Origin of the sequence: Nocardiopsis sp. CNR-923, assembly GCF_001942255.1 — a bacterium.
Taxonomy (GTDB): domain Bacteria; phylum Actinomycetota; class Actinomycetes; order Streptosporangiales; family Streptosporangiaceae; genus Nocardiopsis.
On sequence record NZ_MKKC01000131.1, the window covers coordinates 115,212 to 170,099 of the forward strand.

The following is a 54,888-nucleotide window of genomic DNA, read 5'->3' on the forward strand; positions in this document are numbered from 1 at the left end:
CGGCGCCGTGTTCGCACCCGCGACCAGCGCGCCGGACGCCTGCCCGATCTGCGTGGACGAGCGCCAGTACGTCCCACCCACCGGACCCGACTTCACCACACGCGCCGCACTCGCGGCCGAGGGTTTCCGCGTCGTGACGCGCCCGGTCCAGGACCGCGTCACCGGGCTGGGCGCGGAGCCCGGGATCGGCGTGGGACACCGCGGCGTCCTGGTCGAGACCGAGGCCGGGAACCTCCTGTGGGACCCACCGGTCTTCCTGGACCGTGACGCCGTGGCCGAGGTGGAGCGGCTGGGGGGCGCCGCGGTCGTCGCCTCCAGCCATCCGCACATGTACGGCGCGGCCGTCGAGTGGGCCGATCTCCTCGACGCCGAGATCGTCCTGCCCGAGGCGGACGAGCCCTGGCTTCCGTGGCCGAGCACGCGGGTGCGCCGGTGGAACGGCACGCTCAGCCCGCTGCCCGGGCTGACCCTCGTCCAGACGGGCGGGCACTTCCCCGGCAGCGCGGTCCTGCACCTGGCAGACGGCGCCGGGGCGCTCTTCACCGGGGACACCATCATGGTCACCCCCGGCCGTGACCGCGTGACCTTCCTGTACAGCGCGCCCAACCGGCTCCCGCTGCCCGAGCGGCTCGTCCGCCGAGTCGTCGAGGCCGTGCGCGACCTGGAGTTCGACACCATCCACGGCGGGTGGTGGGATCTGAGCGTGCGCGGGAACGCCAGGGACGTCCTCCTGCGCGACGCCGACCGGTACGTGTCCTTCCTGCGCGGCGACCTGCCGAAGTACGGCTAGAGCATGACCGACTTCCCCGAAGCCCCGATCTACGAACACCTCGCCCGGGTCGGCAAGGCGCTCGCGGCGCCGGTGCGCCTGCGGTTGCTCGACCTGCTGGACCAGGGCGAGTGCACGGTCGAGGAACTGGCGCGCCGGGGCGGGCTCCCCCTGAAGAACACCTCGGCCCAGCTCCAGCAGCTGCGCGCGGCGGGGCTGGTGACGAGTCGGCGCGAGGGCACCCACGTCCACTACGCGCTGCGGGACGAGGAGGTGTCGCGGTTCCTGGGGCGTTTCCAGGACTTCAGCGAACAGCGGATGGGCGGCCTGCGGGAGGAGGTCGAGCGTCATCTGGGACGGGAGGGCGGTTCGGGCGCGGTCACCTCCGAGGAGCTGGCGCAGATGGTGGCGCACGGCGAGGCGGTCGTGGTGGACCTGCGGTCGACACGGGAGTTCGCACAGGGGCACGTGCCGGGCGCGGTCTCGGTCCCTTCCGGGAGCTGGAGGGGAGGATCGCCGAGCTGCCGTGGGACACGACGATCCTCGCCTACTGCCAGGGCCCCTACTGCGTCGTGTCACCCCGCGCCGTCCGTCTCATCAACGCCACGGGCCGCCATGCGCGCAGTCTGCGGGGCGGCTACGTCCGCTGGAGGCGCGAGCGGCGCACGGGCTGAGGGCCCACCCCCAGAAGAACGAAGGACGACCCGGCGAGCGCGATCACGCGCGAGCAGGGTCGTCCTGAGTCCGTGGACCCTGGGCAAGCCAACTACAACCCGTGGGGCGAAGCCCCACACCGGGGGTCTGGGGGTCGCCCCCAGAGGAGACGACGAGACGACCCGGTGAGCGCGTTCACGCGCGAACAGGGCCGCCTCGGAGGCGAGTGGAGCTATGGGGATTCGAACCCCAGACCTCCTCCATGCCATGGAGGCGCGCTACCAACTGCGCCATAGCCCCGTGTGGGAGTCGTGCGGGCGGGTGGCCCGCCGACTCCCAGAACGATAGCGGAATCCGGCGATTTCGTCGAAACGATTCAGGCGTCGTCGCTGAGCACCACCGGTTCCGGCAGGTTCGCCGCGTTGTGCTCCATCAACCGCCATCGGCCCCGCCGAGTCTGGAGCACGGACCAGCAGCAGTTGCTCAGCGGGCCGAGCACCTCCCGCTGCTCGTCGGAGATCCCCAGCATCCTGGCGATCCCGGCGCGCACGGCCGCGCCGTGGCTCACCACGACGACCAGCCCGCCCGAAGGCGTCCGGGCCAGCGCCCGGTCGACGGCCGCGACCACCCGGTCCCCGACCTCGCAGACGTGCTCGCCGTCGGGGATGTCCATCCGGGCGTGCCGCTCCGGCCAGCGCGCGGACAGCTCCTTGCCGGTCAGCCCCTCCCAGGAACCGCCGTAGCGCTCGCGCAGACCCTTGTCGTACTCGACCCCGACCCCGCAGGCCCGGCTGAGGTACCCGGCCGTGTCGGCCGCTCTGCGCAGGTCGGAGGCGACGATGACGTCGGGGCCGAGCTTGGCGAGCACCTTCCCCGCCCGTTCGGCCTGGGCGTGCCCGACGCGGTCGAGTTCGATGTCGGTCTGTCCCTGGAAGCGGTTCTCGACGTTCCAGGCCGTCCGTCCGTGCCGCCAGAACAGCACGCGGGGGGTCGTGTCGCTCACGTCGTGGTGTCTCTTCCCGTTCGGAGGCTACTGCTCGGGCGTGCGCTCGGCGCCGCGCGCGCTCTCGGGAAGGCCGATCTCGGGGCAGTCCTTCCACAGGCGTTCGAGGCCGTAGTACCCGCGCTCCTCCTCGTGCTGGATGTGCACGACGATGTCCGCGTAGTCCAGCAGCACCCAGCGGCCGTCCCGCTCGCCCTCGCGGCGGACCGGCTTGGCTCCGGCCTTGAGACGGAGCTGGTCCTCGACCTCGTCGACGATCGCGCGGACCTGGCGGTCGTTGGGCGCCGAGCACAGCACGAAGGCGTCCGTGATGACGAGCTGGTCGCTGACGTCGTAGGCGATGATCTCCTGTGCGAGCTTGTCGGAGGCGGCCTCGGCCGCGACCCGGACCAACTCCAGTGCCCTGTCGGTGGCTGTCACGTTGTGGTTGCTGCCTTTCAGCTCTCCCGGTAGAGCCCGGTCTTGTTGATGTAGCGGACGATGCCGTCGGGGACCAGGTACCAGATGGGTTCGCCCTTGCGGACCCGTTCCCGGCACTCGGTCGAGGAAATGGCCAGCGCGGGAACCTCCACCAGCGAGACCTTGCCCTCGGGCAGCCCGGTGTCACTGAGGTGGTGCCCGGGTCGGTTACAGCCTACGAAATGCGCGAGGTCGAAGAGTTCGTCGACGTTGTGCCAGCTCAGAATGGCGCCGAGCGCGTCGGCTCCGGTGATGAAGTACAGCTCCACGTCGGGACCGTAGGAGGCGCGCATCTCACGCAGGGTGTCCAGCGTGTACGTGGGTCCGGAGCGGTCGATCTCGATGCGGTCGACCCGGAACTGCGGGTTCTCGGCGGTGGCGATCACCGTCATGAGGTACCGGTCCTCGGACGGGGTGACGGTGTCGGGGTCCTTCTGCCAGGGCTGACCGGTGGGGACGAACACGACCTCGTCGAGGTCGAAGAGGTGCGCCACCTCACTGGCTGCGACGAGGTGCCCGTGGTGGATGGGGTCGAAGGTGCCACCCATGATGCCCACCTTGGTGGGGGGGGATCCGGCCCGCTTGGGCGCGCCGGTCGTCTCGTTCGCCACTGTGCGCTCCGTTTCGCCGTGGTCGTTGCCGGGATCGGCCCACCGAGAGTAGCCGACGGGATGTACCGCCAACGGCCCTCGATCCCGATATGTCCTTCGCACTGGGTCAACGAGCGGCGGCGCGGCAACCTTCCCGACCGTTCCCGAAGGATCCGCGAATCGCGTCATATCTCGATCACCCCCAACCGTGGCCAAGCACCGATCCGGCGCATAGCATTCCGGTATGGCGAACTCTCCAGACCGCGTACGCGTCCGGCTCTCCGAGATCTCACCTCGTGCCTACGAGCATCCCGCCGACCGGGGCGCCCTGGTCGCGCTGCGTTCGCTGCGCGGGTTCGACGAGGTGTTCAAGCGCATGTCCGGGCTCTTCAACGAGCGGGCGCTGCGACTGATGTTCCTGTCCAGCGCGGTGCGTGTCGGACCGACCCAGTTCCCCCACGTGTACGACTACGTGCGCGACGCCGCCTACGTCCTCGACCTGGACGAGGTCCCCGAGCTCTACATCCAGATGAACCCCAAGCCCAACGCCATGGCGATCGGCAGCCAGAAGCCGTTCATCGTCATGACCACGGGCCTGTTCGACCTGCTCGACGCCGAGGAGCAGCGGTTCGTCATCGGGCACGAGGTCGGCCACATCCTCAGCGGCCACGCCGTGTACCGGACCATGCTGCTGGCCCTCATCCAGCTCGCCGCCCGGGTGGCGTGGATTCCGCTGGGCTACATCGGCATCCGCGCCATCGTGGCCGCCCTGGAGGAGTGGTACCGCAAATCCGAGCTCTCCTGCGACCGCGCGGGCGTCCTCGCCTGCCAGGACCCCGAGGCGGTCAAGCGCGCCCTGATGAAGATGGCGGGCGGCTCCGCCCTCGCCGAGATGAACCCCGACTCCTTCCTGGAGCAGGCCCGCGAGTACGAGCGGGGCGGAGACGCGCGCGACAGCCTCCTCAAGCTGCTCAGCCTCAGCGGCCAGACCCACCCGTTCGCGGTGGTGCGCCTGGCCGAGCTGCACCGGTGGGTGGAGAGCGGCTCCTACCAGCGCATCCTGGGCGGCGACTACCCGCGCCGCGCCTCCGACCGCGACGCGAGCGTCGGCCAGGAGGCCCGCAACGCCGCCAACCACTACAAGGAGGCGTGGGAGCGTTCGGAGGACCCGCTGCTGGGCACCCTGCGCGACGTCGCCGGGAGCGCGGCCAGCGCGGGCGGGAAGCTCTTCGACTCCGTCGCCGACCGCTGGCGCAACGGCTCCTCGCGGGACTCGTCCAGCCCGTCCTGACCGTGGTGGGTCAGACCTTTGCCAGGTGGGCCCGGACGACGTTCCAGACGGGGTGCCCGGGGTCGATGACCGCGAAGTGGTCGGCCCCGGCCTCCTCCCGGTAGTCCACCGCGTCCCCGGCCGCGCGGGCCGCCGCCACGTAGTCGCGGCTGTGCTCGACCGGCACGCGGTCGTCGGCGTCGCCGTGCACGACCAGCTGCGGCACGCCGTGCGGCACCCGGTGCAGGGGCGAGGCGGCCGCGTACCGCGGAGGATCCGCGTCGGGTCCCAGGAAGACGTCGGTCGCGCCCTCGCCGAGCCCAGCTTCGGCGCAGCGCCGCAGGTCGGTGATGGGTGCGAGCGCCACGACGGAGGTGACGAGCGTGTCCGCGGCGGTGAGCAGGGCCAGGTGCCCGCCCGCCGAATGGCCGATCGACACCACACGGGAGGCGTCGAGCGCGCCGTCCGCGCGGCGCACGGTCTCCGCGAGCAGGCCGAGGGCCTGGACGACGTCATCGCGGGTGTGCGGCCACCCGCCGCCGTCGGCGCCGGTGCGGCGGTACTCGACGTTCCACACGTCCCACCCGGCCGCGCTCAGGTCCGCGGCCAGCGGTTCCATGAGCTGGGCGTCGTGTCGGTCGCGCCACCAACCGCCGTGCAGCAGCACCGCGACGGGCGCGGTCCGGTCGGCGCCGCCGACGGGCGTCCACCGGCGGACCGTCTGGCTGGGGTGGTCCCCGTAGGTCATGGTCGTCGGCACGGTCCTGTCCTCCTCGGGTCTCACGGGCCGGGCCGCCAGCGCCGGTGGCGGGTGGCGTCGGCTTCCGGGGAACGTAGCAGGTCGAGTCTGGGCCGGGGCCCGTCGGTGCGGCCGGTGGGCGGCTTCCGGCTGCCCGCACGGAAGGGGGCGGGCCAGACGGCGCCGGGCCCCTCGTAGCCCTGATCGGCCGCCGCGTGCAGGGTCCAGTGCGGGTCGTACAGGTGGGGGCGGCCGAGCGCGCACAGGTCGGCGCGCCCGGCCAGGATCGTGGAATTGACGTCGTCGTGGGAGGAGATCGCCCCGACCGCGATGACGGGGATTCCGGTCTCCCGGCGGATCCGCTCGGCGAAGGGCACCTGGTAGCTGCGGCCGTGGGCGGGCCGTTCGTCGGGGGTGACCTGGCCGGTGGAGACGTCGACGGCGTCGGCCCCGGCGTCGGAGAGGGCACGCGCCACCTCCACGGCCTCGGCCGCGGTGGTGCCGCCCTCGACCCAGTCGGTGGCGGAGATGCGCACGGTGAGCGGTTTGCGGTCGGGCCACGCGGCGCGCACGGCGGTGAGCACCTCCAGGGGATAGCGCAGCCGGTCGGCCAGCGCGCCTCCGTAGGCGTCGGTGCGGCGGTTGGTGACCGGGGACAGGAAGCTGGACAGCAGGTACCCGTGGGCGCAGTGCAGTTCCAGCAGGTCGAAACCGGCCCGGTCGGCGGCGCGCGCGGCGGCGACGAAATCGTCGCGGATCGCGGCCATGGCGGCGGCGTCGAGTTCGCGCGGCACCTGGTTGACGCCCTCGCGGTAGGGGAGGGGTGAGGGCGCGACGACCGGCCAGTTGCCGTCCGGCAAGGGCTCGTCGATGCCCTCCCACATGCGGCGGGTGGAGCCCTTGCGTCCGGAGTGGCCGAGTTGGACGCCGATCCGCGCCCCCGTGTGGGCGTGCACGAAGTCGGTGACGCGCCGCCACGCGGTCTCGTGCTCGGGTCGGTACAGGCCGGAGCAGCCGGGCGTGATGCGGCCCTCGGCGGACACACACACCATCTCGGTCATGACCAGTCCCGCGCCGCCCAGGGCCCGGCCGCCGAGGTGGACCAGGTGGAAGTCCTGGGGGGTGCCGTCCACGGCCGAGTACATGTCCATGGCCGAGACCACCACGCGGTTGGCCAGTTCCAGCCCGCCCAGACGGAAGGGGTGGAACATGGGGGGCCGGGGCCGGGCGGGGTCGGCGCCGACGCGGCCGGCGAACCAGCGGTCGACCCCGGCGACGAACTCGGGGTCGCGCAGGCGCAGGTTGTCGTAGGTGACCCTGCGGCTCCGGGTGAGCAGGTCGAACGCGAACTGCACCGGCTCCTGGCCGACGTGGCGGCCGATCCCCTCGAACCACTCCATGCTGGCCTGGGCGGCGCGCTGGGTACTGGCCACGACGGGGCGGCGTTCGGCCTCATAGGCGGCCAGGGCGCGGGGCAGAGTCGGGTTCTCGCGCAGGCACGCGGCCAGGGCTAGGGCGTCCTCCATCGCGAGCTTGGTGCCCGAGCCGATGGAGAAGTGGGCGGTGTGCGCGGCGTCGCCGAGCAGCACGACGTTGCCGTGGCGCCAGGAGCGGTTGCGCACGGTGGTGAACCGCTGCCAGCGTGAGTTGTTGGGGATCAGGCGGTGGCCGTCGAGCACGTCGGCGAAGAGCGACGCGCACCGGGCGATGCTCCCGGTGTCGCTGTGGCCGGGTCGGGGGTCGCACGCCTCGGCCAGGTCGGCGAACCCGGCCGCCCGCCACACGTCCTCGTGCGTCTCCACCAGGAACGTGCTGGCTTCGTCGGAGTACGGGTAGCAGTGCAGCTGCATCACGCCGTGCGGCGTCTCCAGCACGTGGAACCGGAACGCGTCGAACACCCGGTCCGTCCCCAGCCACATGAACCGGTTTCGTCCGTGGTCGAGTGTGGTGCCGAAGGCGTCGGCGTACGCGTCTCGGGTCCGACTGTGGACGCCGTCCGCCGCCACCACCAGGTCGTGGGCGGCGGCCAGGTCGGCGGTGGGCGGAGCGGGCGTACCGGTGAGCACGCGCACGCCGAGGTCGGCGCAGCGCGCGCGCAGGATGCGCAGGAGGGCCCGGCGGCCGATCGCGGCGAAGCCGTGGCCGCCGGAGGTGACGACGGCGCCCCGGTGGTGGACGTCGATGTCGTCCCAGTGGGCGGATTCGGCGGTCAGCGCTGCGTACACGGCCGGGTCGGCGTGCGCGATCCCGCCGAGCGTCTCGTCGGAGAACACCACCCCGAACCCGTAGGTGGCCTCGGCGGGATCGCGTTCGTACACGGTGATGTCGTGGCCGGCGTCGAGCTGTTTGGCCAGGGCCGCGAAGTACAGTCCGCCGGGGCCCGCCCCGACACACGCGACGCGCATGCGGTCCGCCTTCCTGTCGGTGTGGTGCCGCCGGTCAGCGCTCGTCGCGCAGCCGGAACCGCTGGAGCTTGCCGGTCGCGGTGCGGGGCAGTTCCGCGCGGAACTCGATGGAACGCGGGGTCTTGTACGGGGAGATGCGCGAGCGCACGTGCTCGCGGAGCCGCTCGGCGCGGTCGTCGTCGGGGGCGAGGCCGTCGCGCAAGACGACGTAGGCGCGCACGATCTGGCCGCGGTCGGGGTCGGGCACTCCCACGACCGCGGTCTCCTCCACGTCCGGTGAGGTGAGCAGGGCTTCCTCGACCTCGGCCGGGGCGACGTTGTACCCGGCGGTGACGATCATGTCGTCGCTGCGGGATCGGTACCACAGGTATCCGTCCGCGTCGCGCACGTAGGTGTCGCCGGTGAGGTTCCAGCCGTCGCGGACGTAGTCGCGCTGGCGGTCGTCGTCGAGGTAGCGGCAGCCTACCGGGCCGCGGACGGCCAGGTGTCCGGGCTGGCCGTCGGGAACGGGGCGGCCGTCGTCGCCCAGGACGGCCGCGGTGAACCCGGGGACGGGTCGGCCGGTGGAGCCGGGGCGCGTGTGCTCGTCGGTGGAGGAGATGAAGATGTGCAGCATCTCGGTGGCGCCGATCCCGTCGAGCATGCGCAGGCCGGTCGCCTCGTGCCAGGCGTGCCAGGTGGCGGCGGGCAGGTGCTCGCCCGCTGATACGCACCGCCGCAGCCGCGACAGGTCGTGCCCGTCCAGGCGTGCGAGCATGGCCCGGTAGGCCGTGGGCGCGGTGAACAGGACCGTCACACCGTGCCCGGCGACGGCGTCGAGCAGGGACTCGGGGCGCGGCCGTTCCAGTAGGACCGAGGAGGCGCCCGCCCGCAGGGGGAAGACCAGCAGCCCGCCGAGTCCGAAGGTGAAACCCAACGGCGGGCTCCCGCAGAACACGTCGTCGGGGGTGGGCCGGAGCACGTGCGCGGAGTAGGTGTCGGCGACGGCGAGCACGTCTCGGTGGAAGTGGACGCAGCCCTTGGGCGTGCCGGTGGTACCGGAGGTGTAGGCGATCATGCAGGCGTCGTCGGCGGCCACGCGCACGGGTGCGAGATCGGTCGGCGCGGCGGCGGCTCGGACGGTGAGGTCCCCGGGGTCCGGTCCCCCGTAGGGGACCACGCGCGGGGGGACGTCCATCCCGGCGGCGGCGGTGGCCAGGTCGTCGAGGAAGCGGGCGTCGCACAGGGCGTGGGTGACGCGGGCGGCGCGCATGACCGTGGCGAGCTCGTCCGCGCGCAGGACCGGCAGGACGGTGACGGCCACTCCCCCGGCCCACAGGACGCCCAGCCAGCAGGCGGCCAGCCACGGTGAGTTGGGGCCGCGCAGCAGGACGCGCTGGCCCGGGACCAGGCCGGTTTCCTCGACCAGGACGCTCGCCACCTGGTTGGCCCGGTCGCGCAGGGCTCCGTAGGTGAGGGTCTCGTGTTCGCCGAGGAGGCAGGTCCGGTCGCGCCGTGCTCCGCGATGGCGCCGTCCAGGAGTTCCTCGGCGCAGTTGAGCCGGTCGGGGTAGCGCGGCCCGAGCGGGTCGGGGACGAGTTCGGGCCACTGGTCGGGTGGCGGCAGGTGGTCGCGGGTGAAGGTGTCGACGTGGCCGGTGGGTGAGAGGGTCGGCGGCATGGCGGGCCTCCGCGGTCGGGACCTACGAGGGGGACGGGGCTCCCGTGATCGGGGGCAGGTGGCGGGCGATGATCTGGCGCTGTACCTCCGAGGCGCCCTCGTAGACGCGGGGCGCGCGGACCTCTCGGTACAGGCGTTCCATGGGGTGGCCGCGTCGCAGGGCGCGCGCACCGTGCAGCTGCACCGCGGCGTCCACCACGTACTGGGCGGTCTCGGTGGCCAGCAGTTTGGCCATGGCGGCCTTGAGGGTGACCGCGTCGCCGCCGGTGTCGTACTCCTCGGCCGCCGCGTAGACGAGGAGACGGGCCGCCTCCGTCCGGGTGGCCATCTCGGCCAGGGTGTGGGCGACGGTCTGGAGGCGGTCGAGCGGTGCGCCGAAGGCGTGGCGGGCGCGGGTGTGCTCCCTGGCCGCGGCCAGGGCGGCGTCGGCCATCCCGACCGCGAACGCGCCGACGCTGGGACGGAACAGGTCCAGGGTGCGCATGGCCACGGCGAACCCCGCGTCGGGACGGCCGATCACGTCGTCCGGTCCGACGGGGACGCCGTCGAAGACCAGGTGGCCCAGGGCGTGGTCGGCGAGCATCTCCAGTGGGGATCCGGTGAGGCCGTGGCGGTCGGCGGGGACGAGGAAGGCGGTGACGCCCCGGGACCGGGCGCGGGGGTGGTGCGGGCGAAGACGGTGTAGACGTCGGCGTCGGGGGCGTTGGAGATCCACGTCTTCTCCCCGTGCAGGCGCCATCCGCCGCCGCCTGGTTCGGCTCGCAGGGCGAGGGCCGCGGCGTCGGAGCCCGCGTCCGGCTCGGTGAGGGCGAAGGCCGCCACGGCCTCCCCCGAGGCGACGGCGGGGAGCCAGCGGCGGCGTTGGAGTTCGGTGCCGGACTGCAGGACGGGGTAGGCGCCCAGCCCCTGGAGGGCGAGGGCGGTCTCGGCGTGGGTGTCCGCGCGGGCCAGGTGTTCGCGGAGCAGGCACAGTCGGATGGCCGGGGCCTCCCGGAGGGGGCCGTCGCCGTGTGTTCCGGGAAAGAGCGCGGGGAGGAGGCCGAGACCGGCGAGGCGGCGCAGGAGGGGGCGGTCGACCCGACCCGGTCCGGCGGGCGGGACGACGGACGGCTCCGCGACCAGCGCGGCGGCGCACCCGCCCACCCAACGGGCGAACTCCCGGTCGTCGTCGTTCAGTGCGAACCCCATGGGCGACCTCGGCTCTCGTGGTGATCCGACCCACGCTCCGAATGTACAGGTTTGGTGACGACCGTCAAGGGTCCATCATGGACTCGTTGGTCCTAGCGCATACGTCACCCATGAAGGCCGGGTGATGGGAGGAATGCGAACAGAGGCGCTATCGTGTCCGCGTGACGGAGAACAACGAACGGACACACGAAGAAACGACGGCGGACGGGACCGACGACGTACGGGTCAACCGCCGGCCGCGCTCACTCATCGTGTCGTTCTTCGGCACCTACGCCCGCGACGTCGGGGGATGGGTCGGTGTCGCGGACCTCATCGCGCTCATGGGCGGCCTCGGCGTCGACGCACCCTCCGTGCGCTCGGCGGTCTCCCGGCTCAAGCGGCGGGGTCTGCTCGCCTCCGAGCGCATCGGCGGCGTCGCCGGATACCGTCTGTCCGACGACGGGCGCCGTGTCCTCGGGGAGGGCGACCAGCGCATCTTCGGCCACCGGGTCGCCCGGACCGACGACGGATGGGTGCTCGTGGTCTTCTCCGTGCCCGAGTCCGAACGCGACCGCCGACACGCCCTGCGCACGGCGCTCACCCGGCTCGGTTTCGGCACCACCACGGCCGGGGTGTGGATCGCCCCGGCGCACCTGACCGACCAGGCCCGCCGCGTGCTCCGGGAACTGGGCATGGAGGCGTACGTGGAGCTCTTCCACGCCGACCACCTCGGGTTCGGCGCCCCGGCCGAAGCCGTGGCGCGCTGGTGGGACCTGCCCGCGCTGCAGGAGATGTACCGGCGGTTCCTGGCCGAACACGAGCCGGTCCTGCGGGCCTGGCGGCGCGGCGGCCGCACGGGAACGCCCTCACCGGGACCTGAGGCCTTCGCCGACCACCTGCGCGCCGTGGACGCCTGGCGGCGCATGCCCTACCTCGACCCCGGACTCCCCCCCGAACTTCTCCCGGACCGGTGGGCGGGCAGCCGGGCCGCGCGTGTCTTCTTCGACCTGCACTCCCTGCTGCGCGGCCCCGGCCTGGAGTACGTCCGCTCCACCGTCAGGGGGTAGCCGGTGTTCGCCTCCGGCGCGGCACCCTCCACATCGTCACCCTCCACCACCCTCAAACGAGGCCTCCGTCCCCCGCCCGTCCCCACCCGCCCCGGCGCGCGTGGACTCTCCGGGACCACCCCCGTCCCGACCAACTCGACCAGGCGTCGGGGTCGAACAGCGCGGTCACGCCGAACAGGGCCATCGCCGGGTAGTGGCGGCCCACACGGGCCCGGTAGGCGCGGCCGATCTCCCCGGCCGAGGCACGGTATCCCGGCACGTCGGTGGTGTAGACGGCCAGGTTGACCAGGTGTTCGGGGGAGCCGCCCGCCGCGTCCAGTGCGCTCAGGACGTTGGCCAGGGCGAGGTCGAACTGGGCGACCAACCCGTCTGCGGCCACCGTGCCGTCCGGGCCGGAGGCGATCTGCCCGGCCAGGTACACGGTCCGGCCGGCGACCGGGACCACGGCGTGTGAGAACCCGGAGCCCGGTCCCATCGCCGGCGGGTCGACCAGGGTGTGCGGTGTCGGGGGGACGCGCGAGCCTCCATCAACGGCCCTTCCACTCGGGGTCGCGGCGACCGGTGAACGCCGCGTGGAACTCGGCGTAGTCGGCGCTCTTCATCAGCAGCGCCTGGGTCATCGCCTCCAACTCGACCGCGCCGGACAGGTTCATGTCCAGCTCGCGCGAGAGCAGCGCCTTGGTCTGGGCGTAGGCGAACGCGGGGCCCTCGGCCAGCCGGGCGGCCAGCGTCGAGACCGCCGTGTCCAGTCCGTCGTCGTCGACCAGTTCGCTGACCAGCCCGTAGCGGTCGGCCTCCTCGGCGCGGACGGTGTCGCCCAGCATGAGCAGTGTCGTGGCCCGGCCGAGACCGACCACGCGCGGCAGCAGGTAGGCGGCGCCCATGTCCGCCCCGGCCAGGCCGACCTTGGTGAACAGGAAGGCGAACCGGGCCGAGCGCGCCACCACCCGGAAGTCGGCGGCCAGCGCCAGGACCGATCCGGCCCCGGCGGCGATGCCGTGCACGGCGGCGATGACCGGGACGGGGCACTCGCGCAGCGCCCGGACCACCTCGCCCGTCATCCGTGTGAAGGCGAGTAGGTCGTCGGGGTCCATGGCCAGGGTTCGCCCGATGATCTCGTGGACGTCCCCGCCCGAGCAGAACCCCCGGCCCCGGCCGCGCAGGACCAGGACCCGGGTGTCGCCCCGGTGGGGCAGCTCGACCACCAGGTCGCGCAGGTCGGCGTAGGCCTCGAAGGTCAGGGCGTTGAGACGGTCGGGGCGGTCGAGGGTGACGGTGGTCACGCCGTCGGCGCGCTGGACGTCGAAGTGGTTCCAGTCCTCGGTCAGGGGGGCGGACGCGCGGAACGGACTCACCTGTGGATTCCTCCTCCGTCGATGGTCAGGGCCTGGCCGTTGACCGCGCGCGCCATCGGACTGACGAAGTAGGACACGGCGGCGGCCACCTCCTCGGGTTCCAGGAGTCGCCCGAGGGGTGTGGCCGAGGCGAGGGCCGCCTCGGCCTGTGCGCGGTCGCGGCCGGTACGTTCGACGATCCGGGCCACGGACCGCTCGGTCATGGGTCCGCGCACGAACGTGGGGCACACCGCGTTGCTGGTGACACCGGTCCCGGCCACCTCGGCGGCCACGGCCCGGGCCAGCCCGATCATGGCGTGCTTGGACGCGGTGTAGGCGGCCGTGTAGCGTGTCCCGGCCAGCGCCGCGGTGGAGGCGACGTACACCAGTCGGCCGTGGTCACGGTCGAGCATGCCGGGCAGCAGCGCGCGGGTCATGAGGAAGGCCGAGGTGGCGTTGGTGCGCAGGTGGCCCTCCCACAGGTCGAGCCCGGTGCTGCGCAGGGGCGCGGTGGTCGCCGTTCCCGCGTTGTTGACCAGGACCGAGACGGGTCCGAGAGCGTCGGCGGTCGCGGAGACGGCGTCCTCGTCGGTGACGTCGCACACGCGGGCGGAGACGTCGAGCCCGTGCGCGCGACCCTCCCTCTCCAGGGCGGCGAGCCGCCCGGAGTCCCGGCCGAGGGCGACCACTCCGAACCCCTCGGCGGCGAGCGCGCACACGACCGCCCGTCCGATACCGCCCGATCCACCGGTGACCACGACACGCCGCACGGAGTCAGCCATGCGTGGACTGTATCACCCGACTTTGACCGTCGTCAGTAGAACGATATATAGCCACGTTTCAGTACGAAGCACTCCGAAACCACCCCTGGGCAGGCGGAAGCGGCGCCGACGGACGTCGACGCCGCTCGGAGGTTCGGGTCGCACCCGGTCGGGCCACGCCGTCCTAGAAGGCGGGACCTGCGGCCATGGCCTCGTCGATGGTCTCGGTACGGGCCTCCTCGACCTCCTCGACCAGCTCTTCCTCGTGGGCCTCGAACTCCTCGACGACGGCGGCGGAGAAGGAGCGCAGCGCGACCTGCTCGGTCAGGACGTCACCGCGGACGCGGTTGTTGTCGCCGACCTGGGCCGTGGGCTGGTTGCCGGAGGTGCTCAGGTCGCCGCCGACGATGTTGTTGTCCACGTACACGCCGCCCGTCACGCCGGTGACGGTGAGGTCGCCGTCGACGTAGTTGAGCGACTCGCAGAAACCCTCCTGTTCGCCCGCGCCCACGGCGACCGGGCCGCCGGCCCCGGAGTAGGCGGCCTCGCCCAGGACCTCGCTGTCGCACAGGATGCCGCCGCTGGCGGAGTCGGTGACGGACAGGTCGCCGCGCACGGCCGTGTCGAAGACGTCGACGTACTCGACCCCCTCGGCGGTGACCGCGCCGCCGACACGCGAGCCGCTGACGTAGAGCTCGCCGACCTGGGAGCTGAGGCCCGCGACCGAGGAGTCCACGACGAAGACGAAGCCCTCGGTGTTCCCGACCTCGGTCGGGACGGCGCTCACCTCGGCCCCGCCGGAGGTCTCCTCCAGGTGGGTGCCGAAGGAGCCGTTGTTGACGACGCCGTCGCCCAGGGAGGTGCCGGAGGCGTCGAAGTAGCCGTTGCCCTGGACGGTCACCTCGCCGTCGATCTCGCCGCCGATGATGTGCAGGTTGGCGTTCTCCCGGACGGTGACGTCGCCCTGGATGACCGTGCCGTCCAGGTAGCAGCTCTCACCCTCGGGCACCGCCAGGTCGGTCGGCAGGGTGACCGCGCCGCCGTGACCCGAGCAGAGGGTGATGAGGTCGGCCTGCGCGGGGGTGGCCACCAGTGTGACCCCGCCGACGGCGAGAGTGGCGGTGGCGAGCGCGGCGGCCTTGCTCGGAAGCTTCATTCGGGGGTGTTCCTTTCGTCTGTGACCGTGGGGGCGGAACTCCGGGGTCTGATGCGGGCGGAGCACCGGGACACACCCAGCGAACGTATCGAGACGTAGTCGCTTTGGGAATACTTCTGAGGCGAATAATCGCGTTTGTCTAGGTTGCTGCTGGGAAAACCGCACGAACACCAAGAGTTCCCAGAGCGCTCATGTGAGACATGTGTCGCATGGTGCAGTTGCGAAGGTTGCGGACATCGGGTCAACGTTGGAGGTCGCCAGGCGCACCCGGCGACCCCATACGCGCACGACCGGTGATTCCTACTTCAGATGTCCGTCACCGGTCACCACGTACTTGGTCGACGTCATCTCCGTGAGCCCCATCGGACCCCTGGCGTGCAACTTCTGGGTGGAGATACCGATCTCCGCGCCGAAACCGAACTCGCCCCCGTCCGTGAAACGGGTGGAGGCGTTCACCATGACCGCGGCCGAGTCGACGCGGGCGACGAAGTACCGGGAGGCGGACAGGGAGTCGGTGACGATGGCCTCGGTGTGCTGGGTGGAGTACCGGCGGATGTGCGCGAGCGCGTCGTCGATCGTCGGGACCACCCGCACCGCCAGATCCATCGACAGGTACTCCGTGGCCCAGTCCTCCTCCGTGGCCTCGACCACGGTCGCGGACGTCCCGCTCTCCTCGGCGGCCGCCAGTACCCGGGCGTCGCCGTGCACCGTGACGCCGGCTTCGGCGAGGGAGTCCAGCACGCGCGGCAGGTACGCGTCGGCGACCGCCTCGTGCACGAGCAGGGTCTCGGCCGAGTTGCACACCGAGCAGCGCTGCGCCTTGGCGTTGGTGGCGATGGCGACCGCCTTGTCGAGGTCGGCGGCCTCGTCCACGTACACGTGGCACAGCCCCTCGCCGGTCTCGATGACCGGAACCGTGGAGTCGCGCACGACCGCCTGGATGAGCGAACGGCCGCCGCGCGGGATCAGCACGTCGACCAGTCCGCGCGCCCGCATGAGCGCGGTGGAGGACTCGCGTGTGCGACCGGGCACCAACTGGACCGCGTCGACCGGGACGCCGGTCCCCGCCAGGGCCTCGCGCAGCACCGCGACGATGGCGGCGTTGGAGGCGTAGGCGGAGGAGGAACCGCGCAGCAGGGCGGCGTTACCGCTCTTCAGGCAGAGCGCGGCGGCGTCGACCGTGACGTTGGGCCGCCCCTCGTAGATGATGCCGATGACACCGAGCGGCACCCGGATCTGGCGCAGGTCCAACCCGTTGGGCAGGATCGCGCCGCGCACCGACTCGCCGACCGGGTCGGGCAGCTCGACGATGTGGCGCACGGCGTCGGCGATGGCCTCGATCCGCTGGGGCGTCAGCGTGAGACGGTCGATCATGGCCGGGGAGGTCCCCTCGGCTCGGGCTCGCTGCACGTCCTCGGCGTTGGCGGCGGTGATCTCGTCGCCGCGCTTGACGAGGGCGTCGGCGACGGCGCGCAGCGCGGCGTCCTTGACGGCCCGGCTGAGCGGGGCGAGGTCGACCGCCGCGTCCCTGGCGCGTTCGGCCACCGCGTGGACCTCGCGCTCGATGTCACTCATGGGTGTTCTCTCTTGTGCTCGGGAAGCAGCCCCGGCGCTCCGGTCGCGCCGAGGGCGGGACCGGCGCCAGGGTCGTCGACCTCCAGGGTATATCCGCCACGTCACGCGCCACCCCTGGCGCCACGCGTCGGCGCGACTTCCGTCCGAACTGCCGAGCGGGGATCATTCCATTTCTGTCGTATTCCCTCATGGTATTGAAAGTTCATGTGATCAACGTCACAGGATCAACAATGATCTTGAGCTGACCTCGCAACCACCTCCGACAAGATGGAATAACGATACGCATTCGCATGGTCACGAAGAAAGAGACTTCCTTCTGTCCGCCTGTCGCACAAACCTGCTTTACTGTGCGTGTGACACCGACACCACCCCCTGTCGGCCACTGCAGGAAGCTTCCGGGAGTATTCCCGGCGGTTCTAGTTCATTAACGGCACCGCAACCACTCCGGGCGGCCGAAGGCGTCCATCCGGAAATAGCCAGGAATGCGAGTACGCGAATGACAATGACTTCCGGGGCAGAGGAATCACGTTATGAGACCCAGTCTCTGTCCCATGCCCTGGCCAGGCTCTCCAAAATCCCGGTGGTCCGTGAGAAGTACAGCCGCTACGCGGGCGACGAGCGTCCGCCGAGCCTGACGGACCTGCCGACGCTCACCCGGGACGAACTGGGCGAGGCGACCGACGCCTGATGCGCGACGCCCCCGCAGCGCTGAACCGGGCCTCCCTGCACATCATGGGCGGGACCACCTCCGCCATACGGATGGGGGCCCTGCCAGCGGACCTGTACCTGGACGAGATCGCCCCCCACGTCAACCCGTTCGAGCCCGGCGACCTGCTCGCCAGCCTGAGCACGCCCTTCCACATGCGCGCCTCGCATGACCTGCACACCGCGCTGGCCACACGGGCCGGGGTTCCGACGCTGTCCATGGACGCGCCGACCGACAAGTCCATGGGGCCCTACCTCGACCTGTTCGAACAGCAGGGCGTGACGGCCCTGGCCACCACGTTGGACACCGTCCGGCGGCTCCTGCGGTTCTGCGCCGCCGCCAGCCGGGACCTGGACTTCCTACGCAAGGTGGTCTGGAGCGGTCCGGCCATGGACGGCGACACCCGCGCACTGATCCGCGCGCAGTTCCCCCACCTGCGCACCTGGGCGCTCTTCGGTTCGGCCGAGACCTGGATCATCGGGCACAGCGGTCCCTCGTGCTCCGACGACACCCTCCACCTGCTGCCGCACCAGTACACCGAGATCGCCGACGGACGGATGCTCGTCACCGTGACGCACGAGAAGGCGGTCATCCCCCTGCTCCGGTACGACACGGGCATCTCGGCGGAGTGGGCGCACTGCGGGTGCGGCCTGCCCGGTCCCGCGATCAGGACGCACAGCCGTATCGACGCCCCCCTGGGGCCGCTCACCCGCCTGGTCTCCCCCATCGACCTGGTCGCGCTCGCGCACCGGCTGGACTCGGTGGAGGAGGCGCAGGTCGTGGTGGTGGACCCGCACACGGAGGACGAACGCCTGCACCTGCGGATCCGACTCCTGCCGGGGGTCGAGGCCGACCTCTACACGAGCGAGTGGATCCGTCACCACGTGGTGTCCGGCTGCCTGGCGCTGTCCGAGATCACCGACGAGACCCCGGAGGTGTTCGAGGTCGTCCTCGCCCAGCGACTGCTGAACACGCGTCCGGACGGCAGCGCGCCGCCGGTCGTGGTCAGGGAGGGCCATAGGTACGCAAACCAGTCGACATCTGCATTTGATCAGCATTCTTATGGTACGTTGATTACGTAGATTCAGGAGGGTGGACCCTGGGACGTTCACACCGCACGCCGTGGCCCCACGGGCGACAGCGCGGTCTCCTGAGTCGTGTCGTACGACCCCGACCACAGGAGTGCGTCATGCGGACCGCCTCGCTGACCTCCAGCGGCCCCACCGTGTCCGTCCAGGGACTCGGCTGCATGGGCATGAGTGAGTTCTACGGACCTGGTGACGACGCGGAATCCGTCGCGACCCTGCACCACGCCCTCGACATCGGCGTGAACTTCCTCGACACGGCCGACATGTACGGCCACGGGGCCAACGAGGAACTCGTGGGCAAGGTCGTGCGGGAGCGGCGGGACGAGGCCGTCCTCGCCACCAAGTTCGCCATCGTCCGTGACCGTGAGACCGGAGAGCGCACGCACCGCGGGGACCCGACCTACGTCCGGTCCGCCTGCGACTCCAGCCTCGCCCGCCTCGGCGTCGACACGATCGACCTGTACTACATGCACCGGCGCGACCCCTCCGTCCCGATCGAGGAGACCGTCGGGGCGATGGCGGAGCTGGTGGCCGCCGGCAAGATCCGCCACCTGGGGCTGTCCGAGGTGAGCTCCGAGGAGATCCGCGCCGCCCAGGCCGTCCACCCCATCGCTGCCGTGCAGACCGAGTACTCCCTGTGGACCAGGCACGTGGAGGACGAGGGGATCCTGGCCGCCTGTCGTGAGCTCGGGATCGGGTTCGTCCCCTACTCTCCGCTCGGGCGGGGTTTCCTCACCGGTTCCTACACCACGCGCGACGGGCTGGACGAGGACGACTTCCGCCGCCGCAACCCCCGATTCTCCGCGCAGAACTCGCGCGCAACAAGGAACTGCTCGCCACCGTCCAGCGCGTGGCCGACGCCCACGACGCCACCCTCGGACAGGTCGCGCTCGCCTGGGTCCACACCCAGGCCTCCGCCTGGGGACTCCCCGTCGTGCCCATCCCGGGCACCAAGCGGCGCAGCGCCTGGACGAGAACGCGGAGGCGGCCGAACTGGCCCTGACCCCGGACGACCTGGACGCGCTGGATCCGCTCGCCGCCGCGACCGCGGGCGGGCGGTACTGACCCCTCCCGCCCGGGGCCAGGTGTACGCCCGCCCGCCCCGGGTACCGCCCTGGTGCCGGTTCCGGATGGAACGACGAGCACGGAGGGACAATCGCCCTGATATACGATTCGCAGATGACCCAGCTTCCCATGGACCAGCGGATCGGTCATCACCTCAAACGCGCCGAGCAGGAGCTGATCGCGGCCAAGCACGCGGTGCTGCGTCAGTTCAACCTGTCCGTTCCGCAGTACACGGTCCTCCTCGTGCTGTCGGAGGAACCCGGGCTGTCGGGTGCGATCCTGGCCCGACGGTGCCTGGTGACCCCGCAGACGATGTCCTCCGTCCTGGCCACGCTGAGCAGGCGGGAGCTCATCGAGCGCAAGCCGCACCCGCTGCACTCGCACATCCTGGAGACCCGGCTCTCCGAGACGGGCCACGCGCTGCTCACGAGGGCCGACGAGGCCGCGGTCCGGGTCGAGGCGCGACTGAGCCACGCCTTCACCAAGGCCGAGGAGGAGGAGTTCGTGCGCTACCTGGCGCGGTGCGCCGAGGCCTCCGCCGAGGCCCGCACCGAACTCGTGGACCTGAACGAGCGATAGACCCGGACCCCGCGCGCACACGGTCCGGGTCAATTCCTCGCTCGCGGTCCCTCTCAGGGCCAGGGGCGCCCCGGAGCGGCCCGCGAGGATCCGGCGGGCTCCCCCGGACACGGCGCCGGTCCGGCGATCCGCGCCCACTGGCGCTGGCGCGCCCGGATGGTCGTGCGCAGCACCGCGGACAGGACCCGCACCTCATCCGGGTTCGGGCGTTTCCGGATGACGTCCAGGATCAGGCTGTTCTCGGCCACCAGGTCCTCTTCGGTCGTCGCCTCACCCACACGACGCCCCCTTCGACGCGTGCGTGCCGCTCCCGTCCGGCCGCCGGCCCGGGCGTCGGCGCGCATCGCCCCGAGGTCGTCGGAGACCGCGGTCCCCCGGCGCGGGACGACGTCCGCCGAGCCCCGTCGCGCGCCCTGGGCGACCGCCATCAGACGGTCACCGGTGTGGGGACGGAGACCGCGACCCGCCCGACCGGGTGGCGCGGCACCGGGACCGGGCTCCACCGGACCAACGCGAGACCGACGCTCATCCCGCCGCCGAACCCGGCGAGGAGGACCAGGTCGTCACGCTGGAGCAGGCCCGACCGGTGGACGGTGTCCAGGGCGATCGGGATCGACCCCGATCCGGTGTTGCCCTGGCGCTCCACGGTCAGGTGCAGGTGGGCCCGTTCCAGGCCCAGGGACGGCCAGATGTCGGTGAGCATCGCGCCGTTGGCCTGGTGCGGGACGAAGTGGCGAATCTCGTCACGGGCCACACCCATGCCGTCGAGCATCTGGTGGATGACCTCGGGCAGGCGCCGGGTGACGTAGTCGCGCACGCCCCGCCCCTCCATCTGGAAGAAGTGGTCGCCACCGTCGAGCGTGGCCGCGGAGGCGGGCAGGCGGGACCCGCCCGCCGGAACACGGATCAGCTCGTGGTGGTCCCCGTCGGTGAGCAGCTGGGCGCCCAGGACCCCGTCGCGGTCGCGCGCGGGACCCAGCACGACGCGCCGGCGCGTCGCCGAACAGGGTGGCGGTCCTGCGGTCGCTGTAGTCCAGGATGCGGGAGTAGATGTCACCCCCGACGACCAGGGCGTAGGCGTCGCCCTGGGGACGCAGCAGGTGTTCGGCCACGGACAGGGCGTAGACGAACCCGCTGCACACGGAGTTCACGTCGAAGGCGGCCGCCCGGCGGGCGCCGAGCAGGTGCTGGGTGATACTGGCCGTCGCCGGCTGCGGGTGGTCCGGCGTGGACGTGGCGACGATGATGTAGCTGAGCCGCTCCGCCGGGATGGCGGCCTGGGCCAGTGCCCGGCGGCCCGCCTCGGCCGCGAGGTCGGAGGTGGCCTCGCCGGGAGCGGCGCGCCTGCGCTCGCGGATCCCGGTCTTGCGGCGGATCCACTCGTCGGTCACACCGGTCGTGCGCCCGATCTCGTCGTTGCCGACCACGTCGGCCGGTAGGTAGGAGCCGGTTCCAAGGATGGCGATCGTCATCGTGCTGTCTCCCTATGTACTGAACTCTGGAGCGCCGCGTGGGTGTCGGCGCCCGGTCAGACCAGCGCCATGGCGCGCACCGGAGCGCCGAAACCGCTTCGACCGGGGCACGCCGAGCATGAGAGTGGCCCGCGGGCCATGGCGGGCGGCCCCTCAGCCCGCGGCGGCCGTGGCGGCTACCGCGGGAGCCGAGACGTCCCTGATCCGCTCCCAGCCGTGCCGGTCGGCGTGTGCGCCGAGCACCGAGTCGTCGCCGACGGCCACCGGGTGGCCGACCGCCGACAGGAGGGACAGGTCGCTGGAGTGGTCGCCGTAGGCGGTGCAGTCGGCCAGCGGGACACCGCGCACGGCGGCGGCCGCCCGCGCCGCCGTGCCCTTGGTCGCACCGATCATCGGAACCACGACCTCGCCCGTGGTACGCCCGTCGCGTGCGACGGGGCGGGTGCCCAGGGCCCAGTTCGCACCGACGGCCCCGGCGATCGGCTCCAGGCAGGCGAAGAAGGAACCCGACAGCAGGACCACGAGGTCCCCCTGGTCGCGGTGGCGGCGCAGCCGCTCCACGACGGGCGGGTGCCAGAACCCGGCACGGGCGGAGGCGGTCTCGAACCAGGCCCTCCCCAGACCGCGCAGCCGGTCGGTGCTCTCCCCGGCCATGAGCCGGTAGTAGGCGCGGTTGACGTCCTGCCGGGGCGCTCCCCCGGCCGCCATAGCGCGCAGGTCGGCGACCGCCCGGTCGTAGGCCGAGGGCTCGCGCCCGTCACTGGTGAACCGGAACTCCAGGAACGAGAACATGCTCTTGGGGCCGATGAGCGTCTCGTCCACGTCGAAGAAGGCGATGGCTGGTGTGCGGGCTCCCGTGCCGTGCACGTCGCCTGGTGCCGTCATGGGCGTCTCTCCTGACTGCGGTGTGGGTGCGTTCCGGCGGGCCGGGGTCAGGACGTGACCCGGACGAGAGCGACGTCCAGTCGGCAGATGGACACGTCCTCCTGACGCACGTCCACCTCGACGGCGCTGGACGCCGCGGGGTCCGAGGGGTACTCGACCGTGCCGCCCTGGGTGTAGTAGACGTCGCCCTCCTGGGTGTTCTCCCCGGCGGGCCGGACTCGGGCCAGCAGGTCGGTACGGGGCTCCAGCTCACCGAAGGCGGTGAACGCGGCGGTGATCCCGGCGACGTAGGCCTTGGCGGGCGAGGTGCCCCGGGCCTCCAGGAGGGCGTTGAGCGCGAGCTGGCGGGCGGCCTCGGCCAGGACCATGCCCGGGATGTGGTCCTGGGCGTGGTCGAACAGGCTGGGGTGCTCGGGGAGCACGCGCATGGAGGCGGAGACGACGTCGGCGTCCGTGCGCAGTCCGGCCAGGACGACGTTCTCGTCGCTGGCGCGGCCGACCAGGTAGGGGGCGGGGACCTCGCCGGGGACGGTGAACTCGAAGCGTGCGGTGGAGGGCAGCGGCGCGCCGGAGCGGTTGCTGGAGCGCAGGCGCCGGTAGCTCTCCGGCGACTTGAAGCGCAGCCCGACGACGGCAGTGCCGACCTCGGCGTCGTCGACGAAGAGTCGGAAGCGGGCGTCGTAGCCGACCACGCGCCCCTCCTTGACCCGCTTGTCATCGATCGAGGCCAGCATCTTCAACGCGCTGGGCGCCCGGCCGACGACCATCCGGTCCGGGCGGTCGATCGCCACGCTCAGGGTGGTGAGCACGAACTTGTGGTCGAAGGGGACCGCGTAGTGGGTGTGGGCGATGGCGAGCCCGGCCTGACGGCAGGCCTCCAGGAGCAGGACCGGGTCGTGCAGGCGCGGGCGCAGCAGGTGGTCGCCGAAGTAGGCGTGCAACCGCGGCAGCTGCGCCGCCGCCGCGTGGGCGTCGCCGCCCAGGGACCGGGTGTCGGTGACGAAGACCTCGGCCAGGGCCTCCCGGTGGACGACCGTGCGGTCGAGCGTGCGCGCGTAGTCCAGACGGGGGTCGTCGAGCCGCTCCGCCGCCTCGTCGACGGTGAGGAGGTCGTGCGCGGGCATCTGCATGGTGTGTCTCGCATTCCTCTTGCTCGTGGACCTGGTGGGGCGGAAGGCCTGGGGCACGGGCCTCCCGTGGAGCGGGGAGCAGTGGGCGGGGCGGGGTCGCGAAGGCGTCACGCCACCGGGAGCGGGGACCGGCGACCCGGATGCTCAGCCCGAAGCGCGGCGCCAAGGCTCCACAGCCGGGACGCGCGGGCATGGGCTCGCGGGCTTGGGGCGACGGTGGACACACGGACGCCGGCGTCGCCGCTCGCCCGGATCCGGGGTACCGGCCCGCCCTGGGCGTCCGGCCGCGCCGTGATCGGAGTCACCGTTCCTCACTCCTACATCGAATCCTTATAACCATCTAGCTACAGAGAAGCATAAGGTATCTTATTATCATCGTCAATCTTATAGATGCCCCGGGCGGGCGACCCGCGTCCCCCGGGGCCCCAGGATCCGAATCGATCGGAGCTCATTGAGATGCCACTGACCAGTGAGGACACCACCCCCGACCACACACCTCGAACCCCGGTGGAACCCGCGGACGTCCTGATCGTCGGCGCCGGGCCCGTGGGACTGACCGCCGCATGTGAACTCATCCGGCGGGGGGTCAGCGTCCGGCTCGTCGACCGGGCGGAGCACGCCTCCCCCTTCCCCAAGGCCCTGCTGCTGTGGCCGCGCACGCTCGACATGCTGGACGACCTCGGATCCCTCGGCGCCGCCAGGGAGGCCGGCATCGACATCGCCAGGTTCCGCTACTTCTCCGCGCGGGAGCCGTTGGCCACGTTCACCTTCCCCGACCACCTCACCCCGCTGTGCCTGCCCCAGTGCGAGACCGAGCGCGTGCTCACCGACCGGCTGCACGAACTGGGCGGGCGCATCGAGCGCGGCGTGCGACTCCTGGCCTTCGACGGGCTCGACTTCTCGGGCGACATCACCAACACCGACGGGGTCACCGCCGTTCTGGAGCACCGGGACGGCACGGTGGAGCGCTACCGCACGCCCTTCGTCATCGGCGCGGACGGGGCCGGCAGCGCGGTCCGGGCCCAGATCGGCACCGGGTTCGTCGGGAGCACCTACGAGTCGGCGTTCGCCCTGGTCGACTGCCGGATCGAGGGCGACCTGCCCACCGACGAGGCGCTCTACTACCAGTCACCCCAGGGGGCGCTCGTCATCGTCGCCCTCCCCGACGGGGTGTTCCGTTTCTTCAGCAGCCTGCCGCCGGGTGAGAAGGCGAGCGTGGAACTGCTCCAGCGGATCGCCGACGAACAGGGACCCGGCGCGTCCGCCTGGTCGACCCCGTGTGGGAGTCGGTCTTCCGCGTCCACCGCAGGCACGCCGACGACTTCCAGCGCGGCCGCGTCTTCCTCGCCGGGGACGCCGCCCACGTGCACAGCCCGGCGGGCGGACAGGGGCTCAACACCGGGATGCAGGACGCGCAGAACCTCGCCTGGAAGCTGGCCGCCGTGCTCGACGGGCGCGCCGAGCCGTCGCTGCTGTACACCTACCAGCACGAGCGCCGGGACGTGGCGCGCCAGGTCGTGCGCGACACCGACGTCCAGACCCGGGGGTGGATGCTCAAGCACCCGCTCCAGACGGCCGCCAGGGACGCCGCCTTCCGCGCCCTGGAACCCGTGGTGGACCGCCATTACCTGCCGGTGATGGCCGGGTACCGGTTCCGCTACGCCCCGACCCGCAGCACACAGGAACCAGCCTGGCCCTCCTCCTGCCACCTCACCCAGAGGCGGCCCGGCGCGGTCCGCGTCGGGCACGCCCTGCCGCGCGCACTGGCCGTCCGGATCGGCGTCGGCGGCGCCGAGGCGGCGGGCGCGCCCGCTGTCCCTCCCGGATGGACGGTCGCCGTCGTGCCCGGCGCCCCCGCGGTGGAGGACGACCTGACCAGGGCCGTCGCCGACCGGCCCGACGTCACCGTGCGGACGCTGGCGGCGGGCGAGGCCGAGGCGCACCGGCTGTGTCCGGCGTCCGGCTACCACCTGATCCGCCCCGACGGCTACGTGGCCGCGCACGGACACGGGGCCGACCGCGCACGGCTGCGCGCCGAGCTCACCGCCCACCTGGGCGCACCGGCGAAGGCCCCCGCGGTCACGGGCTGAGCCGGGCACACCCGCCCTGGCACTGGAGCCCGGTCGCGCCCTCCCCGGCCCATGGGCGCGACCGGGCGTTCCGGCCAGGAGCCCTCAGCCGAGGAGACGGTCCGGCCGCCATGGACGCGGGCCGGGGCCCGGCGCGAACGCGGCGCGTCCACGTGTTCGGCCCGTCGGTCGGATTCAGCTCCATCCGTAGCGGCTCCGCAGCACCTCCGCGATCAGCCGGAAACGCTTCTCGTCCAGGACGGCGGCCTCCCGGCGGATGTCGCCCTCGTCGGACTCGAAGAGGCGGTCCACCCGGATGTGGGAGTCCCGGCCCTCGCGGTCCCAGGGGCCCGTGCCGATGGGCAGCCAGTCCTGGGCCTCCCAGGCGTCGGGGCTCCGGGAGGAGAGCATGAGCCCGTGCAGGCGCCCGTCCTTGCGCCCGACGACGAGCATGGGCCGGTCCTTGCCCTGCTCGGGGTCCTCCTCGAAGGGGACCCACGTCCACACGATCTCTCCCGCGTCGGCGAGGCCGTCGCGTTCGGGCGCGTAGGCGATCCTGGTGGCGTTGCGTTCGGTGGGGATCTCGCGGACGCGGCCCCGCTGGGGGTGCGGGGCGCGCCCGCGCGTGCTGTGGTCGCTCACGCACCGCATCCTAGGGCGTTCGCCGCGGGCCCACGCCCTGGGACGTCAACGCGGTCCCCGCAGGGCGACGGTGATCCGGCGGCGTGCCCGGCGCCCCTCGGGGGTGGGTGTCAGGGGGTGGACGTGGATCGCCCCGACCGCCTCGTCGAGCCGCACCCGCGTCCCCGCCGCCAGCAGCGCTCCGTGCAGCCGCAGGACGTCGCCGTGGAACAGGTCGCGGGTGCCGATGTACAGGTCGGTCGGCGGCAACCCGGCCATCGGACCGTTGACCGGGCTGATGCGGGGGTGGGCCAGGTCGTCCCCGCCCGCCCAGGCCCGCGCCGACTCCAGGAGGGCGACGCGGCTGAGCATGGGGTCGACCGCCGCCACCGCCGGGATGGACGGGTGGGTCAGGGTGGCGTCGACCCACGGGGAGACGAGCACCATCCGCGCGGGGAGGGGCAGTCCGCTCTCGGGGAGCGACTGCGCGAGGGCGAGCGCCAACCCAGCCCCGGCCGAGTCGCCCGCGAACCCGACCCGATCCGGCGGCAGGTCGTCGAGGAGCCCGCGGTGCACCTCGGTCAGGAACGGGAACGCCTCCCGGTGCGTGTGCTGGGGCGCCAGCCCGTAGACGGGGACATCCACCCGGCAGCCCGCGTCGGCGAGCCGCGAGACCAGCGCCCAGTGCGCGAGGCCGATCTCACTGACGTAGGAACCGCCGTGCAGGTACACCACGGCCCGCTCGGGGGCGGCGACCCTCACGGGGCGGACGGTGTACACGCGGAACCCGCCGACCTCCCGCCGGGTGACCCGGTGCCGGCGGCCGACCCACCCGGGCGGGGCCGGGTCGGTCTTGGCCCGCGCGATCCGCCTCCGGGCGCCCGCGACGGTCTCGGCCGGACGCCTGCGCGTGGACCGGAGGACGCCCGCGAGAGCGCGGACAGCCAAACTCGCCATGCCGTCTCCCTTCCTTGGGGACGGGATGTCCCGGAGGGACCCTCTCACAGGTCGCGGACCAGCCGGCGACCGGTCCTGCTCCGCGGGCTCCGTTCGAGGGGCGGCATCGTGCCAGGAGAGGCGAGGGCCGTGTCCGGTGCCGCGTGGGCGACGATTCGAGGACGGTGTTCGTGCTCGCGGCGCACCATCGCCGCGACGCCTGCCGTGGGAGTGACGACGTCGGTTCCCGCGCCGCGCAGCCCGGGTCAGCAGGTCTCGAAGAGGTACCCGGGTTCGTCGGGGACGACGAGGTCGCGGTCGCGCAGGATCGTGCCGGCCGGGGTGCCCGGGTCGGCGCACACCTCCTCGAAGGGGATGTCCAGCGTGTCGAGGTACTCGACGGCGAGCACGGCGTCACCGTACACGTCCGTGTATGCGGCGCATTCGTCGTAGGCCGCGCACTCCTCGGCGACGGCCAGGTCGAACCCGACCTCCTCCCTCGCCCGATCGGCCAGTTCGGCGGAGTTCTTCTGCGCGACGGCCAGGCCCAGGGCATGCGCCCCCTCCGTGAGTTCGGCGGCGAACGCGAGGGCGTCGTCGGCCGTGAACGCTTCGTCGGAGCGGGTGTAGGAGTCCAGGTTGTCGAACTCCACGGCGTCGAAGCCCCGCTCCGCGCATTCCTCGACGGTCACGCCGACGATCTCGGCGATCTCCGTCCGCTGCTCCTCGGTGGACACGTCCAGCAGGAACTCGTCCGGCCAGTTCGGGTCGGCGACAAACTCCCCGTCCTCGTCGCGCAGCAGCAGGTCCGAGTGGTCGGACACCCACGCGTCCCGTTCCTGCGGCTGGGTCTGGAACCCGTTGACGTAGCAGACCGAGTACAGTCCGGCGGCGGGCTCGTCGGTGGCGTCGCGCACCACCGCCACCACTTCGGAGGCCGGTTCGTAGGCGCCGCCGAGCTGGTAGTCGAACACGCCCGCGGGCGGAAGATCCACCCCGTCCGCCCCCGCGGACGAGAGCTCCGCCCCGTCGGTTCCGCCCGCCGCGCACCCGGCGGCCAGGACCACGAGGACGACCGCAGCGGCGGCGCGCCCCGGGGCGGCTCCGCCACGGTGTGTCACAGGACCACCAGGTCGTCGCGGTGCACGAGTTCGCGCTCGTAGGAGGGACCCATCTCGCGAGCCAACCACCGTGTCGACCTGCCCATCATGTCGGGAACCTCGGACGCGTCGTAGTTGACCAGTCCGCGCGCGACCACGGTACCGCGCTCGTCGCGCAGGTCGACCGGGTCGCCCGCGCTGAAGTCCCCCATGACGCGGACCACCCCGGCGGGCAGCAGCGAGGCCTTCTCGCTCACGACCGCCACGACCGCCCCGGGGTCCAGGACCAGGCTGCCCCGACCGGCGGTGGCGTGGGCCAGCCACAGCTGCCGAGTCGAGGGGCGGCGGCCCCGCGTCGGCGCGAAGAGCGTGCCCACCCGCTCCCCCGCCAGGGCGGCACGCGCGTTGGCGGCGGAAGTCAGCACCGTCTGCACACCGGCCTCGGTGGCGATGCGGGCCGACTCGACCTTGGTCACCATGCCGCCGGTGCCCACACCCCGGTTGCCGCTGCCGCCGATGTCGATGCCGTCCAGGTCCTCGGGGCCGCGCACGAGGTCCACGACGCAGGTGGACGGGTCGGAGGGGTTGCCGTCGTAGAGGGCGTCCACGTCGGAGAGCAGGACGAGCGCGTCCGCGCGCATGAGGTGGGCGACCAGGGCGGCCAGGCGGTCGTTGTCGCCGAACCGGATCTCGTGGGTGGCCACGGTGTCGTTCTCGTTGACGATCGGCACCGCGCCGATGTCCAGCAACCTGCGCAGTGTGCGTTGTGCGTTGCGGTGCTGCACCCGACGCATCATGTCCTCCACCGTGAGCAGGACCTGGGCGGCGTTGAGGCCGTGCCCGGCCAGCTCGGCGGTGTAGGACGCCAGCAGCAGGCCCTGCCCGACACTGGCGGCGGCCTGCTGGGAGGCCAGGTCGCGCGGGCGTCGGGTCAGTCCGAGGGGGGTCATCCCGGCGGCGACGGCGCCGGAGGAGACCAGGATCACCTCCTGCCCGAGCGAGCGTCGGGCCGCCAGGACCTCGACGAGGCCGCGGATACGGCCGGAGTCGATCAGTCCGTCCGGGGTCGTCAGCGACGACGACCCCACCTTGACCACGACCCGCCGCGCGGTCGCCACCGCCGCGCGGCCGGCGACCTCCAGCTCGTCGATGTGTTCGGTTCCCAAGGTTTCCACCGGGGGCTCTCCATCCGTGGCACGGCTCCAGGTTCGGTCGCCGTGCGCGTACCTGAGTGTGGGTCCGGCTGGTGCGTAACGGTGTCCCCGCGCGGGTCAGCCCAGCCGGGCGTCGGTGCCGCGCGGGCCGGACGGGACGACCTCCGCGTCGGTCGACGGGTCCCAGTCGAAGACCACGGAGTCCTCCTCCGTGCCGATGTGCACCTCGGCGCCCTCGGTGGCGCCGGCCCTGGCCAGCTCCTCCTCGATGCCGAGGCGGTTGAGCCGCTCGGCGAGGTAGCCGACGGCCTCGTCGTTGGAGAAGTCGGTCTGGCGCACCCAGCGCGCGGGCTTGTCGCCGCGCACCCGGAAGGCGTTGCCGCCCAGCGGCACGACCTCGAACGGCGTCTCGCCGATCATCTTCGGCCGGATCACGACCCGGGTGGGCTCCACGGGCGGGGCGGCGGCGCGCGCGGCGGCCACCTGCTCGCCCAGGGCGAAGGACAGTCCCCGCAGGCCCTCACGGGAGGCGGCGGAGACCTCCAGGACGCGGTACCCGCGCTCGACCAGCATCGGGGTGACCAGGTCGGCGAGTTCGCGGGCCTCGGGCACGTCCACCTTGTTGAGGGCGACGATGCGCGGCCGGTCGGACAGGTCGACACCGGCGCGCTCACCGTAGGCGGACAGCTCCGCCTCCAGCGCCTCCAGGTCGCTGACGGGGTCGCGGCCGGGCTCGTAGGTGGCGCAGTCGAGCACGTGCAGGAGTGTGGAGCAGCGCTCGATGTGGCGCAGGAACTCCAGGCCCAGGCCCTTGCCGTCGCTCGCGCCGGGGATGAGGCCGGGCACGTCGGCGATCACGTACTGGACGGCGCCCGCCTCGACCACCCCGAGGTTGGGGATCAGGGTGGTGAACGGGTAGTCGGCGATCTTGGGCCGGGCCGCGGACAGCGCGGCGATCAGCGACGACTTGCCCGCGCTGGGGAAGCCCACCAGGCCGACGTCGGCGATGGTCTTCATCTCCAGGCGCACGTCGAAGGCCTCGCCGTCCTCTCCCTTGAGGGCGAAGCCGGGAGCCTTGCGTCTCTTGTTCGCCAGGGCCGCGTTGCCGAGTCCCCCGCTGCCGCCCCTGGCCAGGACCAGGCGTGTCCCGTGGCCGACCAGGTCGGCGACGACCTCGCCGTCCGTCCGGGTGACCACGGTTCCGTCGGGGACGGCGAGCACGAGGTCCCCGCCGTTGGCTCCGGCGCGGTGGCCGCCCTGCCCGGGGGTGCCGTTCTGGGCGGTGCGGTGGGGGCGGCGCTGGTAGTCCAGCAGGGTGGCGGTCTGGGCGTCGACCTCCAGGACGACGTCGCCACCGCGGCCGCCGTTGCCGCCGTCCGGTCCGCCCAGCGGCTTGAACTTCTCACGGTGCACGGAGGCACAGCCATGCCCGCCGTTTCCGGCCTTGACGTGCAAGACCGCCTCGTCGACGAAGTCAGGCATAGCTCTCCCCGTTACTCGTGCGGGCCCACCCCAGGAGGGTCACCGCGAACCACACGCGTCAACCAGTGACAACGCGAGGGGCGGGCCAGTGTTCCCTGGCCCGCCCCGAAACCCACGACGTCCGCGCGACCTACTCGGCGGCGGCGGGGACGATGTTCACGGCCTTGCGGCCGCGGTAGTTGCCGAACTTGACCTCGCCGGCGACCAGGGCGAACAGGGTGTCGTCGCCACCGCGGCCGACGTTCGCGCCCGGGTGGAACTTGGTGCCGCGCTGACGGATCAGGATCTCGCCGGCCGAAACGGTCTGACCGCCGAAGCGCTTGACGCCAAGCCGCTTGGCATTGGAGTCGCGACCGTTACGGCTGGACGAAGCGCCCTTCTTGTGTGCCATCTCTCCAGGCCTCCTACTTCGCCGCGATGCCGGTGACGCGCACCTGGGTGTGCTTCTGGCGGTGACCCATGCGCTTCTTGTAACCGGTCTTGTTCTTGTACTTCAGGATGTTGATCTTGGGACCAGCGGTCTCACCGAGAACCTCGGCGGTGACCGTGTAACCGCTCAGCTTGTCGGCCTCGCTGATGACGTCGTCACCGTCGACGACAAGGATGGGCTGCCAGGTCAGGGTAGCGCCGGCCTCCTTGGAGACCCTGTCGATGTTCAGGACGTCATCGACGGACACCTTCTCCTGTCGGCCGCCCGCTCGCACGATCGCGTACACCGGGTAACTCTCTTCCTGCTCGCTCAACGAATAATGCACTCACTGGGACCATTCCCGGGGGAAGTCCAGGCCCGCTCGCGCGGGGCCCCCGGGTCAGCCCTGCCTGTGCAGGCCTGGCTGTGAAGGGGCCGCTCCCACCGTGGTGGGAAGAAGCCTCGTTCCACGATCCACTGATCGCCTGTAGCGGGGCGCGGGGATCTGAGGGAAACAAACCCTGCGTGGAGAGCACTTCGGTGTCGGGGCGCGGGCTCACGCGGAGCGCGCCGACGCACCGCCCATCAGGTTACCACCGACCCGCCGCGCGGCTGTACGCCCGCTCGCTTTGGTCCTGCGCTTCGCTCCGGACCGCGTTCGGGCGCCGAACGACACCTCGGAGGGCGACCCACGGCACGCGTCCGTCCCCCTGGGAGAGGCCCACGGGGACGGACGCCGTGGGTGGGCTAACCGGCCTCCACCGCGGTCGGCGAGGTGGCCGCCGCCTTGGTGCGCCGGGTCCGACGGCGCTTGGGCCGTTCGGCGGTCTCCTCCTCCGCCGCGGGCGTCTCCGTCTCCGGAACGGCCTCCTCGGCGGGAGCCTCGGCGGCCGCGGCGCGGGCGGTCCGGCGCGTGGTGGCGCGCCGGGTCCGGGGCTTCGTGGCCGGGGCCTCGGCCTCCGGCTCGGCGGGCGCCTCGGCCCGCTCCTCGACCGGAACCCCGGCGGGCTCCTCCTCGGCGGCGGTCGGCTCCTCCACCGGCTCGGCGGCCTTGCGCGCGCGGGAGGTCCGCTTCCGGGTCCGCTTGGCTGGCTTGTCCGCGGGTTCGGCCGCCTCCTCGGCGGCGGGCGCGGGCTCGACCTCGGCCGGTTCGGACTTCGCGGCCCTCTTCTCCGCCTTCGCCGCCTTCGTCGCCTTCTCCGGCTGCTCGGTCTTCTCCGCGGGCTGCTCCGCCTCGCCCTTGCCCTTCTTCTTCTTGCGACCGCCGTTGCCGCCCTTGCCCTCGACCGGCTCGGTGGACAGCAGCAGGCCCCGGCCGTTGCAGTGGTCGCAGCTGTGCGAGAACGCCTCCAGGAGCCCCTGCCGACCCGCTTGCGCGTCATCTGCACCAGGCCGAGCGAGGTGACCTCGGCCACCTGGTGCTTGGTGCGGTCGCGCGACAGGCACTCCAGCATGCGGCGCAGCACGAGGTCGCGGTTGGACTCCAGCACCATGTCGATGAAGTCGATTACGATGATGCCGCCGATGTCGCGCAACCGGAGCTGGCGGACGATCTCCTCGGCCGCCTCCAGGTTGTTCTTGGTGACGGTCTCCTCCAGGTTGCCGCCCTGTCCGGTGAACTTGCCGGTGTTGACGTCGACCACGGTCATGGCCTCGGTCCGGTCGATGATCAGCGACCCGCCGCTGGGCAGCCACACCTTGCGTTCGAGGGCCTTGTTGATCTGCTCGTCGATCCGGTACGCGGAGAAGACGTCACGGTCCTCGGTCCAGTGCGACAACCGCTCCGACAGGTTCGGCGCCACGTAGTCCACGTACTCGTGGACGGTGTCCCACGCCTCCTCACCGGCGACCACCAGGCTGGAGAAGTCCTCGTTGAACACGTCGCGCACGACCCGCACGGTCAGGTCGGGCTCACTGTTGAGTAGCGACGGGGCGCTCGCCGACTTCGACTTGCGCTTGATGGACTCCCACTGATTGGCCAGGCGCGAGATGTCGCGCTCCAACTCCTCCTCGCTGGCCCCCTCGGCGGCGGTGCGCACGATCACGCCCGCCCCGGACGGCATGACCTTCTTGAGGATCTGCTTGAGGCGCGCGCGCTCCTTGTCGGGGAGCTTGCGGCTGATCCCGGTCATCGATCCGCCCGGCACGTACACCAGGTAACGGCCGGGAAGACTGATCTGGCTGGTCAGGCGGGCGCCCTTGTGCGCTATCGGGTCCTTGGTGACCTGCACCAGGACCGACTGGCCGGACTTGAGCACCGACTCGATGCGCTTGGGCTGTCCGTCCAGACCGAAGGAGTCCCAGTTGACCTCGCCCGCGTACAGGACCGCGTTGCGGCCCTTGCCGATGTCGACGAAGGCGGCCTCCATGGACGGCAGGACGTTCTGCACCCGGCCGAGGTAGACGTTGCCCACGTAGGAGCGGTGGGTGGACCGGTCGACGTAGTGCTCGACGAGGACGTCGTCCTCCAGCACCGCGATCTGGGTGCGGTCGCCGTTGCGGCGGATCACGAGGTCGCGCTTGACGGACTCGCGACGGGCCAGGAACTCGGACTCGGTGACGATCGGCGCCCGGCGGCGGCCCTGTTCGCGCCCCTCGCGGCGGCGCTGCTTCTTGGCCTCCAACCGCGTGGAGCCGCGGACCGCCTGGACCTCGTCCTCGATCGGCTTCTCCTGGCGCGGCTCGCGGACCTTGACCACGGTGTTGGGCGGGTCGTCGGCCGTGCGGCCTCCGCGGCCGTCCCGGCCCTGCGGCGACGGCGGCGACGGCGGCGGCTGCCGCGCTCGCCCTCCTCGGCGGGGGCCTGCCCGGAAGCGGCCTCGGCGGCCTCGTCCCCGTCCTCCTCCGCTTCGCGGGCGCGCTCCTCGTCGGCGCGCGACTCGGACTCGGCGGTCTCCTCGCCGGTGCGCGAGCGGCCCCTGCCTCGGCCCCCACGGCGGCGGCGACGGCGGCTCGGCCGCTCGTCGGCGGTCTCGTCGCTCGTGTCCTCCGCCTGGCGCCCGTCTCCTCGACGGCCTCCTCGTCCTCGTCCTCGGCGACCTCGGGCTCGACCGGTTCGACGGGCGCCGAACCGGCCCGCTGGGCGACCGGCGGCTGGAAGAGCATGGCGGGCGACTGGAAGACGGCGGCGCCGGAGGTCCCCTCGGGCTCCGTGGTCTCGGGCTCGGCGACGGGCTCCTCGACGCGGCCCTTCGCGGCCGGGGCGGGTTCACCGGTCGACGCGGCGCTCCTGGTGCTCCTGGTCCGCCTGCGCGGCGCAGGGGACTCCTCGTCGGGGCTGCCGGCCGCGCGCACGGTGCGCCGACGCGGGGCGGCGCTCACGGAGGTCTTGACCGTTCCCCCCTCACCGGAACCGGCGAGCGTGGTCTTGGGCTGGGCGGGGGCGGCGCCGTCGTCCGGTTCGGGGGGCGGTCCAGCGGCGCGGCGCGCGCCCTTGGCGGAGCCGGGCCTGGTGACCCGCACCGCGTCCTCCCCCCGCGGGGGCGTCGTCGCCTTGGCGTTGGCTGTTTCAGTTGTACCCGCGGCGCCGTCGGCGCCGTTCGTGGGCTCGTTGTCGAGCATCCGGGCGGTCTCCCGTCAAAGTCCTCGGGCGCGCCGCGACCCCTCGGTCGGCGGCGCGGCTCACGAGAACTGTCGTCGCTGTTTCAGCGCCGGCGACACCGGGGTGTCGCCGGGGCAAAGTCCTGTGTTCGCGCCCATGGACCCCACCCTGGGGCCGCTCTCGGGCGCCGACGGCCGTGGTGCGTTCTCGCTCCGCTCCAGGTGGTCGTCCGCGAGTCCGGTGCCCACGGTGATGTGGGCGTCGGGCCGGTCCGCGGTGAGCGGGTCCGCGATCGCACCTGTCGTCTCGTCCAGTGGCCCCTGCGCCAGCCGGGTCATCAACGGTGATGACGGCGGCGCGAGGTCGGCCACGAGTCGCAGGCCGGTCAGCACGTCGTCTGGTCGCACGGCAGGTGTCGTGTGCCGAACGACCATTCGAAGTATGGCATATGTCGCGTGTTGTTCCCCTGGGGCGCGCCCGCCGGGCCCGCCCGCCACGTCGAGTCGGACCACGGCCGGTCGTGCGTCGAACCGGCGTCGTCCCTTCTTCGTCATCCGTTCCACCTCGACGCTGTCGGCGGCCAGGAAGGCGCGGGCCGCCGCGGCGGCCGCGTCGGGGTCGACGCCCGTCAGTTCCACCCGCCAGGCGGAGGCCTGGAGCCGGTCGGCGAATCCGGGGCCTCGGGCCTCGACGACCTCGACCACGTCCACGCCCTGGGGCATGGCCGCGTCGAGGGCGGCTCTGATCCGCTCGGGGTCGCGCTCCTCCGCCAGGGTGAGTTCGAGGTACTCCGCGTCGCTGGCGACCCCTGTGGGGGCCGCGCCGGTGTAGGAGACCTTCGGGTGCGGTGAGAAGCCCTCGGAGAACGCGACCGGTACGTCCGCTCTGCGCAGGGCGCGTTCCAGCGCCCGGGCGACGTCGCGGTGACTGGCGAACCTCATCCGGCCCCGCTTGGCGTAGCGGACGCGGAGCCGTTGACGAGACCTGGTGGTGGAGGGTGAGGTGGTGCCCTCGGATGCGGGGGGCAGCTCAACTCCTTTCCTCGTGCCCCCGGTGGGGTCGGCGTGCGACCTGAAGGGGCTGTTCCACAATCCTGTTCAGCGTACGGTGCGCCGTGGTGCACATGCGCCAACAGGACTACGCATACCGGTACCTCCCCCGCTGACCTGCGGTCGAAAAGTCCCCGAGGCGACCGGGCGGAGTGCGAACCGGCATTCACCACCAGAACGCGGGGGCCGCCGAAAAAAATCCGGAGAAAATCCGGATCCGATGGCAACCCGCCGCATCCCCCGCGAGTCCTACTACACGTACGGCCCGGCGCGAGCGGGGCGCCGGGCCGTACTTCTCTCCTTCCCGGGCCGCTCCCCACACGGGGTAGAGCGCCCGGAGCGCGCATCCTACTGGAGAGTCACCCCCTGTGGCCAGAGCGCCCCCTGCCGTCACTCCTTCACGGAGAGTGGGAGCAGCGGCCGTCCGTCGGCCGGGGCGTTGGTCTGGATCTCGGTCCCCATGCTCGGGCACACGCCACAGTCGTAACAGGGGTTCCAACGGCAGTCGTCGACCTCCACCGACTCCTCGCCGTGCAGCGAGTCCCGCCAGTCCTGCCACAGCCACGACCGGTCCAGGCCCGCGTCGAGGTGGTCCCAGGGCAGCACCTCGTCCTCATCGCGCTCGCGCGTGGTGTACCAGTCCAGATCGACCGGCGTGTCCGCCAGCGCGGTCCGCGCGGCCTGCGCCCAGCGGCCGTAGGAGAAGTGCTCGCTCCAGCCGTCGAACCGGCCGCCCGCGCGCCACGCCTCCTCCACGACCCGCCCCACCCGGCGGTCACCGCGCGAGAGCAGGCCCTCGATGATCGACGGACGCCCCTCGTGGTAGCGCAGCCCGACGGCCTTGCCGTACCTGCGGTCGCCGCGCAGTCGGTCGCGCAGCTTCCGCAGCCGGGCGTCCACCACCTCGTGCGGCGTCTGGGCCGCCCACTGGAACGGCGTCTGGGGCTTGGGCACGAACCCGCCGATGGAGACCGTGCACCGGACGTCCTTGCGCCCGGTCACCTCGCGTCCCGTGCGGATCACCTCGGCGGCCAGGTCGGCGATGGCCAGGACGTCCTCGTCCTCCTCGGTGGGCAGCCCGCACATGAAGTACAGCTTCACCTGCCGCCACCCGGCCGCGTAGGCCGCGGTCACCGTGCGGATGAGGTCCTGCTCGGTGACCATCTTGTTGATCACCCGGCGCATTCGTTCACTGCCGCCCTCGGGCGCGAACGTCAGCCCCGACCTGCGCCCGTTGCGGGTGAGCTCACCGGCCAGGTCGATGTTGAACGCGTCCACGCGCGTCGACGGCAGCGACAGTCCCGTGTTGGATCCCTCGTAGCGGTCGGCCAGCCCCTTGGCGATCTCGCCGATCTGGCTGTGGTCGGCGCTGGACAGCGACAGCAGGCCCACCTCCTGGAACCCGGTCGCCCTGACCCCCTCGTCCACCATCGCGCCGATGGTCTGCCTGCTTCGCTCGCGCACAGGGCGGGTGATCATCCCCGCCTGGCAGAACCGGCAGCCCCGGGTGCAGCCGCGGAAGATCTCCACGCTGTAGCGCTCGTGCACCGACTCGGCGGTCGGCACGATCGGCTTCCTGGGATAGGGCCACCGGTCCAGGTCCATCACGGTGTGCTTGTGGACCGTGCCCGGCACGCCGGGGCGGTTGGGCGTGTACGCGGCGATCCGGCCGTCGTCGTGGTAGGCGACGTCGAAGAAGCGCGGCACGTAGACCCCGCCGGTCGCGGCCATCCGCAGCAGCAGCGCGTCGCGCCCGCCGGGCTCGCCCTCCTCCTTGAACTCCCGGACGATCTCCGTGATCGCCAGGGCGATCTCCTCGCCGTCCCCGAGCACGACCGCGTCCAGGAAGTCCGCGACCGGCTCGGGATTGAACGCCGCGTGCCCCCCGGCGAGCACGATCGGGTGCTCCTCGCCCCGGTCGGCCGACCGCACCGGAATGCCCGCCAGGTCCAACGCCGTGAGCAGGTTGGTGTACCCCATCTCGCTGGCGAAGCTCACCCCCAGCACGTCGAACGCCGCGAGCGGCCGGTGGGCGTCGACCGTGAAGTGCGGGACGCCGTGCTCGCGCATCAGAGCCTCCAGGTCCGGCCATACCGCGTAGGCGCGCTCGGCGAGCACCCCCTCGCGCTCGTTGAGGATCTCGTAGAGGATCTGCACGCCCTGGTTGGGCACCCCGACCTCGTAGGCGTCCGGGTACATCAACGCCCAGCGCACCGCCGCCCCCTCCCAGTCCCCGACGACGGAGTTGAGCTCTCCCCCGACGTACTGGATGGGCTTGCCCACCCTCGCGAGCAAGGGTTCGAGCCGCGGAAAGACGCTTTCAACGGACATGGTGACGAAGCCTTCGTGGTCGACGTGCGGTTTTCCCAGGTTACCGAGACCGTGCGGTGATCACTCGAACCCGCGGTCCCGCGAGCTGACGCCCAGGACCAGTCCGAGCGCCAGGAGGTTGGCGACGATCGCGGTGCCGCCGTAGGAGACGAACGGCAGCGGCAGCCCGGTCACCGGCATGATCCCCAGCCCCATCCCGATGTTGATGAAGCACTGGAAGGCGAACCACGTGGCCACCCCCACGCACAGCAGGCGCGGGTAGGGCTGGTCGCATCCCTGGGCGACGCGCAGGATGCGCCAGAGGATCACGGCGAACAGGGCGATCATCGCCCCGGCCCCCACGAACCCGAGCTCCTCCCCCGCCACCGTGAAGATGAAGTCGGTGTGCTGCTCGGGCACGAACCGCCCGTGCGTCTGCTCTCCCTGGAACAGGCCGGTGCCGACGAACCCGCCCGACCCCACCGCGATCAGCGCCTGGGCCGAGTTGTACCCGGCTCCCTGCGGGTCCGCGGACGGATCCATCAGCGTGGCGAGCCGGTCCAGCTGATAGGGCTCCAGCAGATCGAACCACCACACCGCGACGCCCGCCGCCACCCCGCACGCGAGCATGCCCGCCACCCACGCGATCGGGGCCCCAGACATCGTGAGCACCCCCAGGAAGATGGCGCCGAGCACCAGCGTGGTTCCCAGGTCGGGTTGCAGCAGCACCAGGGTGAGCGGCAACGACAGCACCAGCAGGCCGTACAGCACGTCCCGGGTCATCGGCTTGGTCTCGCCGTCGCGGGGCTCCCCGAGCAGCGTGGCCAGCACGAGTGCCAGGCCGACCTTGGCCAGCTCACTGGGCTGGAACTGGAAGCCGCCCAGAACGATCCACCCGCGCGACCCGTTGATCACCGCCCCCATGGGTGTGAGCACCAGGATCAGGCCGATCACCGTCGCGCCGTAGACCAGGTGCGCGTAGGCGCGCACCGTCCGGAAGTCGACCGAGGCCACCGCCAGGCACAGAGCCCACGCGACCGCGAGGTGGGCCAGGTGGCGGCGCACGTGCCCGGTCGCCTCCATCGGGCCGCTCCCGTCGCCGGGCAGGGTCGCCGACCACACCAGCATGGTGCCGATCGCGCACAGTGCCAGCGCCGAGCCGACCAGCGTCCAGTCCAGGCGTCGCGCGGCGCCCGCCGCGGCCAGACCGATCCGGACCCGGGACGTCGGCCCCGGAACGCCCGTGTGAGTGCTCATGCGCTACCGATCCAGCATGTCGATGGAACCGTCGGGGCGGACCGCGGGCAGCCCCGACCAGGGCCTGCCGCCGGGCAGGGCCGGTTCGGAGCGGACCTCGTCGTCATCCTCCCCGTCCTCCCCCTCGCCGTCCTCACGCTCCTCGTCCTCCTTCGCCTCGGCGTCCTCTCCGGAGAAGCCGTAGATGCCCTCGTAGATCTCCCGGGCGATCGGCGCGGCCGTGGCGCCACCGGTTCCGCCCTGGGAGACCAGTACGGCGATGGCGAACTGCGGGTCGTCGGCGGGGGCGTAGGAGGCGAACCAGGAGGAGACCTGTCGGCCCACCACGTCGGCGCTGCCGGTCTTGCCCGCGATCGACACCCGGTCCTGCGGGAATCCACCGAAGGCGCCGCTCGCCGTACCGGCCTTGGGGACCTCGGTGAGGGCGGCCTGGAGGTAGCTCAGGGTCTGCTCGCTCACGGGCAGGCGGCCGGCGACGGCGGGCTCGATCTCCTTGACCACCGACCCGTCGGCGGAGACGAACGCCTTGCCCACGCGCGGTTCGTACAGCGTGCCCCCGTTGGCGATCGCGGCGTAGGCGTTGGCCAGTTGCAGGGGGCTGACCAGCACGTCGCCCTGGCCGATGGCGAAGTTGACCGCCTCGCCCGCGCGCCACTCGAAGCCCTCCACACAGTGCTCGTGGGCGAGCCGCTTGAGGTAGGCGGCGTGGGAGGGGTTGGTCTCGGCCACGTCGGGGTAGCCGTGTTCGCCGCGGTGGCAGTTGGTCTCCCGGTTGGCCTCCCAGAACGAGCGCTTCCACGCGCGGTCGGGGATGCGCCCGCTCGTCTCGTAGGGCAGGTCGATCCCGGTCGGCGAGCCGAAGCCGTAGCCGCGCGCCATGTTCGCCATGGCCTCGTCCGGCTCGCCCTGCGGGTGCAGCCCGCCGTCGCTGAGCCACATCTGGTAGCCGAAGTTGTAGAAGACCGTGTTACAGGAGACCACGATCGCGCGGTGCATCGTGATCGACCCGTGGCCCTGCCCCGCGTAGTTGGCGAAGTTCTGACCGCCGACGTTGATCGACCCGGGGCAGGCGTAGGTGCTGCGCAGCGAGTATCCGCTCTCCGCGGCGGCCGAGAGCGACGACACCTTGAACGTCGACCCCGGCGGGTACTGGCCCTGGAGCGCCCGGGACAGCAGCGGCTCGCCCGCGTCCTCGCTGAGCATCTCGTCGAAGGTCTCCTGGTCGATGCCGCCCTGCCAGACGCTGGGGTCGTAGGTGGGCACGCTGGCCATCGCGATCACGCCGCCGGTGCGCACGTCCAGGACGACGGCGCGCCCGAGTCCGCCTTGTAGCGCGGCCGGGCGGCCGCCATGCCACGTGCCAGGGCCGCCTCGGCGATCCGCTGGACCTCCAGGTCCATGTGGGTGACCAGGTGCATCCCGGCCTCGGGCTGGCGGTCGGAGACGACCTCCATCACCTCGCCGTGGTTGTTCACGCCCAGGGTCCGCAGCCCCGCGGTGCCCCGCAGTTCGGAGTCGTAGACCTTCTCCAGGCCGTCGCGCCCCACGTGGTCGATCCCCGTGAACTGCGTCCGCAGCTCCTCACGGGCCTCCAGTTCCTCCTGGGTGACCGGCTGGAGGTAGCCGAGCACCTGCCCGGCCAGCTCGCCGCCCGGGTACTCGCGGATCGCGTGCGCCTGTGCGGTGACCCCCGGGAACTCGTCAGAGCGCTCCATGATGTGCAGGGCGATCCGCGGCTCGACGTCCTCGGCGAGGGTCACCGGCTGGTAGGGCGACCCCGGCCAGCAGGGACGCCGGACGGCGGGCCCGCACAGCCGCATCCGCTGTCGGAGGTCCGTCAGGGAGACACCGAGCACCCCGGACAGGTCGGACAGGACCGCCTCGCCGCCGTCGTCCATACCCATGAGCTCGTGGTAGTCGGCTGAGACGACGAGTTCGGTCCGGTTGCCCACCAGGGGGCGGCCCCGGGCGCGAGGATCTGTCCCCGGGTGGCGGGGACGACGAGGCGCTGGTGGTGGTTGGAGACCGCGAGTTCGCGGTAGTGGTCCCCCCTCGGCACCTGGAGGTACCACATCCGCACGCCCAACAGGGCGAACAGCGCGATCACCAGGACCTGGGCCATGACCAGGCCCGCCGTGCCGAGCTTGCGGCCGTGGACGGAGGGGCCGACGGGTGGCCTGCGCACGCGATCACCAGCCCCCCGGGCCCATCGGCCCCTGGATGGTGGCGAACTCGTTCTCCGTGAACGCGTTGCGGATCCACAACAGGGGAACCGTGACCAGCGGGGACACGAGCGTCGTCAGGAGCGTGCCGACGCCGACCGCCGCCGCCACCGCGCCCGGGGACACCCGCGGGTCCCCCATCACCAGGCCGACGGCCGCGTAGCCCAGGCCCACTCCGAGCGAGGTGACCGCGGTCACGACGATCCCGGTCCGGGCCGACGGCGGCGCGCCCACGGCCCCCGGTGAGCCGGTGTTGGCGCGCAGCAGGGCCACCAGGTAGGCGGCCACGCACAGCACGAGCGCGTACCGCCCCACCGCGTGTTCGGCGGGCGGCAACAGGTCCATGGCCAGCCCGGCCGTGAACCCCGTGAACGCCGACACGGCGGGGCTGGCGGTCAGGGCCACCGCCACCAGGGCGGCGACCACGAGGTCGGGTCCCGGGCCCCAGTCGAACGGGATCCGGTTGACGGCGGTGGCCTGGACGAGCACCGCGACGGCCAGGATGAGCAGGGTCGCTGCGGACCTCATCGGTCCCCCTCGGATTCGGGTCGGGGCGCGAGGACGGAGTCGCGGGGGTCCTCGGCGGGACCGGCGACCACCACTCCCACCACGTCGAGCGCGGCGAAGTCGACGGCGGGGGCGAGGCGGGCGAGACGGCTGAGCGCGCCCGGTGACGACTGGACCTCCTCCACCGTGCCCAGGGGGACCCCGGGCACGAAGGGGGCGCCGTCATGGGAGCCGAGCGTGAGCACGCGGTCCCCGGCCTCCACGGGGGCCTCCATGTCGAACAGTTCCAGGGTCAGTTCGGCGTCGGGGCCGCCCGGGACGGTGCCGCCCCGGACGACGCCGATCTTGCGGGTGCCCTCCAGACGCGCGCCGACGGCGGAGGCGACGTCGGTGGCCAGGACGACCGTGGACGTGGTCGGCCCCACCTCGACGACGCGGCCCACCAACCCGTTCCCGTTGACCACGGTCATGTCGGGGCGGATGCCGGACTCGCGCCCGCGTCGAGGGTGACCGTCCGGGCGAAGCCGCGCGCGGTGACGCGGGTGACGGCCTGGGCCGGGAGGATCTCGTAGCCGCCGAGCCCGGACAGGTACAGCAGCTCGGCCAACTGGTCGGCGCGCTCGTCGTCGTTGCGGGCGGCGACCAGCCGTTCCTGGAGCTGGGCGTTCTCCGCCTCCAGGTCCGCGATGCGCTCGGCGGCGCGCGGTGCGGCGCGCATGCCGTCGTAGAAGGTCACGGCGGGCGCGGCGGCCCACCCCACACCGGTGGCCGCGGGGGCGAAGACGTACTCACCCGCGACCCGCCCGGCGGAGGTGACGGGATCGCGGCCGGGGCGGGAGTCCAGGACGAGGAGGGCGACGGCCGCCACGACGAGGACGGCGAGGACGAGCCGGGACCGGGGTGAGTCGCGGAACATGTCAGCGCCGCCGTTCGGGGACCAGGACCTGGTGCAGCCGCTCGTAGTTCTCCACGCAGGTGCCCGAGCCGATCGCCACGGTGTCCAGCGCGTTGTCGGCGATGTGGATGGGCATCCCGGTCTCGTGCAGGAGGCGGTCGTCCAGGCCGCGCAGGAGGGCCCCGCCCCCCGTGACGGCCACGCCCCGGTCCATGATGTCGCCGGACAGCTCGGGCGGGCATCTGTCCAGGCTGGCGCGGACCGCGTCGATGATCGCGGTGACCGGCTCCTCGATGGCCTGGCGGACGTCGGTCTCGGACAGGACGATGGTCTTGGGCAGTCCGCTGATGAGGTCGCGCCCGCGCACCTCGGCCTGGAGCTCCTCGGCCCCGGTCGGGTAGGCGGAGCCGATCGCCATCTTGAGCTCCTCAGCGGTGCGCTCCCCGATCATCAGGGAGTACTCCTTCTTGACGAAGGTCATGATGGCCTGGTCGAGTTCGTCGCCGCCCACGCGGATGGACTGGGAGGTGACGATGCCGCCCATGGAGATGACGGCGACCTCGGTCGTGCCGCCGCCGATGTCCACGACCATGTTGCCGGTGGGCTCGTGGACGGGCAGGCCCGCGCCGATCGCCGCGGCCATCGGCTCCTCGATGATGTAGACCTTGCGGGCGCCCGCCTGGTACCCGGCCTCCTTGACCGCGCGGTGCTCGACGGAGGTGATCCCGCTGGGGACGGCCACGATGACGCGGGGCTTGGCGAAGTGGCGGCGCCGGTGGATCTTCTGGATGAAGTAGCGCAGCATGCGCTCGGTGATCTCGAAGTCGGCGATGACGCCGTCCTTGAGCGGGCGGATCGCCGTGATGTTGGTCGGCGTCCGGCCGATCATCTGCTTGGCCTCGATGCCGACCGCCACGATCCTTCCGGTGGAGGTGTTGACGGCGACGACCGACGGCTCGTTCAGCACGATGCCGCGCCCGCGTACGTACACGAGCGTGTTGGCCGTTCCCAGGTCCACGGCCATGTCCCGGCCGAGAAAAGCAAGATTGTTCGGCATGTAACGTCCTCAGGCGCCGTGTCGGACGCGGTTGGCCGTCGCGACCATAGGTAGTCGTTCCGGCACGATAGGTATCCAGCTCCCGCATCGTAACGGACCGCACTTACGACGTTACGCAAACACACCGAATTGTTGCCCAGACCCCGGACGAAAGCCGACATGCCCGGCTGCACCATGGTTCCCGGCCGCCGCCCCTGCGCTGGTAGGGAACCACTCAGGAGCCTCGATCCGGGACCGGTGGGCCGCGCCGTCCGTCGAGCCTATCGCCGCGCTCCCTCCTCGCCGGGGATCGGCCGCATCGACACCGGACGCACCGAGCGCGGTCCGCGGGTGCGCGCGGGCCGGGCGCTCGGTGGGACCGGGCTCAGCCCAGGTCGGGGAAGAACAACTTGATCTCGCGGTCGGCGGAGTAGGTGGAGTCCGAACCGTGCACGATGTTGGCCTGCACCTCCAACGCGAAGTCGCCGCGGATGGTGCCCGGTGCGGCGGCGACCGGGTCGGTGGCGCCGGCCAGGGCGCGGAACGCCTCCACGGCGCGCTCGCCCTCGACCACCATGGCCACGAGCGGGCCGCCGGTGATGAACTCGACCAGCGAGTCGAAGAACGGGCGCTCGGCGTGCTCCTCGTAGTGCGTCTTCGCCGTCGGGACGTCCAGCGTGCGCAGCTCCATGGCGGCCAGCTTCAGGCCCTTGCGCTCGATGCGCGAGACGACCTCGCCGACGATGTTGCGGCGGACGCGTCCGGCTTGATGAGAACGAGAGTGCGCTCCACGGGCGGTACAACTCCTCACTGGATTTCCGCGTGGCACGGGTGGGCGGCGACGCCCGCGGCCTGCGCCGCACGCGGAGAACGGGGTGGGTGGGTGTCACGGGAGGCACGGCCGTGATCGGGGACGCGCCCCGAGAAGGGACCGGCCACGTGCCCGGACCTGCGCCAGACTACCGCGTCGAGGACTCCGGCGCGGTGTGCTCGGCGGCTCCGGTCCCGTCCTTGGCGGTCGCCGCGGCGGCCTCCGCCCCCTCCGCCGCGGACCGCGCGGCGTGGGCGGCGCGCGCCGCGTCCACACGGTGGCCCGTCAGCACACCGACCACCCACAGTGCGGCGAACACGACCGATATCAGCAGCATCCCCGAGACCAGGAACGAGGTGGCCAGCATGACCGCCTGGAGCACCCAGGCCGTGTAGTGGGCCCAGGTGAACCTCTGAAGGGCGCTGAGCACGAGGGCGGCGGCGGCCAGCCCTCCCCAGACCCCGGCCGCCAGACCGGTGTCGATGCCCTCCACGTTGACGGCGATGGGGATGGCCAGCCCCAGGATGATGACCTCGAAAGCGAGGACGACGGCGCAGACTACGCGCACGGCTGATTCCCTTCGTGGTGTCGTCCGCCGCTACTCCCCCGCTCCCCGCAGCAGATGGACGGCGTCACCGGCGGTGACGACCGATCCGGTGACCAGTACTCCGGCTCCGCCGAACTCGGTGCCTTCCTCGGCCAGGCCAATGGCCAGGTCGATGGCGTCGTCGAGTCGGGGAGCCTCGCGTACGCGTTCCTCTCCGAAGATCTCCTGCGCGAGAGCGGACAGCCGCGCGGTTCGAGGGAACGCGGCGAGGAGTTGCGGGTGACGACGATTTCGTCGAGTAGTGGTTCCAGGGGTTCGAGGATCCCCTCCACGTCCTTGTCCGCCATGATCGCGACCACGCCGACCAGCCGGGAGAAGGTGAAGGCCTCCTCCACCGCGGCGGCGGTGGCGGTCATCCCGGCCGGGTTGTGGGCGGCGTCGGCGATCACGGTCGGGCTGGTGCGCACGACCTCCATCCGGCCCGGGGAGTCGACCCCGGACAGGGCCTGGCCGACGATCGCGGGGTCGAGGCCGCCGGCGTCGTCGCCGGTGGCGGCGAAGGCCTCCACGGCGGCGATGGCGACGGCGGCGTTGCCGGCCTGGTGCGCGCCGAAGAGAGGCAGGAAGAGCTGTTCGTAGGCGCCGGTCAGTCCCTTGACGGCGACCTGTTGTCCACCGACCGCCACGTCGCGGGCGGTAACGCCGAACTCCAGGCCCTCACGGGCCACACGGGCGCCGACCTCGGCGGCGTGGCGGACGAGGACCTCGGCGGCGGGCAGCGGCTGCTGGGCCAGGACCGCGACGGAGTCGGGCTTGATGATGCCCGCCTTCTCCTCGGCGATGCCCTCCAGCGAGTCGGGCAGGTACTCGGTGTGGTCGATCCCGATCGGCGTCACCACGGCGACGTCGGCGTCGACGACGTTGGTGGCGTCCCACCGGCCGCCCATGCCGACCTCAACCACGGCCACGTCCACGGGGGTGTCGGCGAAGACCGCGTAAGCCATCGCCGTGAGCAGCTCGAAGAACGACAGCGGCGCGTCGTTCGCCGCGTCCGCCATCTCCACGTACGGCTGGATGTCGTCGAAGGCTTCGACGAACCGCTCCTGGGAGACGGGCTCCCCGTCGACGACGATGCGCTCGCGGACCGTGCGCAGGTGCGGGCTCGTGTAGCGGCCCACACGCAGGCCCCGCGCGCGCAGCAGCGCGTCGATCATGCGGGCCGTGGACGTCTTGCCGTTGGTGCCGGTCACGTGGATGACCCGGAATCCGCGCTGCGGCTCGCCCAGCAGGTCCAGCAGGGTGCGGATCCGGTCGAGCCGAGGGTCGATCTCGGACTCGGGCGTGCGGGACATGATCTCGGCGGTCACCTCGGCGTAGCGCTCATCGGCGCTCGCGCCGTTCACGGCGTCTCGGTGGTCGGGATGTACACGCCGGTCAGTGTACGCGTACGGAAGTGCCGGTCGGACCCGCGTTGACGGTCCGCTAACGCGCTCGACGCGACGCATACTGAAGCCATGGACACCCCTGATCCCTTCTTCACCGAGTGGGCGCGCAAGCGCCCCGGACAGATCCGCAGCCGTCGGCGAGCGCGGCTGCTCATGGAGGCCCTGGACCTTGATCCGGCGTCCGTGCCCGTGCTCGGCGTGGTGGGGTCCAAGGGCAAGGGCGCCGCCGCGACCTACGCCGCGGCGGCGCTCTCGGCCGCCGGGCTGCGCACCGTGCTGGCCACCGGGCCGAGCTTCCGGTCCTACCGTGAGCGGGTCCGGGTGGACGGGGTGTCGTTGACGGACACCGAGCTGGACGCCCTGGGCGCGCGGATCGAGGCCGCGCGGGTACGGCTGCCGCCGGTGGAGGAGACCGGCGGCCACCTGGCTCCGAGCGGGCTGTTCCTCATCGCCGCGCTGCTGCGGGCGCGGGAGGTCGGCGCGGACGTGTGCGTCCTGGAGGCCGGTGCGGGCGGGTACCGCGACGAGTTGCGCGTGATCGGACCGGACGTGGTGGCGCTGGGCAAGGTGTTCGGCGAGCACCTGGGCGTGTTGGGCGACACGATCCCCGAGATCGCCCGCGAGAAGGTCCGGGTCGCGGGTGCCCGCACACGCGCACTGCTGACCCTGCCGCAGACCGACGAGGTGTCCGAGGCGGTGGCGGCGGGCCTGGCCGAGGCCACGGACGGTTCGGTGGTGGCCGAGACCGTGGACCCGGACGCACGGGGCGTGGAACCGCCGGCGGAGCTGCGCCCCGCCGGGCTGTCCGCGGCCTCCGGGGTGCTGGGGACCACGGCGGCGCTTCGCATGCTGGACGTGCTCGGACGGCCCCGCCCATCGCCTGCGCGCCTGCGCGCGGTGCTGGGCACGGTACGGCTGCCCGCCCGGTTGTCCCAACACGCGGTGCCCGGGTCCGACGCGCGGATCATCGTGGATTCGGCGATCAACCGGGACGGTGTGACGACGGCCCTGGCGCACGCCCGGACCCTGTGGGGCGGTGTCGACCACGTCCTGCTCTGCCTGCCCGACCACAAGGACGTGTCCGGCGCGGTCGCCGCGCTCGGGGACGTGCCGGTGACGGCGGTCGTGCTGCCCGAGGCCCACCTGCGGTTCGAGCACGTCCCGCCGCCGCACTGGAGGACCGTGAAGGCCGACGACCTGTCCCCCGCCGCGATCGCGGCGCTGGGCGGACGGCTCCTGGCCCTGGGCACTGTCTACTTCACCGGACGCGTTCTGGAGGCCGTGGACGCGCCCACCGACCGGCTGTTCGGCCCGCAGGACTGACGCCCCGGGACGGCGGAGGGGGCCGGGGACACGCGGTCCCCGACCCCCGTTCGGGCCTGCGCTTCGGCCCGGGTCCGAGCGCCTCGGAGACAGGGATCCCTTCTCCTCGGCGGCGCCCGGACACGGCCCTGTGGGAAGCGGTGGCGCGGCGACTACCGGCGGCCGTTGCCCCTGCCCGGCCGGTACACCGGCTGGGACTGCGGGTTGAACTCCTCCATCCGGACCCGCTCGGCCGCGCGCAGCCTCGGGTCCTCCAGCCGCAGGACGTCGATCCCGCGCACGATGTCGGACGAGTACACGTAGCCGTTGTAGTAGTACGTCGACCAGGTGTCGTTGTCCTGGACGCCTTCCTCGACACGCGAGTCCATGTCGAAGTAGCCGATCTCACGCGGCTCGCCCGGGTCGTTGAAGTCGATCACCGAGACGCCGCCCTGGTACCAGGACTGCACGAAGAAGTCCCGGCCCGGGACCGGGATCAGTGACCCGTTGTGCGCCACGCACGTCTGCTCGTCACCCTGGTAACGCTCGATCTTGAAGTAACTGGCGAACTCCAGGGCGGGCCCGTCCCCGTCGTGCTCGATCGTGTAGATGGCGTCCGCGCCGCGTTCGCCGCCGATCTCCGGGGTGCAGGTGGGGGCGCCGCCGCCGCCGAGTTCGTCGGTGAACATCACCGTATCGCCGCTGTTGGTGAAGGTCGCGGAGTGCCAGAACGCGAAGTTCTCGTCGGTGATCCGCTCGGTGACGACCGGGTTGACCGGGTCCGAGATGTCCATGAGGACGCCGTCGCCCATGCAGGCACCGGCCGCGAGGTCCCTGGCCGGGTAGACGGTGATGTCGTGGCAGCCCTGGGTCGGCAGCAGCAGGTTGTCCTGGTCGTGGTTGCCGCCGTCGGGGAAGAGCACCGGCTCGTTGACGACCGCCGCGTCCTCGGGGGCGTCGTGCGGCACCTCGATCACGGAGATCTTGTCGTGCGGGGGCTGGCAGTTGGGGAAGGCGGAGGAGGGGGAGTAGGAGGACACGTAGACGATGTCGCTCTGGCCGTCCTCACCGGGCACGAGGGTGTTGGTGTGCGAACCGCAGTCGGTGCGCACGGCCGCCACGTACTGGGGGTTGGCCTTGTCGGAGATGTCGAAGACACGGATGCCCTCGAACCCGTTCGGGTTGGTGGTGGACGTGGCGGGGGCGCCGCACTCGTCGCTGGCCCGGGGGTAGTCGACGGAGAAGTACAGCAGGTCGCCGCTGACGCTCACGTCGCCCTGGCCGCCGGGGCACAGGACCTCGGAGACCACCTGCGGGGACTCCGGCTCGGAGATGTCGTAGACGACGAAGCCGTCGTAGTTGCCGCCGATGGCGTAGTCGCCGGTGAAGGCCAGGTCCGAGTTGACGCTGCGGACCGCCTCGGGCTTGGGCACGTTGGTGACGTGGGTGACGTTGTCGCTGGTGATGCTGTCGGAGGGCGGGGTGTCTGCGAGGGCCGTCGCCGGGGCGAGCAGCCCGACGGCGAGCGAGGCGGCCGCTGTCAGGGCCAGGGCGGCCGACCGTCTCAGGCCGCGTCGGGCAGGCGTGCGTGCGCGCATTGGGATCTCCTCGTGCGCTCGGGGGGGTCACGTGGTGTCTACGAGGGTGGTGTGAACGGACGGCGGGGCCGCGGCCGTCACGGCCGCGGCCCCTCTCCCGTTGCCCTGGCTCCCCAGGAGGAGCCGCCGGGAGTTCTGGCGGATCAGCCGCGACCGTAGCCGCGGCCCGGCCGGTAGCTGGGCTGGGACTGGGGGTTGAACTCGTCCATGCGGACGCGCTCGGCCACGCGCAACCTCGGGTCGTCGAGCCGGATGACGTCGAGACCCCGCGTGATGTCGGAGGAGTAGACGTAGCCGTTGTAGTAGTAGGCCGACCACGAACCGCCCAGGACGAGGGAGTCCTCGTCGATCGGGTCACGGTCGAAGTAGGCGATCTCGGTGGCGTCGGTGGGGTCGTTGAAGTCGATCACCGAGACGCCGCCCTGGTACCAGGCCTGGACGAAGAAGTCGCGGCCCGGGGTCGGGATCAGCGAGCCGTTGTGCGCCACGCAGTTCTCGGTGTCGCTCTGGTGGCGGGGGAGCTTGTAGTACCCCTCGAAGGACATCTCTGGGTCCCTGCCGCGGCCGATCGTGTAGATGGCGTTGGCGCCGCGCTCGGAGCCGACCTCCTCGTTGCAGGTGGCGCCGCCGCCACCACCGAGCTCGTCGGTGAACATCACGGTCCGACCGCGGTTGGTGAAGGTCGCCGAGTGCCAGAAGGCGAAGTTGTCGTCGCGGACGACGTCGGTGACCACCGGGGCCGCGGGGTCGGAGATGTCCATGAGGACGCCGTCGCCCATGCACGCGCCCGCGGCGACGTCCTTCTCCGGGTAGGCGGTGATGTCGTGGCAACCGGAGGTGCCGGTGTGGCCGCCGTCCGGGAAGAGGACGGGGGCGTCGATGACCTCGGCCGAGGCCGGGTCGTCCAGCGGCACTTCGATCACGGAGATCTTGTCGTGCGGGGGCTGGCAGTTGGGGAAGGAGCTGGAGGGGGAGTACGAGGACACGTAGACGTACTCGTGCTCGCCGTCCTTGCCCGGGACCAGCGTGTTGGTGTGCGAACCGCAGTCGGTGCGCACCGCGGTCACGTACTGCGGGTTGGCCTTGTCGGAGATGTCGAAGATCCGGATGCCCTCGAAACCGTCCGGGTCGGTGGTGGACGTGGACGGGGCGCCGCAGTCCTCGTTCTGGCGCGCGTAGTCCACGGAGAAGTACAGCAGGTCGCCGCTGACGCTCACGTCGCCCTGGCCGCCGGGGCACAGGACCTCGGAGACGATCTCCGGGCTCTCGGGCGCGGAGATGTCGTAGACCACGAAACCGTTGTAGTTGCCGCCGATGGCGTAGTCACCGGTGAAGGCCAGGTCCGAGTTGAACGCGTCCATGGACTCGGTCTTGGGGACGTTGGCGACGTGGGTGAGGTTGTCGCTGGTCTCGGCGTCGCTGGTGAAGGCCTCCTGCGCCAGCGCAGTGGACGGACCGAACAGTCCGGTGACGAGGGCCGCCGCTCCGGCGAGGGCGAGACCGGCAAGGCCTCTTCCACCGAAGGGGCCGCGGGGGCGTGGGGGTGACGCCATATGTACTCCTGGTTCCGAAAAGTGCGAAACACGAAGAACGTACACAGTTAAGGGTCGGAATGTATAGGGGGAGACGAAGGAAACATCATCGTTGACACCATGTCGCCCTGACCCGATCCGCCTACACGCCGTGCCTAGCCGCCCGGAAGGAGCGGCTGGGTCTGCGGGTTGAACTCGACCAACGTGACGCTCTCGGCCGGTGTGAGGCGCGGATCGGTCAACCGGAGCACGTCCAGACCCCGCCGGATCCCGGACGAGTACACGTGGCCGTTGTAGTAGTAGGCGGACCAGGAACCCGCCGTGCGCAGGGTGCTGGGGTCCCAGGGCCCCCGGTCGAGGAAGCCGATCTCCACGGGGTGGTCGGGATCGGTCAGGTCGATGATCGAGACGCCGCCCTGATACCACGACTGCACGAAGTAGTCGGCGCCGGGAACGGGGATCAGCGATCCGTTGTGCGCCACACAGTTCTCCGTTTCGGACTGGTGGCGAGGCAGTTTGTAGTAGCTCCGGAACTTGAGGCTGAGCGTGTCCCCCTCGCCCTCCAGAGAGTAGACCGCGTCCGCCCCCCGCTCGGGCCCGGTCGCCTCGTCGCACACCGCCGCCGAGCCGCCGCCCAACTCGTCGACGAAGACCACGTTCGCCGCGTCGTTGGTGAAGGTGGCGGAGTGCCAGAACGCGAAGTTCTCGTCGCGCACGCGGTCGATCACCACCGGCCGCACGGGGTCGGAGATGTCGAGCAGCAACCCGTCGCCGAGGCATGCGGCGGCGGCGATCCGGCGCTCGGGGTAGGCGGTGATGTCGTGACACCCCGTGGTGTTCTCCAGCCCTCCGTCGGGGAAGAACTCGGGCTCGCCGACGATCTCCGCCTCCTCCGGCGCTCGTGCGGCACCTCGATGATCGCGATCCTGTCGTGCGGGGGCTGGCAGTTCGGGAACTTCTCAGAGGGGGAGTACGAGGACACGTAGACGTAGTCGCGTTGGCCGTCCGCGCCCGGGACCAGGGTGTGGGTGTGCGAACCGCAGTCGGTGCGCACGGCGGCGAGGTACTGGGGGCTGGCTTTGTCGGAGACGTCGAAGATCCGGATGCCCTCGAACCCGCCCGGCTCGGCGGGCGAGACCGGCGGCGAGCCGCACTCCTCGTCGGCCCGGGGGTAGTCCACGGACAGGTACAGCAGGTCGCCGTTGACGCTGACGTCGCCCTGCCCGCCGGGGCACAGGACCTCGGCGACGACCTCGGGGGCCGCGGGGTCGCCGATGTCGTAGACGACGAACCCGTCGTAGTTGCCGCCGATGGCGTAGTGTCCGGTGAAGGCGAGGTCGGAGTTGTAGGCCGTGGAGTGCGCGAGCCCGGCGGGCTTGGGCACGTTGGCCAGGAGTTCCACTCCGCCGCCGGTGACCGGCGTGTCGGCGGCGTACGCACCGGGTGCCGCCACCACCGCCACCACCGCGACCCCCGCAGACAGGCGCCCCATCGCGCCGCCGGACCGACCCCGTCCCGTCGCACGCACGCAGCCATCGCGGACACCCCCAGCCATCACAACGTGAAGTCAATCAACTACCCAGTGTTTTACTCCCCCATGTCAACACACTCCAGACGAAACGCCGAGATCGGACATTCGACCTTGGCGGTAGAACCGCGCGACCTGGAACGGAGCCGCCCCTTCGGGGGTCCGCGACCGCGCGACGCGGCCCGGTCGCACCCCCCCGGGGCTGGACAAAGCACCCGCTCACTGAGTAGAAATCCGGCAAGGTGTCGCGTCGGCACCGCACCGCGGACCCTCGTCCGCCGACCCCGTCTGGAGGACTCTCGTGCGTCGCCTGGCACTCGCGGCAGGAACCGCGCTCACCCTGTTCGCGGTCTCGGCCTGCATCGACGGCGGCCAGCAGTCGGCGAACGTCATCGCCCCGGGCGCCCCCGGTGAGTCGTCCTCCCCCGCCACCTCCGAGCAGATCGCCGCGCTGGCCGAGGAACAGGGGCACACGCGGCCGACGTCAACTACCTCGTGCTCATGATCGAGCACCACCGGCAGGCACTGGAGATGGCCGACCTCGTTCCGGACCGGCATCGGCGCGAGGGGATCGACAGCATCGCCGACCGCATCGCAGCCGCCCAGGGGCCGGAGATCACGGCCATGGAGAGCTGGCTGGAGGAGAACGTCCTCGGGCCCGCCCGGGAGAACCCTGCCTACCGGAACTTCTGCGGTCTGGAGGGCGACGGCTCCCACCACGGCGGTGACGAGGACCTGCCCGGGTGCGACCTCGACGTCGACCACGACGACATGCCGGGGATGGCCTCCGACCGGGAGCTGGCTGATCTGGAAGCCGCCGAGGGGGACGAGTTCGACCGTCTCTTCGTCGAACTGATGACCACCCACCACGAGGGCGCGATCACCATGGCCGAGGAGGTGCTCACCGACGGGCACGACCGCACCGTGACGCGGATGGCCAACGACGTCATCGCCGAGCAGAGCGCCGACATCGCGCGGATGGAGCAGATCCTCGCCAACGAGTGAGCCGCCCGGCGGCCGTGCTCCGTGCCCCGTGCCCCGTGCCCGCCGAGGATTTGACCCCCGGTGACATTACCGGGAGTGACATCCGGGTAGTCCCGTCCGGGGCCGACCGTCGGCCCGACCGGTCGGGAGGAGCGCTCGATGGCGGACATCCTGTTGGTGCACGGCGCCGCGTCGGACGGTTCGAGGTGGAACGAGGTCATCCGGGTCCTGCTGCGTCAGGGGCACGACCCCGTGGCCGCGCAGCTGCCGTTGACCTCGGTCCCCGACGACGAGGCGGTGGTGCGGCGAACGATCGACGGGTTGGGCGGTCCGGTCGTGGTCGTGGGGCACTCGTTCGGCGGCGTGGTCATCTCGCAGGCCGCCCACCGCAACCCCAGAGTGGGCGCCCTGGTCTACGTCGCCGCCTTCGCCCTCGACCAGGGCGAGTCGGCCGTGGACGTCCTCACCGCGCACGCCCCGGAGCCGACCCCGCCGGAGCGTGTGCTCGTCGTCGACCGGTGGGGCTACTTCACCGTCGCCACGGACGAGTACCCGAAGTACGTCGCCCAGGACATCGACGCCGACCTGGCGCGGATCCAGGCGCGAACACAGGGACCGACCGACGCGGCCAGATTCGAGTTCGTCTGCGGTCCGCCCGGGTGGCGGGAGCATCCCAGCTGGTACGTGGTCGCAGGCAACGACCGCATAATCCACCCGGCCGCGGAGGCGTGGATGGCCGAGCGCGCCGGGGCGAGGACCACCACGGTGCCCGACGCGAGCCACATGGTGCACATGTCCCACCCCCAGGAGGTGGCGGACGTGATCGCCGACGCGGCCTCGACCCTGTGACGCACGACGGTCCCCGCTCCCCTCACGGGAGCGGGGACCGTCTCAGGTCGTCGCCGCCCGGCTCAGGCGGATTTCTCCTCCGGTCCCTCGTCGAGCTGGCTCCGCGGCACGATCGTCGGGTTGACGTTGTCGATCACCGTCTCCCGCGTGATGATCACCTGACCCACATCC

37 protein-coding genes, 1 tRNA gene and 14 pseudogenes are annotated in these 54,888 nt (G+C 71.9%); 13 read left to right on the forward strand and 39 right to left on the reverse strand.

Features of this window, described 5'->3' with window-relative positions; genetic code table 11:
- Window positions 1-7: 7 nt before the first annotated feature.
- Together BJF83_RS23275 and BJF83_RS23280 are read left to right on the forward strand one after the other, a co-directional pair.
- Window positions 8-790 carry a hypothetical protein gene (locus tag BJF83_RS23275; RefSeq protein ID WP_075927985.1) on the forward strand — a complete coding sequence of 261 codons (783 nt, stop codon included), beginning with the start codon at window positions 8-10 and terminating at the stop codon, window positions 788-790.
- Between the two features lie 3 nt (window positions 791-793).
- Entirely contained in the window at window positions 794-1,612 is an 819-nt protein-coding gene (locus BJF83_RS23280; RefSeq protein WP_262391800.1) for a metalloregulator ArsR/SmtB family transcription factor, read from the forward strand.
- A gap of 38 nt (window positions 1,613-1,650) precedes the next feature.
- Here BJF83_RS23280 and BJF83_RS23285 read toward each other — a convergent pair.
- The 4 genes from BJF83_RS23285 to nadD form a co-directional block, all read right to left on the reverse strand.
- Window positions 1,651-1,723, reverse strand: a tRNA-Ala gene (locus tag BJF83_RS23285).
- Window positions 1,724-1,799: 76 nt separating this feature from the next.
- On the reverse strand, window positions 1,800-2,405 hold the full coding sequence (locus BJF83_RS23290; protein ID WP_075928029.1) for a histidine phosphatase family protein: 606 nt from the start codon (window positions 2,403-2,405) through the stop codon (window positions 1,800-1,802).
- Between the two features lie 48 nt (window positions 2,406-2,453).
- Window positions 2,454-2,846, reverse strand: a complete 393-nt coding sequence (gene rsfS, locus BJF83_RS23295; protein ID WP_075927986.1) for a ribosome silencing factor — start codon at window positions 2,844-2,846, stop codon at window positions 2,454-2,456.
- Window positions 2,847-2,863: 17 nt separating this feature from the next.
- Entirely contained in the window at window positions 2,864-3,496 is a 633-nt protein-coding gene (nadD, locus tag BJF83_RS23300; RefSeq protein WP_316042343.1) for a nicotinate-nucleotide adenylyltransferase, read from the reverse strand.
- Between the two features lie 223 nt (window positions 3,497-3,719).
- Here nadD and BJF83_RS23305 point away from each other — a divergent pair, with 223 nt between their 5' ends.
- Window positions 3,720-4,766 (forward strand): M48 family metallopeptidase, encoded by a 1,047-nt coding sequence (locus BJF83_RS23305; RefSeq protein WP_075927987.1) that lies wholly within the window; start codon window positions 3,720-3,722, stop codon window positions 4,764-4,766.
- A gap of 10 nt (window positions 4,767-4,776) precedes the next feature.
- Here the strand turns inward: BJF83_RS23305 and BJF83_RS23310 are convergent, their stop codons facing one another.
- From BJF83_RS23310 to BJF83_RS23325, 4 genes and pseudogenes are all read right to left on the reverse strand, one after another.
- Window positions 4,777-5,505 carry a S9 family peptidase gene (locus BJF83_RS23310; RefSeq protein WP_262391801.1) on the reverse strand — a complete coding sequence of 243 codons (729 nt, stop codon included), beginning with the start codon at window positions 5,503-5,505 and terminating at the stop codon, window positions 4,777-4,779.
- Window positions 5,506-5,525: 20 nt separating this feature from the next.
- Window positions 5,526-7,889 (reverse strand): bifunctional salicylyl-CoA 5-hydroxylase/oxidoreductase, encoded by a 2,364-nt coding sequence (locus BJF83_RS23315; protein ID WP_075927988.1) that lies wholly within the window; start codon window positions 7,887-7,889, stop codon window positions 5,526-5,528.
- Window positions 7,890-7,923: 34 nt separating this feature from the next.
- Window positions 7,924-9,548: pseudogene (locus tag BJF83_RS23320) on the reverse strand (AMP-binding protein).
- Between the two features lie 22 nt (window positions 9,549-9,570).
- Window positions 9,571-10,736 (reverse strand): annotated as a pseudogene (locus BJF83_RS23325) (acyl-CoA dehydrogenase family protein).
- 161 nt (window positions 10,737-10,897) lie between these two features.
- Here BJF83_RS23325 and BJF83_RS23330 point away from each other — a divergent pair.
- Window positions 10,898-11,782, forward strand: a complete 885-nt coding sequence (locus tag BJF83_RS23330; RefSeq protein WP_075927989.1) for a PaaX family transcriptional regulator C-terminal domain-containing protein — start codon at window positions 10,898-10,900, stop codon at window positions 11,780-11,782.
- 107 nt (window positions 11,783-11,889) lie between these two features.
- On the opposite strand, the pseudogene BJF83_RS23335 reads toward BJF83_RS23330, so the two are convergent.
- The 5 genes and pseudogenes from BJF83_RS23335 to BJF83_RS23355 form a co-directional block, all read right to left on the reverse strand.
- Window positions 11,890-12,257, reverse strand: a pseudogene (locus BJF83_RS23335) (RidA family protein); the annotation flags it as partial.
- Between the two features lie 52 nt (window positions 12,258-12,309).
- Window positions 12,310-13,137: an enoyl-CoA hydratase family protein gene (locus BJF83_RS23340; RefSeq protein WP_075927991.1), complete on the reverse strand. Its 828-nt coding sequence runs from the start codon at window positions 13,135-13,137 to the stop codon at window positions 12,310-12,312.
- Window positions 13,134-13,898, reverse strand: coding sequence for an SDR family NAD(P)-dependent oxidoreductase (locus BJF83_RS23345; RefSeq protein WP_075927992.1), 765 nt, complete (start codon window positions 13,896-13,898; stop codon window positions 13,134-13,136). Before BJF83_RS23345 ends, BJF83_RS23340 begins: the two co-directional genes overlap by 4 nt.
- Window positions 13,899-14,061: 163 nt before the next feature.
- Window positions 14,062-15,033 (reverse strand): hypothetical protein, encoded by a 972-nt coding sequence (locus tag BJF83_RS23350; protein WP_075927993.1) that lies wholly within the window; start codon window positions 15,031-15,033, stop codon window positions 14,062-14,064.
- A gap of 300 nt (window positions 15,034-15,333) precedes the next feature.
- Window positions 15,334-16,608, reverse strand: coding sequence for a glutamate-5-semialdehyde dehydrogenase (locus BJF83_RS23355; RefSeq protein ID WP_075927994.1), 1,275 nt, complete (start codon window positions 16,606-16,608; stop codon window positions 15,334-15,336).
- Between the two features lie 687 nt (window positions 16,609-17,295).
- On the opposite strand from BJF83_RS23355, the gene BJF83_RS23360 reads away from it, so the two are divergent.
- From BJF83_RS23360 to BJF83_RS23370, 3 genes and pseudogenes are all read left to right on the forward strand, one after another.
- On the forward strand, window positions 17,296-18,396 hold the full coding sequence (locus BJF83_RS23360) for an AMP-dependent synthetase (protein ID WP_262391802.1): 1,101 nt from the start codon (window positions 17,296-17,298) through the stop codon (window positions 18,394-18,396).
- Between the two features lie 107 nt (window positions 18,397-18,503).
- A pseudogene (locus tag BJF83_RS23365) lies at window positions 18,504-19,467 on the forward strand (aldo/keto reductase).
- A 114-nt stretch (window positions 19,468-19,581) separates the two neighbouring features.
- Window positions 19,582-20,046, forward strand: a complete 465-nt coding sequence (locus BJF83_RS23370; protein ID WP_075927995.1) for a MarR family winged helix-turn-helix transcriptional regulator — start codon at window positions 19,582-19,584, stop codon at window positions 20,044-20,046.
- Window positions 20,047-20,099: 53 nt separating this feature from the next.
- Here the strand turns inward: BJF83_RS23370 and BJF83_RS23375 are convergent, their stop codons facing one another.
- The 5 genes and pseudogenes from BJF83_RS23375 to BJF83_RS23390 form a co-directional block, all read right to left on the reverse strand.
- A complete protein-coding gene (locus tag BJF83_RS23375) occupies window positions 20,100-20,474 on the reverse strand; it encodes a hypothetical protein (RefSeq protein WP_075927996.1) in 375 nt (124 codons plus the stop codon).
- Window positions 20,474-21,028, reverse strand: a complete 555-nt coding sequence (locus BJF83_RS29940) for a 3-oxoacyl-ACP synthase III family protein (RefSeq protein ID WP_262391803.1) — start codon at window positions 21,026-21,028, stop codon at window positions 20,474-20,476. Before BJF83_RS29940 ends, BJF83_RS23375 begins: the two co-directional genes overlap by 1 nt.
- A 70-nt stretch (window positions 21,029-21,098) precedes the next feature.
- Window positions 21,099-21,518, reverse strand: a pseudogene (locus BJF83_RS29945) (3-oxoacyl-ACP synthase III family protein); the annotation flags it as partial.
- Window positions 21,519-21,671: 153 nt separating this feature from the next.
- Window positions 21,672-22,403 (reverse strand): HAD family phosphatase, encoded by a 732-nt coding sequence (locus tag BJF83_RS23385; protein ID WP_075927997.1) that lies wholly within the window; start codon window positions 22,401-22,403, stop codon window positions 21,672-21,674.
- Window positions 22,404-22,450: 47 nt separating this feature from the next.
- The gene (locus BJF83_RS23390; protein WP_262391804.1) at window positions 22,451-23,527 is read right to left on the reverse strand and encodes a ScbA/BarX family gamma-butyrolactone biosynthesis protein; all 1,077 of its coding nucleotides are present in this window, start codon (window positions 23,525-23,527) and stop codon (window positions 22,451-22,453) included.
- A gap of 462 nt (window positions 23,528-23,989) precedes the next feature.
- Here BJF83_RS23390 and BJF83_RS29950 point away from each other — a divergent pair.
- The 3 genes and pseudogenes from BJF83_RS29950 to BJF83_RS29960 form a co-directional block, all read left to right on the forward strand.
- Window positions 23,990-24,616, forward strand: a pseudogene (locus tag BJF83_RS29950) (FAD-dependent oxidoreductase); the annotation flags it as partial.
- A gap of 194 nt (window positions 24,617-24,810) precedes the next feature.
- A pseudogene (locus BJF83_RS29955) lies at window positions 24,811-24,999 on the forward strand (FAD-dependent monooxygenase); the annotation flags it as partial.
- A gap of 144 nt (window positions 25,000-25,143) precedes the next feature.
- The gene (locus BJF83_RS29960) at window positions 25,144-25,623 is read left to right on the forward strand and encodes a hypothetical protein (RefSeq protein WP_262391809.1); all 480 of its coding nucleotides are present in this window, start codon (window positions 25,144-25,146) and stop codon (window positions 25,621-25,623) included.
- Window positions 25,624-25,797: 174 nt separating this feature from the next.
- Here BJF83_RS29960 and BJF83_RS23400 read toward each other — a convergent pair whose 3' ends face one another.
- The 18 genes and pseudogenes from BJF83_RS23400 to BJF83_RS23485 form a co-directional block, all read right to left on the reverse strand.
- Entirely contained in the window at window positions 25,798-26,244 is a 447-nt protein-coding gene (locus BJF83_RS23400) for a type II toxin-antitoxin system PemK/MazF family toxin (protein ID WP_075928032.1), read from the reverse strand.
- Between the two features lie 45 nt (window positions 26,245-26,289).
- Window positions 26,290-27,180 carry an alpha/beta hydrolase fold domain-containing protein gene (locus tag BJF83_RS23405; protein WP_075927999.1) on the reverse strand — a complete coding sequence of 297 codons (891 nt, stop codon included), beginning with the start codon at window positions 27,178-27,180 and terminating at the stop codon, window positions 26,290-26,292.
- A gap of 245 nt (window positions 27,181-27,425) precedes the next feature.
- Complete coding sequence (locus BJF83_RS23410) at window positions 27,426-28,280, reverse strand: endo alpha-1,4 polygalactosaminidase (protein ID WP_075928000.1); 855 nt, start codon at window positions 28,278-28,280, stop codon at window positions 27,426-27,428.
- Window positions 28,277-29,434, reverse strand: a complete 1,158-nt coding sequence (proB, locus tag BJF83_RS23415) for a glutamate 5-kinase (protein ID WP_075928001.1) — start codon at window positions 29,432-29,434, stop codon at window positions 28,277-28,279. The genes BJF83_RS23410 and proB overlap by 4 nt, the downstream gene beginning before the upstream one ends.
- A 96-nt stretch (window positions 29,435-29,530) precedes the next feature.
- On the reverse strand, window positions 29,531-30,895 hold the full coding sequence (gene obgE, locus BJF83_RS23420; protein WP_075928002.1) for a GTPase ObgE: 1,365 nt from the start codon (window positions 30,893-30,895) through the stop codon (window positions 29,531-29,533).
- A gap of 130 nt (window positions 30,896-31,025) precedes the next feature.
- Window positions 31,026-31,286: a 50S ribosomal protein L27 gene (gene rpmA / locus BJF83_RS23425; protein ID WP_075928003.1), complete on the reverse strand. Its 261-nt coding sequence runs from the start codon at window positions 31,284-31,286 to the stop codon at window positions 31,026-31,028.
- Between the two features lie 13 nt (window positions 31,287-31,299).
- Window positions 31,300-31,611, reverse strand: coding sequence for a 50S ribosomal protein L21 (rplU, locus tag BJF83_RS23430; RefSeq protein WP_075928004.1), 312 nt, complete (start codon window positions 31,609-31,611; stop codon window positions 31,300-31,302).
- 440 nt (window positions 31,612-32,051) lie between these two features.
- Window positions 32,052-34,865: pseudogene (locus BJF83_RS23435) on the reverse strand (Rne/Rng family ribonuclease).
- A 60-nt stretch (window positions 34,866-34,925) separates the two neighbouring features.
- Complete coding sequence (locus tag BJF83_RS23440; RefSeq protein WP_262391805.1) at window positions 34,926-35,786, reverse strand: TIGR03936 family radical SAM-associated protein; 861 nt, start codon at window positions 35,784-35,786, stop codon at window positions 34,926-34,928.
- 498 nt (window positions 35,787-36,284) lie between these two features.
- A complete protein-coding gene (locus BJF83_RS23445) occupies window positions 36,285-38,225 on the reverse strand; it encodes a TIGR03960 family B12-binding radical SAM protein (RefSeq protein ID WP_075928005.1) in 1,941 nt (646 codons plus the stop codon).
- Between the two features lie 60 nt (window positions 38,226-38,285).
- The gene (gene rodA / locus BJF83_RS23450; protein ID WP_075928006.1) at window positions 38,286-39,461 is read right to left on the reverse strand and encodes a rod shape-determining protein RodA; all 1,176 of its coding nucleotides are present in this window, start codon (window positions 39,459-39,461) and stop codon (window positions 38,286-38,288) included.
- Window positions 39,462-39,464: 3 nt separating this feature from the next.
- Window positions 39,465-41,646 (reverse strand): annotated as a pseudogene (gene mrdA, locus BJF83_RS23455) (penicillin-binding protein 2).
- 4 nt (window positions 41,647-41,650) lie between these two features.
- The gene (gene mreD, locus BJF83_RS23460; RefSeq protein ID WP_075928007.1) at window positions 41,651-42,211 is read right to left on the reverse strand and encodes a rod shape-determining protein MreD; all 561 of its coding nucleotides are present in this window, start codon (window positions 42,209-42,211) and stop codon (window positions 41,651-41,653) included.
- Window positions 42,208-43,106: pseudogene (gene mreC / locus BJF83_RS23465) on the reverse strand (rod shape-determining protein MreC). The gene mreD and the pseudogene mreC overlap by 4 nt, the downstream one beginning before the upstream one ends.
- A gap of 1 nt (window position 43,107) precedes the next feature.
- Window positions 43,108-44,142, reverse strand: coding sequence for a rod shape-determining protein (locus BJF83_RS23470; protein ID WP_075928008.1), 1,035 nt, complete (start codon window positions 44,140-44,142; stop codon window positions 43,108-43,110).
- Window positions 44,143-44,506: 364 nt separating this feature from the next.
- Window positions 44,507-44,913, reverse strand: a pseudogene (gene ndk / locus BJF83_RS23475) (nucleoside-diphosphate kinase).
- Between the two features lie 167 nt (window positions 44,914-45,080).
- Window positions 45,081-45,500 (reverse strand): DUF4233 domain-containing protein, encoded by a 420-nt coding sequence (locus tag BJF83_RS23480; RefSeq protein ID WP_075928009.1) that lies wholly within the window; start codon window positions 45,498-45,500, stop codon window positions 45,081-45,083.
- A gap of 30 nt (window positions 45,501-45,530) precedes the next feature.
- Window positions 45,531-46,882: pseudogene (locus BJF83_RS23485) on the reverse strand (bifunctional folylpolyglutamate synthase/dihydrofolate synthase).
- A 111-nt stretch (window positions 46,883-46,993) separates the two neighbouring features.
- On the opposite strand from BJF83_RS23485, the gene BJF83_RS23490 reads away from it, so the two are divergent.
- Window positions 46,994-48,247, forward strand: coding sequence for a hypothetical protein (locus BJF83_RS23490; protein ID WP_075928010.1), 1,254 nt, complete (start codon window positions 46,994-46,996; stop codon window positions 48,245-48,247).
- A 152-nt stretch (window positions 48,248-48,399) separates the two neighbouring features.
- Here the strand turns inward: BJF83_RS23490 and BJF83_RS23495 are convergent, their stop codons facing one another.
- From BJF83_RS23495 to BJF83_RS23505, 3 genes and pseudogenes are all read right to left on the reverse strand, one after another.
- Window positions 48,400-49,824 (reverse strand): LVIVD repeat-containing protein, encoded by a 1,425-nt coding sequence (locus BJF83_RS23495; RefSeq protein WP_075928011.1) that lies wholly within the window; start codon window positions 49,822-49,824, stop codon window positions 48,400-48,402.
- 143 nt (window positions 49,825-49,967) lie between these two features.
- Complete coding sequence (locus tag BJF83_RS23500; RefSeq protein ID WP_075928012.1) at window positions 49,968-51,377, reverse strand: LVIVD repeat-containing protein; 1,410 nt, start codon at window positions 51,375-51,377, stop codon at window positions 49,968-49,970.
- 134 nt (window positions 51,378-51,511) lie between these two features.
- Window positions 51,512-52,848 (reverse strand): annotated as a pseudogene (locus tag BJF83_RS23505) (LVIVD repeat-containing protein).
- A 337-nt stretch (window positions 52,849-53,185) separates the two neighbouring features.
- Here BJF83_RS23505 and BJF83_RS23510 point away from each other — a divergent pair.
- Together BJF83_RS23510 and BJF83_RS23515 are read left to right on the forward strand one after the other, a co-directional pair.
- Window positions 53,186-53,889, forward strand: a pseudogene (locus BJF83_RS23510) (DUF305 domain-containing protein).
- A gap of 138 nt (window positions 53,890-54,027) precedes the next feature.
- Entirely contained in the window at window positions 54,028-54,717 is a 690-nt protein-coding gene (locus BJF83_RS23515) for an alpha/beta fold hydrolase (RefSeq protein WP_075928013.1), read from the forward strand.
- Window positions 54,718-54,888 lie beyond the last annotated feature (171 nt).

What these genes read in the sequence shown, in the direction of transcription:
- mreD (WP_075928007.1), bottom strand. Translation starts at nt 42,211, where the DNA reads ATGAGGTCCGCAGCGACCCTGCTCATCCTGGCCGTCGCGGTGCTCGTC.
- BJF83_RS23355 (WP_075927994.1), bottom strand. Translation starts at nt 16,608, where the DNA reads ATGAGTGACATCGAGCGCGAGGTCCACGCGGTGGCCGAACGCGCCAGG.
- BJF83_RS23280 (WP_262391800.1), top strand. Translation starts at nt 794, where the DNA reads ATGACCGACTTCCCCGAAGCCCCGATCTACGAACACCTCGCCCGGGTC.
- BJF83_RS23445 (WP_075928005.1), bottom strand. Translation starts at nt 38,225, where the DNA reads ATGTCCGTTGAAAGCGTCTTTCCGCGGCTCGAACCCTTGCTCGCGAGG.
- BJF83_RS23500 (WP_075928012.1), bottom strand. Translation starts at nt 51,377, where the DNA reads ATGGCGTCACCCCCACGCCCCCGCGGCCCCTTCGGTGGAAGAGGCCTT.
- BJF83_RS23385 (WP_075927997.1), bottom strand. Translation starts at nt 22,403, where the DNA reads ATGACGGCACCAGGCGACGTGCACGGCACGGGAGCCCGCACACCAGCC.
- BJF83_RS23375 (WP_075927996.1), bottom strand. Translation starts at nt 20,474, where the DNA reads ATGGCGGTCGCCCAGGGCGCGCGACGGGGCTCGGCGGACGTCGTCCCG.
- BJF83_RS23390 (WP_262391804.1), bottom strand. Translation starts at nt 23,527, where the DNA reads ATGCCCGCGCACGACCTCCTCACCGTCGACGAGGCGGCGGAGCGGCTC.
- BJF83_RS23360 (WP_262391802.1), top strand. Translation starts at nt 17,296, where the DNA reads ATGCGCGACGCCCCCGCAGCGCTGAACCGGGCCTCCCTGCACATCATG.
- rpmA (WP_075928003.1), bottom strand. Translation starts at nt 31,286, where the DNA reads ATGGCACACAAGAAGGGCGCTTCGTCCAGCCGTAACGGTCGCGACTCC.
- BJF83_RS23495 (WP_075928011.1), bottom strand. Translation starts at nt 49,824, where the DNA reads ATGCGCGCACGCACGCCTGCCCGACGCGGCCTGAGACGGTCGGCCGCC.
- BJF83_RS23470 (WP_075928008.1), bottom strand. Translation starts at nt 44,142, where the DNA reads ATGCCGAACAATCTTGCTTTTCTCGGCCGGGACATGGCCGTGGACCTG.
- rodA (WP_075928006.1), bottom strand. Translation starts at nt 39,461, where the DNA reads ATGAGCACTCACACGGGCGTTCCGGGGCCGACGTCCCGGGTCCGGATC.
- obgE (WP_075928002.1), bottom strand. Translation starts at nt 30,895, where the DNA reads ATGCCTGACTTCGTCGACGAGGCGGTCTTGCACGTCAAGGCCGGAAAC.
- BJF83_RS23440 (WP_262391805.1), bottom strand. Translation starts at nt 35,786, where the DNA reads ATGAGGTTCGCCAGTCACCGCGACGTCGCCCGGGCGCTGGAACGCGCC.
- BJF83_RS23350 (WP_075927993.1), bottom strand. Translation starts at nt 15,033, where the DNA reads ATGAAGCTTCCGAGCAAGGCCGCCGCGCTCGCCACCGCCACTCTCGCC.
- BJF83_RS23405 (WP_075927999.1), bottom strand. Translation starts at nt 27,180, where the DNA reads ATGGCGAGTTTGGCTGTCCGCGCTCTCGCGGGCGTCCTCCGGTCCACG.
- BJF83_RS23370 (WP_075927995.1), top strand. Translation starts at nt 19,582, where the DNA reads ATGACCCAGCTTCCCATGGACCAGCGGATCGGTCATCACCTCAAACGC.
- BJF83_RS23315 (WP_075927988.1), bottom strand. Translation starts at nt 7,889, where the DNA reads ATGCGCGTCGCGTGTGTCGGGGCGGGCCCCGGCGGACTGTACTTCGCG.
- BJF83_RS23490 (WP_075928010.1), top strand. Translation starts at nt 46,994, where the DNA reads ATGGACACCCCTGATCCCTTCTTCACCGAGTGGGCGCGCAAGCGCCCC.
- BJF83_RS23305 (WP_075927987.1), top strand. Translation starts at nt 3,720, where the DNA reads ATGGCGAACTCTCCAGACCGCGTACGCGTCCGGCTCTCCGAGATCTCA.
- BJF83_RS23345 (WP_075927992.1), bottom strand. Translation starts at nt 13,898, where the DNA reads ATGGCTGACTCCGTGCGGCGTGTCGTGGTCACCGGTGGATCGGGCGGT.
- BJF83_RS23515 (WP_075928013.1), top strand. Translation starts at nt 54,028, where the DNA reads ATGGCGGACATCCTGTTGGTGCACGGCGCCGCGTCGGACGGTTCGAGG.